The following is a 57,671-nucleotide window of genomic DNA, read 5'->3' as shown; positions in this document are numbered from 1 at the left end:
GAAGCAGCGTTGTTTTACCGGCACCATTCAAACCTAGAATGACGACTCGTGACCCTTTGTCGATCGCGATATCGACGCCGGTAAATACCTCCAGCGAACCGTAGAACTTGGTTAGGTCCTTGCCCATAAGAGGGGTTCTGCCGCAGTGGGCGGGTTCGGGGAACTTGATCTTCGCGACCTTGTCTTTGGCCCTTTCAGGCTCGACAGATGCGAGCAGCTTGTCGGCACGCTTCGCCATGTTTTGGGCTGCAACGGCCTTCGTCGACTTCGCTCCCAAGTGGGCAGCTTGTTCCTTGAGTGCCGCTGCCTTGCGCTGCGCGTTTTCTCTCTCGCGCTTGCGTCGTTTTTCATCAGTAGCGCGCTGGGACAAGTAATGTTCCCAGTCCATCGAGTACTGATCCAGGCAGGAACGATTGGCATCCAGATGGTAGACCTTGTTCGCAAGTTCGCCCAGCAAGGAGACGTCGTGAGAGATCATCAAAATGCCACCCGGATAGGCCTTCAGGTGCTCGCGCAGCCAACCGATGGAGTCGGCGTCCAGGTGGTTCGTGGGTTCGTCGAGCAGCAGCGTATCGGCTTGCGAGAACAGGATTCGAGCTAGTTCCACGCGTCTACGCTGGCCGCCCGAAAGCTCATGCAGCGGCTGAGACAAAACCCTGTCAGGCAGCCCGAGGTTAGCGGTGATCTTTGCCGCCTCGGCCTCTGCCGCGTAGCCACCCACCGACGCTAATTCTGCGTCTGCACGGGCGTAACGCTCCATGGCGTCGGATTGCTCATCACCTTCTGTCTCGGCGATCAGCTTCTCGAATTTACGAAGCCGCGCCACTAGACCCTCAATATTTCGGGCCGAAAGAATTCTAGAACGGGCAGTCATCTCCATGTCGGCCTCGCGAGGATCTTGCGGAAGATAGCCGATCGTGCCCGAGCGAGACACTTTGCCGCCGGATGGCAGCCCCTCCCCGGCAAGAATACGCATCGTGGTGGTCTTACCGGCACCATTGCGGCCTACGAAACCGATTTTGTCGCCGGGGTTGATCCGGAAAGAGGTAGGCTCCAGCAAAAGTCGGGCACCGATACGCACCTCAAGATTGTTCGCTGAAAGCACACTCACCCCTGTTGTCTAAGCCGCAAAAATGATATCGCACCTACGAGAAAAACCAGAATGCGCTCTTAGCCGGCTAAATTCTGTACTTGTTGCCAATTGGTCCCCCTCTCATCTTTCAAAAAGTGTCCTTGCTAAGGTGACTTTGGGTGCTCATTTTGTGGTCAGCAAACCAGTCGACGGCAAACAGTGAGTCAAAGCCAAACCGTCGTGCGTGCCCTGAACGTCCCGTCGATACAGGCGGCGGCAGAGCTCCAGGCAGCCGAGAAGAAGCTTGCCGACAAGCAGGCGGAAAAGACCGCCGCCGACAAGGCGGTTTCTGATACGCAGGCCTATGTCGCTGCCAAGGATCAGACGGTAAGCAACACCGAGGCGGCAAAGGATGCGGGTTACTCACCAGGCGCGAAAGCCAGCGACGATATCGCTGGCGGTGTCTGGATAGCCATTCCAGTGGCCATGCTAGCGGCTGCCGCGACGTCTCGCCGCAGGAATGTCAATAAGCTGTACAGCCACTAACGGGCCAAGAAGGAGCCGTCCGAGCGTTAACCGTCTCGAGCGGCTCGTTTCCTAGCTGTAAAGTTTGCTGCCGAAACAACCGTCTTTTTGTCTCGAGATATCGAGTCGCAAAGAAAATAAAGGAACTATTTATCGGAACTTGGCTAGCGTCTGCGTCAGGACTTCAAACCTAAGTTTTCCTGCAGGTACTGCAATAACCATGTCGAAAATCTCGTCGTCAGCGCCATTCAAAGCGTAAAAAACCACCGTCGCTAGCCAGTCAAGGCTTTGTCCGAGATCTCCAAATTACTCGGTGTTTGCCTAGCGGCTACAGCAACGGCATAGGAGCACCAATAGACCTTGGGAACCAGGCGAATTTTGTCTCGAAAGATCAACAATTCGCCCTAACCATAAATCTGACTTTTATCACGACAGGAGTTGGTGCAAGCCAAGACCGTTTTCTTCGCTGCCGGCGCAGACCTCACAATCGGCGGCTTGAATACAGGTAACGAATACAACGTTGACGGGATCGCCTTCGACAAAACCAATTGGAATAAGTTGCATGGCAAAGCGAGCCAAGATGAGTTGGTCTATATCTGGTATTCAGGCACTGACGATGATTTCCTCTTCACGACCTCTAGCACCACGGCAGCATCGAAACCAGTTGATCGCCAACCTCAAGGCCGCTTAGAGCATCAGCTAGTTCAACCGTTTAGCGATAAAGATAAAGACGCTGCCTCTCTTTGAGACAACGTCTTTACCGTATTAAGCAGTCGGAGGAATTGGCCAATAAACTTTTAAGAAAGCAGATTAGCTCACACCTGCGCCTAAGCTATCGCGAACGGCGCCGTCCTGCCACCGCGACTACACTAGCCACTAGAACCAAGCCGGAAACGGCAGCTAACGCACCGCCAATCTGACCGGTTTTCGGCAGCTGCTTAGCAGTCTTCTTAGCTTTCTTTTTCTTGGCGGGTTTCGCGGTCTTTTCTGACTTGCCATTTTCGGAAGCAGACTTGGTGCCGTACTCGACGATGCGGGTTGTAGGCTGAGTCGTCACAGTCTCGCCAGCGGCGAGCTCCTCGACGATCTGCTCCTGGCCCGCGGCGTTCACGTAAAAGTACTTAGTCATCGGGGCGATCGTTGCGCCGTCAGCACCTTCCTGCACAACCTTTTCTTCACCGGCAGCCATATTGGGATTTGCCCTACGCTCCGTCTTAAATGCGATCGGTGTCGTCTCATCGTAATCAGCTTTTTGTAGCTTGGAGACCAGCTCGATGTTCCAACCGTCTTTATCATCGCCAGTGACGTTTAGCGAATAGTATTCGGCGCCGGCAACCTCAGGATCGGTGAATTCGGCCTTCAGGTAGTAATCCCTATTTTTTCCTTGATATTCATTCCAGGTCTCGAAGTTGTCTCCACCTTCACTTGCAATCTTGTAACCGGCTTCACCGTGGCCTTCCTTCAACTCCACGAGCGAGAAGCTCATGGCGTCTTTAAAGTCGAACAGGCCCTCAAGGTCGTACTTTCTGTTACTCGACAGGTACGGCTTGCGCTCTTCCCCCTTCTTTTGAATGTCGAAGGAAGTCTTAACCTTAAGCCTTCCTTCGTGTTTGGGGGCAATAACACCAGTAAGTTTGGTGGAATTAACGTCAAGATTCGCAGCCTGCGTCAGACTGATCCAATAAACCCCGTCTTCTGAATAAAACGTCGCGGCAGGTTTCGCAAGGCTCTTAAAGTTTTTTCCGTCAACGTACGATCCGACCTGTTTCGGCACAACGTTTGTGAAGGTCTTAGTGCGTTCGTAGTTGGGAACCTCTTTAGGAATGTTGAGCTTAAGTTCCTGGCAGTAATTGATCTTAGGGGTGAAGTAAGGAGAGTAGAAATCCTCTCTCCCCGGTGGCTTTATTAGTGCCTTCGAATCTAACTAAAAAAGCGATCCGCCCGGCTGACTCAGCTGTCCTTGAGGTATCGCAAGCCACTCCAGGCCGGTCGTTGTTGTACTTCCAACGCAGTCCGATCACGACGTCGGAAGCCTCTTCCTGCGCTTGGGCGCTCGGTGCTGTTGCGACGAAGCCACCAAACATCAAGAAAGTCGCAACCAGAGTGGCCGCAATTCTACGAAGCAACACCGGTGTTTTCTTCGGCGATGTCATTTTTACTCAATTCCTTTCGTTAGCTTTGCACTCTTTCTAAGCGGTAATTCCTGTCTTGAAGAGCGCAATCGCTAATCTTTGCGTTGAACGCGTAGCCCACGTGTGGAGTCTAGCTTTTACCAGCTACCAAAACAACGGACTAAAAACAAAAGCGGTACTCACCAAAATAACGACAGCCAAGACCAGGGGAATAAGCCAGAAATTTTAGCCAAAACAATACTCATGCTCACCGGATATTAGAGCTTGACCAGCGAATGAAGATTCACGGCGAAAACAAAATTCCCGCCTTTTAAGCGGGAATTTTTTAAGTTCTGCTAGATCATGAAGCCGATGGCGCGCAGCTGTTCGCGGCCATCTTCGGTAACCATCTCTAGCGTCCACGGCGGCATCCATACCCAATTGACCGTTACGGACTTAGCAAGACCGCTCAGGGCCTGCTGGCAGCCGGCCTCAAGATAATCGGTCAGTGGGCAAGCCGGGCTAGTCAGGGTCATATCAACGGTTACGTTCAGATCGTCGTCGATATCGACTCCATAGACTAATCCGAGATCTACGATGTTGACCATCAACTCGGGATCAACGACGTCCTTGAGCGCCTCGTAGAGAACGGTTTCCTTCTCAGCCTGGGTGGCCTCAGCCCAAGTCTTACCGGGGGCATCGGGCAGATCGTCTTTAACTAGGTCGGATGGACGAGTGTCTTCGCTCACTTGTTCTCCTTTTCCTGGGCGCTCAACGCCCTTGCAATCGCATCGCGCAAAGCACTCCAACCGAGCATCGCGCACTTGACTCGCCCTGGGAACTGTGCGACGCCAATAAAGGCAATGCCGTCCTCGAGCTTGTCTTCATCGGGGGTCATCTCCCCTTGGCTTTCCATCATCTCGCGGAAGTATTCGTAAAGGCTCATAGCCTCTTCGATTGGCTTACCGATCACCAGATCGGTCATAACGGAAGTGGACGCCTGCGAGATAGAGCAACCCTCGGAGTCGTAACTAACGTCCGCAATCTTGTCGCCTTCCAGGTTTACTCGCAAAGTTATCTCGTCGCCACAAGTGGGGTTTACCTGCTCCACCTCGGCACCGAACGGTTCACGAAGTCCGCTGTTATGTTTCTCCTGGTAGTGATCGAGGATGATCTCCTGATACATCTGCTCAACGTTCATCGTTTCCTCCTGGTGAAGAAATCCCTGGTGTAAACGAGAGCATCGATGAATGCGTCGATCTCCTCGGGTTTCGTGTACAGATAAGCCGAAGCTCGGGATGAACTCTGGACACCAAGACGGTGGTGCAGAGGCTCAGCGCAGTGGTGACCGCCGCGGACCGCCACGCCCCTGGAATCAAGAAGTTGCATGACGTCGTGCGGGTGAACCCCGTCCACCGTGAACGCTACGGCCGCTCCCCTATCGATGCTCGGATCTGTGGGCCCCATCACGTTAACGCCGTCAACCTCAGCCAGCTTGGTGAGCATCAAAGACGTGATCTCGTGTTCGTGAGCGGCAACATCTTCCATTCCGACACCGCTTAGATAATCAATGGCGGCGCCAAGACCTACAGCCTCGGCGATGGGCGGTGTTCCTGCCTCGAAACGATGCGGCGGGGGCATGTATGTGGAGCCCTCCATCCGCACCTTCTGGATCATCTCTCCACCGCCCAAGAACGGTGGCATCTTTTCCAGCAGTTCATAACGGCCCCAAAGGACGCCGATGCCGGTGGGTGCAAGCATCTTGTGGCCGGTGAAAGCCAAAAGGTCAATGCCCATTTTCTTGACGTCTGTCGGTCGCTGAGGAACCGCCTGGGAACCGTCGACGACCATCACCGCGCCAACCTCGTGGGCCTTCTTGGCGATCTCTTCAACCGGGTTAACCGTGCCCAAAACGTTGGACACCCAAGTCAGCGAGACCATCTTTGTGCGCTCGTTGATCAAGTTCTCAGCCTCGGCCTTTTCAAGATCGAGCAGACCGTCGTCTGTGATATCGAACCAACGAAGCTTAGCGCCCACAAGACGGCAGGCGAGCTGCCAGCTGACCAGGTTGGAGTGATGCTCCATAATGGAGATGACAACCTCGTCGCCGGAACCAAGATCCTTAGTCAAAGAGCTGGCAGCAAGGTTCAATGCCTCGGACGCGTTCTTGGTAAAGACGATCTCTTCTGGCCTGTCGGCACCGATGAACTCGGCAACCTTTTTACGGGCCCCCTCGAACGCCAAGGTCGCCTCGGACCCAAGCGTGTGCATGGCCCTAGCGACGTTAGCGTTATGCGCACCGAGCTGAGCCTCAACGGCCTCGATGACCTGCCGGGGCTTCTGCGAAGTGTTGGCAGAATCCAGGTAGGCCAGCGGGTAGCCGTTTACCTCGCGATTGAGGATCGGAAAGTCAGCGCGAATCGCATTGACGTCAAAAGCCATGCTCTAAGCCTGGCCCTTCAGGTATTTGTCGTAGCCCTCGTTCTCAAGCATGTCGGCAAGCTCCTTGCCGCCCTCTTCAACGACGTGACCGTTGACAAAAACGTGCACGTGAGTCGGCTCAACGTAGTTCAAGATTCGGGTGTAGTGGGTGACCAACAGGACGCCGCGCTCTCCCCTATCCGCAAAGCGCTTAACGCCCTCTGCGACCGAACGAATGCCGTCAATATCGAGGCCAGAATCAATCTCGTCGAGAATGGCGACCTTAGGATCGAGCAGCTCCAGCTGAACGATCTCAGCGCGCTTCTTCTCGCCGCCCGAGAAACCTTGGTTGATGGAACGGTTTGCGAAATCCGGATCCAGCTGGGCATTCTCAAGCGCAGACTTGATTTCCTTCGGCCAAGTGCGAACCTTCGGAGCATGACCGTCGAGTGCGGTCTTAGCGGTGCGAAGGAAGTTAGTCATGGAGACGCCGGGCACCTCGACCGGGTACTGCATAGCCAGGAAAAGGCCGGCACGGGCGCGCTCGTCGACGCTGAGCTCGGTCAGGTCAACACCGTCCAGAGTCACGGAGCCACCAGTGATGTGATACTTCGGGTGGCCAGCAATCGAATAAGCCAAGGTGGATTTGCCAGAGCCGTTGGGGCCCATGATGGCGTGGATCTCGTTTTCCTTGATCTCCAGGTTTACCCCGTGAAGGATCTCCTTGGGGCCGTTCTCGGTTTCGACCTCTGCAACCAGGTCCTTAATTGAAAGTTTTGCCATTATCAGTGCTTTCGTTAATTAGTTAGTTGAGTTTGTCGGAAATGCCCTCGACTGCGAGCAGCTCGTGATTGAGCGCCTCTACCAGTCGATCCTCGATTTCGGGGATATCGATGTGGTGGATCAGGTCTAGGAAGAATCCCTCCACAATCAGACGCCGAGCTTGGTCTTCAGGAATACCACGGCTGCGCAGGTAGAAGAGGTGATCCTCGTCGAAGCGGCCAGTGGAGCTCGAGTGACCCGCACCGAGAATCTCGCCGGTCTCGATCTCGAGGTTAGGCACCGAGTCAGCCTGGCAGCCCTCGGTGAGCACCAGGTTCTGGTTTGTCTCGTAGGTCTCGATGTTCTTAGCGGCAGACCTGATCAGAACGTCGCCGATCCAGACCGAGCGAGCGCCCTTGCCCTGTAGTGCGCCGCGGTAGTCCGCGTGCGAGTAGGTATTGGGCGCGTTGTGGTCGATGAAGATGCGGTGCTCAACATTGCGGTTTGCGTCAACGAAGTAGAGCCCGAACTGCTCGATCCTGCCGCCTGGGCCGGAGAACATTGCGCGCTCGACCTGCCTGATTAGCGAACCACCGATCGAAGCCTGGATCAGCTTCACCTCAGCGTCACGACCGACGAGCGTCGAGACCTGCCCGCCGTGCAGGCTGCCTTCGTCCCAGTCCTGCAGGCTGACGAAGTTAACCTTCGCACTATCGCCTACGATGGTCTCAATCTTCGCAGCCAACTGCGCCTTGCCGGTGTGGCGAAGGACGATGGTGGCCTGAGCGTGGTGGCCGATCTCCAGGAAAAGCTGGGTGTTGATGCGACCGCGCTCGCCGCTCAGGTCAAGAATCAGGGGCTCCGAGACAACAGTCTCCGGAGCGATCTCGATGAGAGTTGCCTTCGGCGTGTGACCCGCAACGGACGCAACAATGTCCACCGGCGCATCAAAGCTGCGCTCCTGCGCCTCTTCCTGGGTAATGGACTTACTAGTCACGCCCTCTGGCAGTTCAAACTTCCAGTCGGTAAAGCACTCAGCTTTATCGTCGAAAAGCGGTTCGACTTTCTCCAGCGGAGTGAACCGCCAGACCTCTTCACGTCCGCTCGGCACCGGGTGGTCGCTAGGCTGCCACGACGGGGTCGGGTGCAGATGTGACTTCACCTTAGGCTGTTGCAGCGCGTCAAAACGCGCAGCTGTGTTAGTCAACATATCTCCTTAAAAATCTTAAATCCGAGGACTTGATTTAGCCTACGGAGCCTTCCATCTGCAATGCGATCAAGCGGTTGAGCTCCAGGGCATATTCCATGGGCAACTCGCGGGCGATCGGCTCGACGAATCCGCGCACGATCAAGGCGCGCGCCTCTGCCTCGTCCAGACCACGTTGCATCAGGTAGAAGAGTTGGTCTTCGCTGATCTTGGAGACCGTGGCTTCGTGGGCCATCGAAGCGTCTTCCTCCTGCACGTCCACGTATGGGTACGTATCGGTGCGAGAAATGTCGTCGACCAGCAGCGCATCGCACTGAACGCTCGAGGCGGAGCGCAGAGCACCCGGCTCGACACGGACCAGACCGCGGTAGCTCGAGCGGCCGCCCGAGCGAGAGATCGACTTGGAGACGATGCTCGAGGAAGTATTCGGGGCGCAGTGAACCATCTTCGCGCCGGTGTCCTGGTGCTGTCCCTCGCCAGCGAACGCAACGGAGAGAGCCTCACCCTTTGCGTGGTCGCCCAGCAGCCAGCAGCCCGGGTACTTCATGTTCAACTTCGAGCCGATGTTTCCATCGACCCACTCCATCTGGCCGCCAGCCTCAACGGTCGCGCGCTGCGTAACCAGGTTTAGAACGTTGTTAGACCAGTTCTGGACCGTGGTGTAGCGAACTCGCGCGTCCTTCTTAACGATGATTTCGACGATCGCGGCGTGCAGCGAGTCGCTCTTATAAATCGGAGCAGTGCAACCCTCGACGTAGTGAACGTAGCTACCCTCGTCAGCAATGATCAGCGTGCGCTCGAACTGACCCAGATTTTCCGTGTTCATGCGGAAATATGCTTGCAGCGGGATCTTCACGTGGACGCCCTTGGGGACGTAGATGAAGGAGCCGCCGGACCAAACTGCGGTGTTGAGCGAACCGAACTTGTTATCACCAACGGGAACTACGGTTCCAAAGTATTCTTTGAACAGGTCTTCGTGTTCCTTCAACGCGGTGTCGGTGTCGAGGAAGATAACTCCCTGTTTGACCAGTTCGTCGTTGATCTTGTTGTAGACGACCTCAGACTCGTACTGCGCCGCGACGCCCGCAACCAAACGCGCCTTCTCGGCCTCGGGAATTCCGAGCCGGTCGTAGGTCTCGCGAATGTCGTCAGGCAGATCTTCCCACTCTTGGGCCTGACGGTCCGTGGAGCGCACGAAATATTTAATCTGATCGAAGTCGATATCGCTTAGGTCTGGGCCCCAAGTCGGCATCGGCTTCTTCTCGAAAAGTTCCAAGCCCTTAAGCCTGCGCTCCAGCATCCACTGCGGCTCGTTCTTCACCTTAGAGATGCCTCGGACGACCTCTTCGCTAAGACCCCGCTTCGCCGCAGCACCAGCGGCGTCCGAGTCGTGCCACCCGAACTGGTAGGCGCCAGAAATATCATCAATGGTTTGCGCCTGTTCGCGAAGCTTCTCTTCAACTGTCTGCGTCATCTATTACCTTCCGCAATATTTAAATCAGCATTATTTGGCAACGTTAAGAATTCGGTTCTATTCCCGCCGACGATGTGCATTCTGCATCGTGGACTACCTGCGGCAATTGTCGAGACCCTCTCAATATCGTGCCCCGGGCCGGCAAGCCGACTCAAGATTTCGGTTTCGTCTGAGCAAAACTGCGGGTATATTGCCGCAACCTTGGCCACTGGGCAATGGTTTTGGTAGATGTCGGCCTCGCCCTCGAAGGTCTCTTCAGATGCGAAGTAGCCGGCATTGTTGAGCGCCTCCGCAAGGGCCTGCGGAATTGTCTTGTCCGGGTCTTCAGTGCGGAGACTCATGTAGTCGTCCTCAACCGGAGCCATTCTCTTCTCCGTGAGTCGACGCACTCCTTCGCTTCCCGCTGCGGATTCGATCTCTTCAATGGCGGAAACAGCCAACTCGTCGTAGGCCTGACCGAACATTGCTCTGCCCGCTGAACTCAAGACGTAGTAATGAGCGGGACGTCCTCGTCCCCTCTTCGCCTTTTTCGGGTCGCGCAGTTCAACTAGCCCTTCCTCATATAGGGAGGTGAGATGTCGACGCACGCCGGCCGTCGTCATATCTAATTCGTCGGCGAGCTGCACCGCGGTGAGCGGCCCGTCTTCCATCAAACTGGCCAGAACTCGCTGCCTGGTGGAACTGTCGTCGGACGCACCTGTGAGAGCGGCATCAGCGTTTTCCTGCATGCTTTCCACGTATTTCACAATAACAATGTTGTCTATTTGAAATGATTAAAACAAGGCAGGTAATCCTAAGCAGCAACTTGAGGCTCATGACGCCTGTTGGAACACGAATGGGTAGACAAAAAGTATTTTACCGGTATGAATGTCCAGACTGCTCCGCTAACCGGCCCACCTTGAAGTCACGCAAACCCCAAGCGATAGCGTATTGGTGAACATACGTGTCAAAGGAGACAAAGTGATATCACGTTCACAAGGCCGGATAGGTTTCTTCGGCCTCGTTCTTTTGCTGCTTCCACTCCTTGCCGGCTGCTCTTCCGACGAGCCCAGCTCCCAGATCTCCGGAGGAGGTGAGGCTAATCTCAAACTCCCGCGATTGGACTCGGTCTCGTTCTTCTCGAATTCGATAAACGGCCACACGCTACTGACGATCGGTCTTCTGGTCTGTGTCGGCGGGTTGGTCTTTGGCGTCTATAACTATTCGCGACTTAAGCGGCTGCCCGTGCACAAGTCAATGCTGGAGATTTCCGAACTGATCTATCAGACCTGTCGGGCCTACCTGGTACAACAGATGAAGTTTCTGTGCCTGCTATGGGTCTTCATCGCGGCGGTCGTCTTCATTTACTATCAGTTCTTGGTCGGCTTCCAGACATGGCGGGTGCTGACGATTCTGCTGTTTAGCTTGATCGGAATGCTCGGTTCGGCTTTCGTCGCCTGGTTCGGTATCAGGGTCAACACGTTCGCCAACTCGCGCACCAGCTTCGCGGCGCTGCGCGGCAAGCCCTACCCCACCCACGAGATCCCGCTTTCTGCAGGCATGAGCGTCGGGATGGTGCTGATCAGCGTCGAGCTTTTCATGATGCTTTTCATCATGCTGTTCCTGCCTGGCGACATCGCCGGCGTCTGTTTCATCGGCTTCGCGATCGGCGAGTCCCTGGGCGCCTCCGCGCTACGTATCGCAGGAGGCATCTTCACCAAAATCGCCGACATCGGTTCAGACCTGATGAAAATCGTCTTCGGCATCAAGGAGGACGACGCCCGCAACCCGGGTGTGATCGCAGACTGTACCGGAGACAACGCAGGAGACTCTGTCGGCCCGTCCGCAGACGGCTTCGAGACGTACGGCGTGACAGGCGTGGCGCTGATTACTTTCGTGCTGCTGGCCGTTCACGACCCTTCAATGCAGGTGCAGCTACTGGTGTGGATCTTCACGATCCGGACAATCATGCTGATCGGCTCGCTGATCTCTTACGCGGTAAACCACGTGTTCACCAGGTCTCGGCACGCGAATAGCCCTGAGATGGACTTCGAGCGGCCGTTGAGCAATCTGGTGTGGCTAACCAGCTCCGTCTGCATAGTCTTTACGTTCCTGATCTCCTACGCGATGGTCAGCGACCTGAGCAACGGGATGTGGTGGAAACTCTCGGTGATCATCAGCTGCGGCACGCTCGCGGGCGCGCTAATCCCCGAACTGGTCAAGATCTTCACGTCCACGAAGTCGAAGCACGTCAAGGAGGTGGTCACCTCCAGCCACCAGGGCGGTTCAAGCCTGAACATCCTCTCGGGCATCGTCGCGGGTAATTTCTCGGCTTTCTGGATCGGGCTTGCGATCGTCTTTTTGATGGCGGTGGCGTTCATCGTCAGCACGCTCGGCATGGAAAATTTCATGATCGCCCCCTCGATCTTCGCGTTCGGCCTAGTCGCGTTCGGATTCTTGGGCATGGGTCCGGTTACTATCGCGGTCGACTCCTACGGGCCAGTAACCGACAATGCCCAGAGTGTCTACGAGCTGTCGACGATTGAGGAAATTGACGGAGTCGACGAAGAGATCAAGCGCGATTTCGGTTTCGAGGTGCAGTGGGAAAACGCCAAACGCTATCTGGAGGAAAATGACGGCGCAGGCAACACTTTCAAGGCGACCGCGAAGCCCGTGCTCATCGGCACAGCGGTTGTGGGCGCAACCACGATGATCTTCTCGATCATCATGACGTTGACGCAACAGGATCCGTTCGGGCCGCTGGGCAGCTACCTATCGCTCATCAACCCGGCGCTGCTGCTGGGCCTGATCACCGGCGGTTGCGTGATCTACTGGTTCTCCGGCGCGTCCATGCAGGCGGTGACTACAGGCGCGCACAGGGCCGTGGAGTTCATCAAGAACAACATCAAGTTGGACGGTGTCACGCGAGCCAGCGAGGAGGACTCGAAGAAGGTAGTCGAGATCTGCACTAGGTACGCCCAAAAGGGCATGTTGAACATCTTCCTGGGCGTCTTCTTCGCGACGCTGGCTTTCTCATTCGTCGATGAATGGTTCTTCATCGGTTACCTGATTTCGATCGCCATCTTTGGCCTGTTCCAGGCCATCTACATGGCCAACGGCGGCGGCGCCTGGGACAACGCCAAGAAGATCGTCGAAGTTGACCTGAACGCCAAGGGCACGCCGCTGCACGAGGCGGTGGTCGTCGGCGACACGGTTGGAGACCCGTTCAAGGACACCAGCTCGGTGTCGCTGAACCCGATCATCAAATTCTCAACTCTGTTCGGCCTGCTAGCGGTCGAGCTGGCAGTTTCGGTGAAGGCATCCAGCCCGATCCTCGTCTACGTGCTGGCTGCGGTCTTCCTGATCGTCGCCATGGTCTTCGTCTACCGCTCCTTCTACCAGATGCGCACGGGTGTGGAGCTAAGCTCGGTCGCCGCAGATGTTGCTGGCCAGGTGGTGGTCACCGAGCAAGCCGCAGACGGGTTAGTCGTCCCTCCAGTTCCAGGCCGCGAGGCTAAGCGAGAGATCTGAGCGATTTAGCAACTATGGGGCCGGGCGGCATGGAACCGTCCGGCCCTAGCTTTTGACCTGCAAGATTCTCCTAGCGACCATTTTTGTCGGTGACTTTAAAATAGAATGTTCTCCATGGCTAAAAGTTTCAACGTTGATCTGGACGAGGCAATGCTGCCTCTCGTTCTAGCGTTGGACGTCGAGGAAACTCCGGTGGATGTGGGTCCGGTGGCAAAGCCCAGAAGCAAGAACGCAGAACATTTCGTGCAGCTGGCGGAGAGCGTACAACATATTTATGCAAATTTTTACAGTTAGTTCATTACCTTCAGCCCGCCAAGTAAGCTAGCCGTGTAAGGCGAGGCTTAGGTCGCGCCAGAAAAACGACGAAGTTCATTGTTTTTAGCTATGCCACCATCATCAATGAGGAGAGAAATGAGCGACAACCTTAAGGCACTGCACGATGCGGGCGTTTCCATCTGGCTTGACGACCTGTCTCGTCAGCGCATCGAGAGCGGCGACCTGAAAAAACTCATTGACGAGAAATCGGTCACCGGAGTAACCACTAACCCGTCCATTTTCGCTGCGGCGTTCAAGGACATGTCGGTTTACGGCGATAAGCTCCGCGAACTCAAGGAGGCCGGCACCGACCTGGACGAGACCATTCGTCAGCTGATGAGCATGGACGTTAAGGACGCCTGCAAGATTTTTGCAGACCTGTACTCCAAGACTGACGGCTACGACGGTCGCGTATCCATCGAGGTATCCCCGCTGCTGGCGAACGAGACCGAGCCGACCATCGAGCAGGCGAAGGTTCTGCACGACATGGTTGACGAGGAAAACATCCTCATCAAGATTCCGGCTACGAAGGCTGGCCTGCCGGCGATCCGTAAGACCATTGCTAACAGCATCAGCGTGAACGTGACCTTGATCTTTAGTCTCGAGCGTTACCGCGAGGTAATGGACGCATACCTGTCCGGCCTCGAAGACGCACTCGAAGCCGGCAAAGACCTGTCCAAGATTCACTCCGTTGCTTCGTTCTTCGTTTCTCGCGTAGACACCGAGATCGACAAGCGCCTGGAGGCAATCGGTTCCGAAGATGCTCTCGCGCTGCGCGGCAAGGCTGCAATCGCTAACGCACAGCTCGCCTACAAGGCTTACAAGGAAGTCTTCTCCTCCGACCGCTTCAAGGCTCTCAAGGCCAAGGGCGCAAACCTGCAGCGTCCGCTGTGGGCATCCACCGGCGTCAAGAACCCAGAGTATGACGACACCATGTACGTTGCCGAGCTGATTGCAGAACCCTGCGTGAACACCATGCCAGGCGCCACCATGGACGCGTTCGCAGATCACGGCAAGGTTGCTGGCAACACCATCACTCCGGCATTTGATGAGGCGGAAAAGACGATGGCTGCCGTCGAGAAGATCGGCATTGACCTGAACGACGTATTCGACGTTCTCGAGAAGGAGGGCGTGGAGAAGTTCAACGTCAGCTGGTACGAGCTCGTTGATGGCGTGAAGGAAGCTCTGGCAAAGGCTTAAGCATCTCCAATCGGTTAACTGTTGGGTCGATTTCATTCGGCCCAACAGTTTTCATTTTTTAGGCGTTGTAAATCGGTTTGTCAGTATTCGCGTAGGGTTGAAGAGTGAACGAAAACTGGTTGAACCCGCTTCGCGACGACAGTGACCTGCGGCTGCCGCGTGTAGCAGGATCGTGCGTACTCGTTATGTTCGGCGTAACGGGCGATCTGGCACGAAAAAAATTGCTACCCGCGATTTACGATCTAGCCGAGCACGGCGCCCTACCGCCCGGCTTTGGCCTGGTGGGCTTTGCCCGTAGGGATTGGTCTAAAGAAGATTTCGCCAAGTACGTTCGCGATTGCGTGATCGAAGGTTCTCGTACTAAGTTCCGCGAAGAGGTCTGGCAGCAGCTTGAGGCGTGTTTGGAATTCGTTTCCGGGGCTTTCGACGACGAGCAGGCATTCGCCAACTTGAAACAGACGCTCAACGATTACGACGCTTCTCACGGCACTGGAGGCAACCACGCTTTCTACCTGTCCATTCCGCCGAAATTCTTCGAGCTCGTCATCACGCAGCTCAATCAGCACGACATGGTTGACCAGTCGAAGGGGTGGAAGCGGGCAATCATCGAGAAGCCCTTCGGGCGCGATTTGGCCAGCGCTAAGGAACTCAACGAAGTGGTTTCCGCGGCGTTTCCTGCAGAATCTGTCTTCCGCATCGACCACTACTTAGGTAAAGAGACAGTCCAGAACCTAATGGCGTTCAGGTTCGCGAACGCCATGTACGAGCCGATCTGGGATTCCCGCTACATCAGCCACGTTCAGATCACCATGGCCGAGGACATCGGAATCGGTGGTCGAGCCGGCTACTACGACGGGGTTGGCGCAGCAAGAGACGTCATCCAGAACCACCTATTCCAGCTTCTCGCGCTCACCGCCATGGAAGAACCCAATACATTTAACGCCAGGGATCTGCGGCTTGAGAAAGAGAAGGTACTAGAAGCTTCTAGTGTGCCGAAGGACCTCGCGGCCCACACGGCTAACGGACAATACGCTGCCGGCTGGCAGGGTGGACGGCCCGTTTCAGGATTCCTCGAGGAAGACGGTATCGACCCGAACTCCATCACCGAGACCTTTGCGGCGATTCGAGTAGACATCGACAACAGACGCTGGGCTGGAGTGCCCTTCTATCTGCGCACTGCGAAGCGAATGCCTCGACGCACAACCGAGATTGCCCTCAACTTCAAACGGATCCCACACCTGGGCTTCGACAAAGAGAACATCAAAGATCTAGGCGAAAATGCCTTGGTAATGAGGATTCAGCCCAACGAGGGCATCGACATGAACTTCGGCGCGAAGGTGCCGGGCTCCACGATGGACATTAGAAACGTCCGGATGGACTTCTCATATCTGGGTTCCTTCACAGAAAGCAGCCCGGAGGCTTACGAGAGGTTGATCCTGGACGTTTTACTCGGCGACCCGCCACTGTTCCCGCAGCAGAATGAGGTTGAGCTGTCTTGGAAGATTCTGGATCCGGTCTTGGACTTCTGGTCAGATAACGGGCGCCCGGAGCAGTACGAGGCGGGCACCTGGGGCCCGCAGTGCAGCTACGATATGCTCGCTCGAGACGGCTTCGAGTGGCGAAGGCCGTAAGCGTCTAAGGAGAAGAATGTTTACTCGACTAAACAATGTAGACGCCCGAAAAATCAATGATTGGCTGACGCACGCACGCCTAGAAGGCGGAGCAGCCGGCGGCCAGGTTTTGACTCTCGTGGTTGTCAGTAACCCCGAGAATGCGCCCACTGCTAGCGCTAACGCGCTCGCGGCCGGCAAGCTTCACCCATCGCGCGTGTTGCTGGTCATCCGCGACCATTCCAGCGAGGTTCCCGAAGGATCGACCGGCGTCGATGCAGAAATTCGCATCGGTGACGGCCTGCCAGGAGAGATGATTACTCTCTGGCTGGCTGGGGAGGCCGCTTATCATTCAAGGTCACTGATCGTTCCCTTGCTACTGCCCCAACTTCCAGTTGTCATCTGGTGGCCGAATAAATTCCCGGATTCCTTCGACGATTCTCAGGTGGCGCAGGTTTCCACAAGACGAATCGTGGATACTTCGGCAAGCCCGAATGGCGAGGCAAGCTCGATTGCAGCGTTAGAAAAACTGATCGACATTTTCGAACCTTCGACCACCGACCTGTCTTGGACTCGTCTAACCAAGTGGCGTGCGCTGCTCGTCGCAATGGTCGATCAGGCAAAGAGCAAACCAAACGGAGCCAAAATCGTGGCACCCGCCGACTCAGCCCCTGCTGCGCTACTTGCCGGCTGGTTGAGCCTCATGCTCGATATCGAGGTAGAGAGAATCGATTCACCTGGTGAAGGAATGGGCTCCGTCACGCTACACACGGACGCCGGAGACATGGTTCTAGAGCGGAAGATCGGCACCCAAGGCATCATCAAGCTACCAGGCCAGCCGGATCGCCCTGTTGCTCTTTCAAGGCGAGACGTTGAAGACCTCATGGGCGAAGAGCTAGTCGAGCTAAACGGCGACCCGATGTTCGACAAGATCATGAAGTATCTTTCCGAAAGGAAATCGTGACTCACCCCCGCGTTCACCGTTACAGCGACGAGCAGACACTGACCAGCAGCGTCGCCGCCAACCTAGTCAAAAGGATCATCGAGCTACTCGCCACCAAGGAGAAGGTTCATCTGGGGCTCTCCGGGGGCGATAGCGCCAACCAGGTTTACAAGGCGTTCGGAAAGCTAGCAAAGACTACTAATCTCGATGCACGCAGGCTAGAGCTCTGGTGGACGTGCGAGCGGTATGTGCCCAGCAGCGATCACAGAAGAAACTCGACCCAGGCTTTATCGCTTTTAGCCGGCGCGCTGCCGATAGTTCCCTCGCAGACGCACGCCATGCCCGCACCGACTTCTACAGCCGATCCTCAGCAGGGAGCGCTCGCATACGCGGAAGAGCTCGGCCAGCAGAAATTCGACATCTGTCTACTCAACCTGGCGCCAGACGGACATGTAGCGGACCTCTACCCCGACGATCCTGCGTTAAGCGAAGACAACGCGAGAGTGATCGGGGTTCTCGAAGCGCCGAACGACCCCAAGGAAAGAATCACCTGCACGCTCAAGACGATCAACGAGTCGCGCGAGGTATGGATGCTTGCGAGCGGCTACTCAAAAGCCGAGGCCGTCGAAGAAGGCATCACGGGAAAACACGTTCCTGCCTCGATGGTTTCGGGTCAAGACGCGACCCACTGGTTCATAGATCAAAGGGCGGCAAGCAGGCTGCCCTACCACGAATGCAAGCTCTAGGGAATTAGTAGATTACTTCGCCCGCTGCACGACGAGCGCGGAGCATACTGAGAGCGTCGCCTAAAATTTGCTTGGCCTCGTCAGCGCTACGGCGTTCCTTAACGTAGTCGAGGTGGCTCTTGTAGACCTGCGTGTGCGGACGAGCAGGAGTGTTCTGCTTATCCTTGCCGGCAGGCAGACCACACTTGGTGCATTCCCATTCCTCGGGGATGTCCGCCCCCACCGCGAATGCTGGTTTGGTCTCATGGCCGTTCGCGCAGTAGTAAGAAATGCGCATCCTCGGAGCAGCGTCGCCACGTTCAGATTCGCTAGACGCACTGCCACCAATTCGGCTGCCTCGGATAGCTATTCCGCTAGACACCTTTTAGTACCCCTTGAAGTGTTTAGTTAGTTAGGCAGATGCTTTGTAAAGGAAAAGCAGAGTGAAGATGCAAGCCAACCAAACAACACCGACGATAACGGTGATGCGGTTTAGGTTGCGCTCGGCAACGGAGGTGCCACTCATCGCCGTGGTCATGCCACCACCGAACAGGTCGGATAGGCCGCCACCCTTTCCTTTGTGCAAAAGAATGAACGCTGTGAGAATAACGCTGAGTACGACCAAGATGATCGAAACCGTCAAAATAGCCCCGTTCATCGTGTCCTCTCACTAGCCGGGTAATTCACTAAATAATGATAACCCACCAGCAAATGAAACCCTAAAAAGTCCGGATTTCACGTTGCCACGGGGATAAAAAATGTGGCGGCACCACCAACAAGGCGGGCCGCCACAAATTATATTTTTTAGTTCTAGAAAAGAACGATGTCGGCGAACTTCTCGGGATCGAGCGAAGCGCCACCAACAAGAGCGCCGTCGACGTCAGGCTGAGCCATGATGTCGGAGACGTTCTCCGGCTTTACGGAACCACCGTACTGAATGCGGACGGAATCGGCAGTGGCCTCGTCGTACAGCTCGGCGACCTTGGCACGAACCGCAGCGCAGACCTCCTGAGCATCCTCAGCAGAAGCGGTCTTGCCGGTGCCAATGGCCCAAACGGGCTCGTAGGCGATGACAAGCTTGGCGACGTCATCAGCCGGGATGCCAGCCAGCGAGCCCTCAACCTGCTCGGTGACGAAGGCAACGTGGTTACCGGCCTCACGGACATCCAGACCCTCACCAACACAGATGATCGGGGTGATGCCCTTTTCGATGGCCTTCTTAGCCTTCGCGTTTACGATTTCATCAGTCTCGTTATGGTACTCGCGACGCTCGGAGTGGCCGACTACGACGTAGCCGCAGCCTAGCTTAGCCAGCATGTCAGCGGATACCTCACCGGTGTAAGCACCGTCGTCGTGGGCCGAAACGTCCTGAGCACCGTAGCCCAGCTTCAGGCGGTCGCCATTAACCAGGGTCTGAACGGTGTGGATCGAAGTAAACGGCGGGATAACGACTGCCTCAACCTTGTCGGCGTCCCACTTCTTGTCCTCGAGAGTCCAAGCCAGCTTCTGGACCAGACCGAGACCATCAACGTGGGTCAGGTTCATCTTCCAGTTGCCAGCCATAATCGGCTTACGTGCCATGTTAGTTTTCCTCCAAAACGCTAAGACCCGGGAGCTTCTTGCCCTCGAGGTATTCCAGCGACGCGCCGCCGCCGGTGCTGATCCAGCCGAACTGATCGTCGCTGTAACCAAGCTCGCGAACGATAGCGGCGGAATCGCCACCACCGATAACGCTGAATGCGTCGGAGCCGGCAACTGCCTTAGCTACGGCGCGAGTGCCCTCAGCGAAAGCATCGATCTCTGCAACGCCCATCGGGCCATTCCAGAACACGGTCTTAGCCTCGGCGATTGCCTCGGAGAAGAGCTTGGCAGTCTCGGGGCCGATATCCAGGCCTTCCTTGTCTGCGGGAATCTGATCGCTAGGAACAACGGTGACGTCGCCCAGAGCCTTCTTGGCGTCGAAGTCCATGCCATCGGCAACGCGAACGTCGACCGGAAGCAGGATCTTCTTGCCCTCGTTCTCGGCTGCCTGCAGGTAGCCGGTGACCTCGGTGATCTTGGTCTCGTCGAGAATCGACTTACCGACCTCGTAGCCCTTGGCCTTGAGGAAGGTGTAGGCCATTCCGCCACCAACGATGATGGTGTCGGCGATCTTCAGCAGGTTACTGATGACAGCCAGCTTGTCGGCTACCTTTGCACCACCAAGAACAACGACGAACGGACGCTCGGGGTTCTCAGTAACCTTGCTGAGGACCTCAACCTCCTTGCCGACCAGTTCGCCAGCAGCAGCCGGCAGCAGCTTGGCAACGTCATAAACAGATGCCTGCTTGCGGTGAACTACACCGAAACCATCGGAAACGAAGATGTCGCCGAATGCAGCGTACTTTTTGGCGAGCTCGGCGCGCTCAGCGTCATCCTTGCTCTGCTCTGCGGGTTCGTAACGAACGTTCTCGACCAGAAGAACCTCACCGTCTTCCAGTGACCTGTTCAGCTCATTGGCGGACTCGCCAACAACGTCTGAAGCGAACTTGACGTCAACACCGAGCAGTTCGCCGAGACGCTTAGCAACCGGGGACAGCGAGAACTTGGGGTTAACCTCACCCTTCGGACGGCCCAGGTGAGCCATGACGGTGGTGCGAGCACCAGCCTCGTGGAGCTTCTTCAAAGTGGGCAGCGCAGCCTTGATACGACCGTCGTCGGTGATGGTCTGGCCATCTAACGGAACGTTAAAGTCGCAGCGAATGACGACACGCTTGCCGCTCAGATCACCGAGATCTGCAATAGACTTCATGTTTTTCCTTTCTAAAACCTCTGTAGAAAGACAAAGGACGCGCCAAGAGACGCGTCCTTGCCCTTTTTACACAACTAATTGATTAGAAGTGATTCTTACAGCTTCGAGCCAACCAGCTCGGTCAGACGAACGAGGCTGTGCGAGTAGCCGGACTCGTTGTCGTACCAAGACAGGATCTTAACCAGGTTACCGATGACCTTGGTGTAGGAAGCGTCGAAGATCGAGGTGTGCGGATCACCGACGATGTCGGTGGAAACGATCGGATCCTCGGTGTACATGAGGACACCCTTGAGCTCGTTCTCGGCAGCTTTCTTAACAGCAGCGTTGATCTCCTCGACAGAAACCTCCTTGCTGGCGATGAAGGACAGGTCGGTAACCGAACCGGTCGGGGTCGGAACGCGAAGAGCGAAGCCGTCGAACTTGCCCTTGAGCTCAGGCAGAACCAGAGCAACAGCCTGAGCAGCACCGGTCTTGGTCGGGATGATGTTCAGGGCAGCGGCGCGGGCGCGACGCAGGTCCTTGTGAGGAGCATCCTGCAGACGCTGGTCAGCAGTGTAAGCGTGGATGGTGGTCATCAGACCGCGCTCGATGCCGAAGTTCTCCTGCAGAACCTTGGCAACCGGGGCCAGGCAGTTCGTGGTGCAGGAAGCGTTAGAAATGATGTTGTGCTTGGCGGGGTCGTACTGATCGGAGTTGACGCCCATAACAACGGTGATGTCTTCGTTCTTTGCCGGAGCGGAGATCAGAACCTTCTTGGCGCCAGCCTCGATGTGAGCCTTAGCAGCGTTAGCGTCGGTGAAGCGACCGGTGGACTCGATAACGATGTCAACACCCAGATCGCCCCAAGGAAGCTTAGCGGGATCCTTTTCTTCGAATACCTTGAAGGTCTCGCCGTCAGCAGTGATGGACTCTTCGTCGAAGGTCACATCGCCCGGGAAGCGACCCAGGATCGAGTCGTACTTCAGCAGGGTTGCGAGGGTCTTGTTGTCGGTCAGGTCGTTTACAGCAACAACCTGGATATCGGCACCGCAGTTCTTAAGTGCACGATAGTAGTTACGGCCAATGCGGCCGAAGCCATTAATACCAACCTTGACGGTCATTCAGTTCTCCTTAGATGTTGAGGAACAGTTTAAATCTTATCGGAACCAAACCTACAGGTCATCCGACCCCGGCAATAAATGTTCTTAGCAGGCAAAACTTTCATTACCCACCAGACACTTGTGCTATTTCGTGCACCATCTTGGTTTGGTAGAAAAATTTAATTTTTGTTCTCTGCCTGCTGCAACGCAGATTCGGTGTCAGGTATTCCCTGATCTTGGGCCGCTTTATCGGCCATCGCCAAAAGTCTCCTGATTCGACCCGCAATTGCGTCTTTAGTGATGGGCGGCTCGTGCAGATTTCCGAGCTCTTCCAGGCTCGCCTGCTTGTGCTCCATTCGGAGCTTTCCTGCCTTGAGTAAGTGTTCTGGAATGTCATCGCCTAGAATCTCGAAGGCCCTCTTCACTCTGGCTCCAGCCACGACGGCGGCGCGCGCCGACCGGCGAAGGTTTGCGTCGTCAAAATTGGCCAACCTTGTTGCAGATGCGCGCACTTCTCTGCGCATCCGCCGGTCTTCCCAGACAAGAACGGCGTCGTGGGCGCCCATAGTGGTCAAAAGTTGAGAAATAGTATCGCCGTCTTTGATGACGACCTTGTCCACTCCTCGAGACTCCCTAGCCTTTGCGGTGGCGCCCAGCCTCCTAGCCATGCCGACCATTGCCAGAGCGGCCTCCGAAGACGGGCAAGCCACCTCAAGGGACGTAGACCTGCCAGGCTCGATAAGCGTGCCCCTGGCAAGAAAAGCGCCGCGCCAAGCAGCAACCTGCTCGTCATAGCCGGCTCCGACGATCTGGGCGGGCATTCCGCGTACAGGCATCCCTCGCCCGTCGATCAGACCAACCTGGCGGGCCAGATCGTTACCACCTTTGATTAGCCGGACGACATAGCGAGCACCGCGTCGAATGCCCGACTGATTTATGACTATCAATTCGGAGTCGTAGCCATAAAGGTCTTTAAGGGTGGTACGCACCCGTCGTGCGGATGCCCCGATGTCGAACTCCGCCTCGACCACGATCTTGCCTCCAACCAGATGCAGTCCCCCGGCGAACCTGAGCATGGCAGCAAGCTCCGCGCGCCTAGTGCGTGGTTTTTCAACAATCACGTTTGCAAGTTCAGACTTCACCTGTTGAGTTAACGCCATTAATACCCCCGCTAAAATTCCTCAGAAGCAATTAGTTCGCTGTATGCGCTTGCCAGCCTCAGCGGAGCATGCCTCGCTGAGCCGTCGCGCATCCGCAGATCAGCCACAATCAGCTCTGCCCCCAAGCTGGTAACGAAAGACAACAAGTGAGTTTCGTCTGCCGCAAACGACTCATCTGCCAAAACATAATCTAGCCGAAGCATTGGAGCGTGTTCAGCAATCACCTCGATATGACGCGCTGCCGAGAAACCCGCGGTCTCATCGTCTGAGGTGATGTTCAAGGTCAATATTCTTTTAGCTTTAGCCAAAGAGATTGCTTCCGCCAGTTCTGGAACAAGCAGATGCGGCAGCACGGAAGTGAACCAGGATCCGGGCCCCAAAATGATGAAGTCCGCTTCCCTGACCGCATCAAGAGATTGAGCGCAAGCGGGAGGATTTTCCGGCACCAAGCGGACCGAATTCACCTTGCCCTTTGTGGTGGCCACATCGTGTTGGCCACGGATCGTCATTGTCTCGTCCGGAGAGATCGGATTGATGTCTAGCACTTGGGCCTCGATGTCTAGCGGCACGGTGCTCATGGGCAGAACCCTGCCCTTGATGCCTATCATCTGGCCTAACATTTCTAGGCCATAAACGTATCCTGCGTCCTGCCAGGCAGCCTCGATCATCAGGTTGCCCACGGCGTGACCGTTCAACGGACCCTCCGTCTCGAACCTTCGCTGAAGAAGCTGACGCCACGCATGACCTTTTGCGTCGTTACGGCACAAGGCGGCCAACGCCATGCGCAGGTCGCCGGGGGGTAAACCACCTATCTCTTTACGCAACCTGCCGGAAGAGCCGCCATCGTCGGCGACAGTTACTATCGCGGTCAGATCGTCAGTTATTTGACGCAACGCTGTCAAAGAAGCAGCGAGGCCGTGACCACCACCAAGCGCTACGACCGCAGGCTGGCTCGTCCCAAAACCATTCTTTTTCATCTCACTCCAAGCCAAGGTCGCGGTGCAGGACGCTAGCAGGTATCCCCTTTTCGCGCATTCGCTTGGCGAAGGCTTCACTCATGGCAGTGGACCTGTGCTTACCACCTGTGCAACCGATGCCGATAGTGACTAGCCGCTTACCCTCGTTAACGTATCCAGGTTCGACGGTCTCCACAATCGTTTCCAACTGATCGAGAAAATCGGTTGCTCCAGGACGCGCCAAAACGTAGCTAGAAACCTCCTCCGAGAGCCCAGTCTTGGGACGCAGATGAGGCACCCAGAAGGGATTCGGCAGGAACCGAACGTCGAAAATCATGTCAGCATCCAGCGGCACACCGTTCTTAAATCCGAAACTCATCACCTGGATTCGTAGCCGGTTTGAAAGCTGCGTGCCGTAGATGTGGGCGATGCGAGACTTCAGTTGATGGACGTTGAGCATAGATGTGTTGATTACGACGTCTGCATCTGCGCGTAGATCGCTGAGCATTCGACGCTCCCTAACGAGAGCCTCCATTATCGAGCCACCGTCTTGAAGCGGCAACGGACGCCTTGAAGATTCCTGCCTCTTGACGATTGTTTCGTCGCTGGCCTCTAGGAAGCAGATCTCCGGTTTGATGCCACGTTCGCCGAGCTCCTCGAGAACGCTCGGCAGTTGATCGAACATCTCCCTGCTTCTAACATCCAGGCCGACCGCGAGCTGATTCTCTCCGCTGGATCGAACCGTCTCGATCAGGCTTGGCAACATGGTAGGGGGCAGATTGTCTACCACCAACCAACCCAGGTCTTCCATGCCGTGAGCAGCAGTACGCCGCCCGGCTCCGGACATTCCGGTGATAATGACTATCTTCGGGACTGCGGGATCAGCCAGTGGCATTACGTCGTTCATTTAATTAAGTATGGCCGACATCTGATAATTGCGTTACAGGCGTGCAATGTTTTAGGCCTCAGTTGTGCCAGCGCCGACTCAGCCACCTAAAATCTGGCGAATGCGATCGATAGTTTCTTATGTACGCCGCAGCCCCCGAATGACGCCGTCACAATGGCAAGCGCTTGAACGAGGCAGGACGAATTTTGGGATAGCCGTACCTAGCGGTGAACGCGAAACCACGATTTCAACCGAAGCGAACATCAATCTAGACAAGGAATTTGGGCGCAGCGCGGATTTAGTGGTCGAGATAGGCTGCGGTATGGGCGACTCGCTGATTCCAATGGCTAGCGCGCGACCTGAGAAAAATTTTCTAGCGTTTGAGGTTTACCAACGTGCGCTAGGAGCCATGTGCGCCAAGGTCGAAAAAGCTGGGTTAACCAACATTCGTTTTATCGAAGCCGACGGCGTGCAGGGATTGTGCCAGTTGATTGCTGACGGTCAGCTGAGCGAGCTTTGGACCTACTTTCCAGACCCCTGGCATAAGAAGCGCCACCACAAGAGAAGGCTAGTAAATCCCGAATTCGCAGAGGTAGTTGCGGCCAAGCTCTCCCCCGGCGGACGCTGGTGGCTGGCGACCGACTGGCCAGAATACGCACATGTAATGAAAGAGGTGCTCGATGGGAACCCAAATCTGCGCAATGCTGGAACCATCGATGGCGGATGGGCGGATCGCGAAGACCGTCCGGTGACGAAATTCGAGCGGCGAGGAATTGAGGCAGGCAGGCCAATCCGCGACCTGATGTATGTTAAAACAAATTAGTGATTTGCTTTAACTTTTTGGCACGAGAAGGTGCCCGTGATGGAGTCGCTCGCTGATATAAGCACTGTCTCCTGGGTGGTCCTGATTCTTGCAGCCGCTTTTACTGGCCTCGCAAAGACCGCGCAGCCAGGACTCGCCACAGTTTCCGTGGCACTTTTTGCCGCTGTCCTGCCCGCCAGAGAATCGACGGCTGTCCTACTACTTCCATTGCTCCTCGACGACCTGATGGCGGTCTGGATATGCGTCAAAACCGTCGACTGGCGACGGCTACCGAAACTAGTTCCCTGGGTCTTGATTGGTGTCGTGGCCGGCGCGGCTTTCCTAACCTGGTCCGACAACAAGATCATGCGGGTAGCAATAGGCATAATCTGTTAGTTCTTACCTCGCTTACCCTTCTCGTCATGCAGCGCACCAGCCAACAGACGTTGGATCAAGCTTTCGCGAGACCGGCGGCAAGCGGACTATACGGAACCTTGGGTGGTTTCACGACGATGGCTGCGAACTCAGGTGGACCGGTGATGGCTTTGTACTTCATCGCTTCAGGATTCGACGTCAAACGGTTCCTTGGCACTCAGGCATGGTTCTTCTTTATAGTCAACGTGATTAAACTGCCGCTTTCGGCAGGCATCGGGCTAATCAACGAGCAGACCCTCAAACTCGACGTCTTGCTCGCGCCGGTAGTCATCATCGCGGGTTTGATCGGAAAGAAAATCGTTAGACACATCGACCAGAAGCTGTTTAACAGAATCATCATCGCCCTCACGATCATTTCGTCTGCCTACTTGTTAATCACGGTGAATTAAAAAAGCTCCCCGAGCGAAGCGCCCGGGGAGCTTGAAAATCTTACTTCAGCAATTACTCAGCCAGTTTCTTGACCGCTTCGATTGCCTCATCGACAGGAACAATCTGAACCTCGCCACTGGCACGATCACGGATCTCAGCCTTGCCCTCAGCCAACAGTTTGCCGATGACGACGCTGGTCGGAACACCGATCAGCTCGGAGTCCTTGAATTTCACGCCCGGAGAAGCCTTGCGGTCGTCCAGCAACACCTCGAAGCCCTCCTCGGCTAGCTGTTCAGCGATCTCCTTTGCCTTTTTAGCAACCTCATCGCCCTTACCAGTGGCCAAAACCATGACATCGTATGGCGCAATCGAACGAGGCCAGCTCAGGCCCTTTTCGTCGTAGGTGTCCTCGACGATCGCCGCGACCGCGCGGGAAACACCGATGCCGTAGCTGCCCATCGTGACAGTCACCAGCTTGCCATTCTGGTCTAGCACCTGCAGACCAAGGGCATCTGCGTACTTGCGGCCAAGCTGGAAGATGTGCCCCATCTCGATGCCGCGGGCCAAGGTCAGTGGCCCGGAACCATCAGGAGAGGGATCGCCCTCCCGCACCTCGGCGACGTCGATACGACCGTCTGCGGTGAAGTCGCGACCAAAGACTAGGTGGTAGGCGTGGCGCTCGTTTTCGTTGGCACCGCTAACCCACTCGCTACCCTCAGCAACGCGGGGATCTACAAGGTAGCGCACCTTAGCCGGCGCCTCTTCACCCAAGAACTTTTTTCCGTCCCTGAGTGGGCCTATGTAGCCCTTTACGAGCTGGGGATACTTTTCGAAGTCTTCAGCAGTAAACGGCTCGACCTCTGCGGGCGAAACTGCTGCTTCCAAACGCTTCTCGTCCACTTCTCGATCGCCTGGCAGGCCCACGACCAACGGAACGCGTTCGCCATCCGGGTAGCTGAGCATGAAAACAATGGACTTGAGCATGTCGCTCGCTGACCACTCGCGATCGGAGCGGGGCTGCAAGCTGTTGCTCAGCTCCACCAACGAGTCGATGGTTGGAACGTTCGGGGTGTCTACTACCTGTGCAGCAGGAACACTCGAGCAATCGACCGGTTCGGCGACCGGGAAGCGAACTGCTTCTACATTCGCAGCAAAGCCACCCGGCGAACGAACGAAGGTGTCCTCACCGTTAGGAGAAACCGCCAGAAATTCTTCACTCTTGGAGCCGCCCATCGGGCCAGCATCAGCCTTGACGATCGCGTAGTCGAAACCTAGCTGATCGAAAATTCGAATGTATGCCTCGCGGTGCTTCGCGTAGCTGGCATCCAAACCTGCGTCGTCGACGTCGAATGAGTAGGAGTCCTTCATGACGAACTCACGGCCACGCAAAACGCCAGCGCGGGGCCTGGCCTCGTCGCGGTACTTAGTCTGGATCTGGTAAAGCGCTAACGGCAGGTCCTTGTAGGAGCGATACATGTCCTTGACCAGCAAAGTGAACATCTCTTCGTGGGTTGGGCCCAGCAGCATGTCAGTGCCCCTGCGGTCCTTGAGCCTGAAGAGATTATCGCCGTACTCGGTCCATCGGTTAGTCGCCACGTACGGTTCGCTCGGCAACAGCGCCGGGAAGAGTACCTCCTGAGCCCCGATGCGATCCATCTCAGCACGAACGATTTCTTCAATCTTGCGCAACACCTTCAGACCGAGAGGTAGCCAGGTGTAAATGCCAGGGGCAGTCCTGCGGATGTAACCGGCCCTAACCAATAGTTTGTGGCTGGGCAATTCAGCATCGGCTGGATCGTCGCGAAGGGTCCGGACGAACAGCTCACTCATGCGCGTTATCACTGATGCACTCCTAAAAATTTTTCCGATTAAGGCTATCAAGGTTTACGGCTTTAGCGATAAAACCGATTGCTTGCTTCGAAGTAGAATCAAGTCCGCGAACATCACTTAGATAGACAAGGTAAAAGATAATGAATGCCAAGATGGCGGAGATAACCCGCCTGGGCCGGCGAGATCGGATTACGCAAACGGCCCTGCTAGTGGCGCAGACGCTCGCAATCTGTATGTTCTGCCTCTCTCTAGGCTCGCTAATCGCTGACGCCCTTAGCCCCGCATCTGTTTCCAAGACAGCAATTTTAGTCGCGCTAGGTTCGCTACTGATCGCGACCCTCACCGGCTACCTGGCAGCATCGATAGCCGCCACTAGCAAGGCAGACCTAGAAGCGACGCTGCGACAGATGGTGATTGGTCATTCGTTAGCGCTCGGACCGGCAAGAATGAGTCAGGCACAGACCGGTGCAGTTGTTTCGATGGCAACCGACACGGTGGATCGAGTGGCTAATTTCAGGCAGAGCTTCTTAGGCACGACCTTCAGCGCGATGTTGAGCCCGCTGGTTACGCTGGTGGTCGTCGCTGTCGCTATCGACGTGCCAGCTGCGCTCGTTTTGACCGCCTTTCTCCCTCTGATTCTCGCGACCATTTATCTGTTTCAGAAATTATTCCGAAACGTTTCGGGCGAATCTAGGAAAGCACGCACAAAACTCGCAGCCGCCTTCTTGGAGGCCTTGCAAGGCCTGACCACGCTCGTCTCTCTTAAGGCAGCTGATCGAGTTGGTGACAGACTCGCCGAGCGCGGTGAAAAGAACCGGCAAGCGACAATGAAACTTCTGGCACGCAACCAGCTGGTGATTTTGGTGACTGACGCAGCGTTCTCGCTATTTGCGATATGCGCTAGCGTCCTGGTCGCCTGGTGGCGGCTGGACGAGGCAACGATCAGTCCGGGTGAGGCGATCGCGCTTGTGCTGTTATCGACTCAACTTTGCGCACCGCTGGCGAAGATGGGCAGCCTCTTCTACGTTGGGATGGCCGGACGAGCCGGGCAACACCAAATCAGCAAATTCGTCTCCATTGCGGTCCCCGACCAAAATGAGGCACAAGCTGCGCAAAATTCCGACCCTGTGCGCTTCGAAAGCGTGGACTTCTCATATGCAGAAAAGCCAGTGCTGAAAGACCTCGATCTGTCGGTTAAGCAAGGCCAAAAAGTAGTTCTTCTCGGACGTTCCGGAAGCGGAAAATCCACGATACTTTCCCTGACCGGCGGCGACTTACTACCCGATCAGGGCTCGGTAAGCGTAGCCGGAATCGAACTAACCTCGAAGACTCAAGATCAAGTCCGGGAAAAATCAGCCGTAGTAAATCAGAAGACGTGGTTGTTCTTAGGAACACTCGCGCAGAACCTACGCGTCGGGAACAAGAACGCCACGGAAGACGAGATGTGGCAAGCGCTAGCCCAAGTTGGGCTAGATTCCTGGGCGCGCAGCTTGCCGGACGGCCTCGATTCCCAAGTCGGAGAACGAGGAATGGCTATGTCTGGCGGACAAGCTCAGCGCCTCTCGATCGCCCGCGCGATCCTTTCTGGCAGGAAGCTTCTGTTGCTAGACGAGCCGACAAGCCAGGTTGACCTTAACTCAGAGCAGATAATCATGTCCGCTATTGACCGCTTGGCCGAAGACCACACGATAGTTCTGGCGACTCATAGACCCTCAAGCACAAAATCCGCAGACCTGATTTTCAACCTGGAGGAACGATGAGCGAAAACAAAAAAGTGGTTTCGTGGCTCCTCGAGGTTGGCAGGCCTGTCCTAGGACATTTGGTTTCTGCGACCTTGATGCGTCACTTGGACCAGTTTTTAGGCATTGCTCTTTTTGTCATAGGTGTTGGCGCAGTTGCTAATGCCGTGCGACCAGGAGGCCCACAATGGTTGCCGGATGGCACATTGCAGTTGGCGATTTGTCTGATCGTCATCGCTTTGCTGAAGGCGTTGGCGCGTTATCTAGAAATGTTTTGGTGCCACTTGGTGGCGTTTAAGGCTCTGGAACTACTCCGCGTCAGGCTATACCGCGGATTAGTACCTCAGGCCTCTACTATCGGCACTGTTTCGACTTCCGGCGATCTTTTGACCAGGGCAACAAGGGACATCGACCGAATAGAGGTCTTCTTCGCCCACACATTCCCACCAGCAGTGACTGCAATTACCGTGCCCATCTTGGGTGTCCTCGGATTGGGCTTTTGGGCGGATTGGCGCCCGGCGCTTGCCGCCGCAATCGGATTGGCTCTTAGCGTCTTCGTCGTTCCGCTGCTCGGCTCAAAGAGGCTGCTCGCTTCTGCAGCCACCCAGGGCGAGATACGCGGCAAGATCTCTGCGCATGTAACGGACACGGTTCAAGGCATGAGCGAAGTCACCGGTTATGGCCACGTTGCCGAGAGGCTCGACCAGCTTTCACTGCTGGATGAAGAGGCAAATGCGGGAGCTAAGCCGAGGGTTCGTCAGCTTGCCGCTCGACAGTGCGCCTCAACTTTCGTCATGCTCGCCACTTTACTCACGGTAACAGAATGCGGGTTAAGTGCTGAGCTAGAGATCGCAACTTTGGCTATCTGCGTTGCTGTGGTTTGGAGGCTCTTCGACGCTACGGAAGCGGTCAGAGATTTTGCAGATTCTTTGGACACGTCTCTCGCCTGCGCCAACCGGGTCTACAAGATAGTGCACGCACAAGGCATTAAGGCTCCCGAGTACCCCAAGCATCTGCCTGCCGGACCGCTCGGGGTTCGGGTCGATTCTCTTTCCTACCGATACCCCACCGTTGGAAGTGGCAGAAAGGCGCTCTCCGATGTGAGCGTAAACATAGCGCCTTCAAGCCACGTCGCACTAATCGGCGCCTCCGGGTGTGGTAAATCGACTCTCTTAAAACTGATCGGCAGACTGGCCGAGCCTGATTCTGGCGTGATCGAAATAGGTGGCGTCGATCTTACTTCCTTGAGCGAGGACGAATTGCGCTCCAGGGTTTGCCTCGTTGCTCAGTCTCCGATGCTTTTCAACGGGACGGTAGCGGATAATTTGCTGCTGGTAGCCCCAGACGCCACGCCCGAAAAGCTGACCGAAGTAATGCAGATTGCCCAGATAGGCGAGGAGCTTAGCCTAGATTCGCGGATCGGCCCGCAAGGAAAACAGATTTCCGGTGGTCAGGCTCAGCGGCTCTCTCTTGCAATGGCGCTTTTGGTCGACGCCGACGTGTACCTGCTGGATGAGTACACCAGCCACCTAAACACACAGCTGGCTGCAGAAGTTCGCAGGACGCTTAGACTCAGGCGTCCCAAGGCGACCATCATCGAGGCAACACATACTGCAGCAGGATTGTCCGATGTGGACGCGGTGATCGTCCTCGAGACAAAAGTATTGGCAGCTGGAAAACCCGCTGAGCTTTCTCAAGCCGGACCGCTGGCGGAACTAATCGCTCGACAGGCGGACGCTCTCTAGCGCAGGTGGATGACGTCTCCGGCAGAAAAAGTTTCTAGCCCCGCATCGGTTTCCACGACAAGGTTTCCCTCTATCGTGACGTCTACTGCCTTCCCCAAGGTGAACGCGCCGGGGCGTTCGGCGTCGAGGAGAACTTTGACCTTTCTGCCTAGCGTGTCACAAATCCGCAGATAGCGTTCTCGCATGTCTTCGCCGTTTTCCCAGGCGAGGTACAGATCCTCGAGCGCCATGAGCACCGCTGCGGATATGGCGGTCCTGTCGGTCGGAAGACCCGCGTCGGCGAGGCAGTTAGCGCGCTCTGCGGGCACGTTCTCAGGCCAGCCAAGAACGTTTATCCCCCAGCCACAGATGAGAGCATCACCGCTAACTTGGCAGAGGATCCCGCAGATTTTTCTGCCATCGATGAGAACGTCATTGGGCCATTTCAAGCTAATTCGCGATCGCTGATCACCGGCCAGTTTGCATGTGCCAAGATCGACCGCCAACCCGACCAGCAGCGGAAGCCAACCCCACTCGCTCATCGGACGGCTAGGCCGCAGCAGCGCCGAAGTAGCCAGACCGCGACCTGGAGTGTCTACCCAAGAACGGTCGAACCTACCCCTTCCGACGGTTTGATGATCTGCGATAAGCACGGATCCGGTGGGCAGCTGGGCGGCATTTTCCGCGAAGATGGCGTTCGTTGAAGTCACGGAAGGACGCACCTCAATGTTGGCCCAAAAAGAGCTCTCGCCCAAGAGCTCACGTAGTTTTTCGGTGTCGACCGGTTGCATGGGTCCGATGATATCGCTTCGCGAATTGACCAAGCGAAACCAAGAAAATAACTACCCATTAAGTGGTCGCATATAGCTTTTTCATTTTTAGGCACTACCCTAAGGCTATGGAGATCGACACCAAGACAACCGCCGGCAAGCTTGCCGATCTAGGAGCACGCATTGATCAAGCGATGCACGCTGCCGGCGCGGACAAGGTTGAACGCCAACACGCCAAAGGCAAGATGACCGCCAGGGAACGCATCCACGCGATCCTCGACGAGGGCACCTTCTCCGAGATGGACGAGTTCAGCCGACACCGCAATCACGACTTCGGCATGCAGGCGACTAGGCCATACGGGGACGGCGTAATCATCGGCACCGGCTATATTCACAACAGGCCCGTCTGCATCTTCAGCCAGGACGTCGGTATCTTCGGCGGCTCGCTCGGCCAGGTTTATGGCGAAAAGATCGTCAAGATTATCGAGCTAGCAACAAAGACCGGCTGCCCGCTGATCGGCATTAACGAAGGCGGCGGCGCGCGCGTCCAAGAGGGCGTTGTTTCGCTCGGTCTTTATGGGGAAATCTTCCATCACAACGTCATGGCCTCGGGAGTTATTCCACAGATCAGCCTGGTGATGGGCGCTGCGGCTGGTGGTCATGTCTACTCCCCCGCGCTCACAGACTTCATCGTCATGGTCGACCAAACCAGCCAGATGTTCATCACCGGCCCGGAAATCGTTCGAACAGTTACCGGCGAGGACGTCTCTCTAGAGGAACTTGGCGGCGGACGCACGCACTCGGAGAAGTCCGGTGTCGCTCACTACCTGGCAGTCGATGAGACGGATGCTCTCGACTACGTCCGGGAGCTGATCACATATCTGCCTCAGAACAACCTTGAGGATGCCCCGATCTACGAGTTCGCAGAGGCAGCAGATCTCGACTTCACCGATCACGACCGCAAACTGGACGTGCTGATCCCCGACGACCCGAGCCACGCATACGACATGCGAGAAGTTATCCGGACCGTGCTCGATGACGACGAGTTTTTGGAAGTCCAAGAGCTGTACGCGCAGAATATTATCTGCGGATTCGGCCGAATCGAGGGCCGCTCGATCGGCATCGTCGCAAATCAGCCCCAGGTGCTGGCCGGCTGTCTCGACATCAAGGCATCCGAAAAGGCCGCCCGCTTCGTACGCACCTGCGACTGCTTCAATATTCCCGTCATTACGTTCGTCGACGTGCCAGGCTTCCTGCCGGGCGTCGAACAGGAGCATGACGGAATTATCCGCCGTGGCGCAAAGCTCATCTACGCCTATGGCGAAGCCAGCGTTCCGCTAGTCACGATCATCACCCGAAAGGCTTACGGCGGCGCGTACATCGTTATGGGTTCCAAGCACTTGGGAGCCGACATAAACCTGGCGTGGCCTACCGCTCAGATCGCCGTAATGGGCGCCGAGGGCGCGGTGAACCTGCTTTACCGCAAGCAGCTTCGGGAAGCCGAGGATCCACAGGCGCTGCGCACTGAGCTGCTGAACGAATACGAAAACGAGCTCTCTAACCCGTACACAGCCGCCGAACGCGGTTACGTCGACCAGGTCATTTACCCACACGAGACCAGGGCCCAGGTGGTTCGTGCTCTGCGTCTGCTGCGCAGCAAACGCGAGACCTTGCCGCCCAAGAAGCATGGGAATATACCGCTATGATGCACGGAGAGTTGAAGGTTACTAAAGGAGACCCGACCGACGAGGAGCTAGCTGCCCTGGTCGCCGTGCTGAGCGCACAAACGGCCAAGCCCGAACCTCGCGAAAACCGCGACCGTCCGATCGCAGGCGGCTGGAACTCCTATTGGCGAAACATCAGGCTTCCGTTCGTCTACGGCCCTGAGGCATGGCGAGGAAGTTACCGATAGGAAAGAAATGAAGCTGATCCTTGCCTCCAGTTCGCCCGCACGCCGAAAGGCTCTGGAGAACTGCGGAATTAGCCCTCGAGTTATCAAACCGCTGGCAGACGAAAGCTATCCCCCAGAGCTGAGCTGCACTCAAATAACCACGATGCTCGCCCGCAGAAAGGGCGAGCACGTCTTGAAGGAGCTGGACGTGGCTGGCGACTTCGCATTGATCAGCTGCGACACGATGCTCGATGTTCAGGGCACCAGCTACGGTAAGCCAGGTAGCAAGGAAAAGGCCGTGAAGATGTGGCAGCGAATGCGTGGGCGCACCGGCGTCGCCCATACCGGCCACTTCGTCGCGGTTCGTCGTCATGGAAAGACCCAAACGCAGTGCAGGGAAGCCACCACGCTCGTCTATTTCGCCGATCTAAGCGATGAAGAGATCGAAGCCTATGTTGCAACCGGCGAACCGGAAAGGGTCGCCGGTGGCTTCACCATTGACGCGCTAGGCGGAGCCTTCATCACTGGGATCGAGGGAGACCCGTGGAACGTCGCGGGAATCTCACTGCCGCTGGTTCGTCAGATGCTAATCGACATGAACGTCGGCTGGCATCAGCTCTGGGAAGACTAGGACCGCAGGGTCAAGGCGGCGAGTTTATCGCTAATCGTTAACCCGCCCTTCCAAGGGCCCTCGAAGATGATCGCGTCAGAAGAAGTAGAAACGACTACATACCCCATTGCAGGTAGGTTTTCGACGAGAAAGTCGACCAGGATCCGCCCCTGTTCGGGGGTCATCGTCAGTGTCACGTTGTTCTCTTGATCGACGTCCACGTAGAAGTCTGCGGTGACCGGCAAATAGAAGTTTTCCGGCCCATTTTCCAAACCGAAAGACCGCAAGCTAGCCGCCCCCGATGGCACCCGATCGACGCTCGGCTGCGATGAACTGGGAGCCGGTTGGAGGCTAGTCTGGCCACAACCAGCAAGCAATAGCGCCGTTAGGATGGCCAAAAAAATCCGTCGCATGCCTCAAGGCTACTGTCTTCTCGTCTCAAACGCCGTGCGAATTCTACTCAAACAAGTCCTTTTGGCTTAGACTCCAAGTGGTTACCAGTAAGGAGTTGACAGTGACCGAATTGAAACGAATTAAAAAGCTGCTGATCGCCAACCGAGGCGAAATCGCGGTACGAATTATTCGCGCTGCCCGCGACGCGGGTATCACGAGCGTTGCGGTCTATGCGGATTCGGATGCTAATTCGTTGTTCGTTAACCTCGCGGACGAGGCATTTGCACTGAATGGCATGACGCCTGCCGAAACCTATCTGGACCAAGAAAAGATTCTTTCGGTCGCGCAGCGCGCGGGTGCCGACGCCATTCACCCCGGTTACGGTTTCCTATCTGAAAACGCCGACTTCGCTGCCGCAGTGATCTCAGCCGGAATGATTTGGGTCGGTCCCCCACCGCAGGCAATCGACACTCTGGGCGACAAGGTAAAGGCGCGTCACTTAGCCCACAAAGTTGGCGCTCCCCTGGTTCCTGGCACCAAAGATCCCGTTTCTGACGTCAAAGAAATAAAATCTTTCGCTGCAGAGCACGGCCTGCCGATCGCGATCAAAGCCGCATATGGCGGTGGTGGACGAGGCCTGAAGGTCGCCTTCACGATGGAGGAGATCCCCGAACTTTACGACTCTGCGGTCAGAGAGGCCGTGACCGCGTTCGGTCGTGGCGAGTGCTTCGTAGAGCGCTATCTGGAGCGCCCAAGGCACGTCGAGACTCAGTGCCTAGCCGACAAGTACGGCAACGTCATCGTGGTTTCCACCCGAGACTGTTCGCTGCAGCGCCGCCATCAGAAATTGGTCGAAGAGGCACCCGCGCCTTTCCTGACGCCAGAGCAGAACGAACGAATCTACGAAGCCAGTCGAGCGATCATAAAAGAAGCTGGCTACGAAAGCGCTGGGACTTGCGAGTTCCTGGTCGGCCAAGACGGCACCATCAGCTTCCTTGAGGTGAACACCAGACTTCAGGTTGAGCACCCAGTAAGCGAAGAGGTCACGGGTCTCGATCTGGTTCGTGAGCAACTGCGGATCGCCGAAGGCGAAGAACTAGAGGAATCCGACCCTGAGCCCCGCGGCCACAGCTTCGAATTCCGCATCAACGCCGAGGACCCCGGCCGTAACTTCTTCCCGGCTCCGGGCACGATCACCCGTTGGCGTCCCCCGACCGGCCCTGGCGTGCGAATCGACGAAGGCTACCGCAAGAACATGAATGTTCCGGGCGCTTTCGACTCGCTGCTTTGCAAGCTGATCGTAACCGGTGCCACTCGAGAACAGGCGCTGCAGAGAGCAAGACGAGCTCTGGACGAGTTTGAGATCGAAGGCATGCCGACTGTTCTGCCGTTCCATCGAGCAGTCGTGGAAGACCCCGCGTTCGTCGCTTCTGACGGAGACTTCAAGGTTTACACCGACTGGATCGAGGGTGACTTCGACAACCAGATCGAGCCGTATTCCGGCGACCTGGGCGAGGCCGCGGAGCCGGCCGCGCGCGAAGAAATTGTCGTAGAAGTAAACGGCCGACGCGTCGAAGTTAAACTCCCAAGCGGCCTGAGCGCCACGCCTGCAAAGCGCAAGCCTAAGAAACCGACTCGCCGCAGCAGGGTCACCAAGCTGACCGATTCCAGCGAGGAACTGACCGTCCCCATGCAGGGCACGATCTCCAAGGTCTCGGTCTCCGAAGGTGATCGCGTCGAGGAAGGCGACCTGATCGTGGTCCTCGAGGCCATGAAGATGGAACAGCCCATCAGCGCTCACCGCTCTGGCACCGTAAAAGGCCTGATCGCGGCCGGCTCAGTCGTGCAGTCTGGCGACGTAATCTGTTCGATCACCGATTATTAGCGATAAAAGCAGTTGTGGCCCGCATATGCGGGCCACAACTGCTTTTATCAGAGAATTATTTGCTACCTACTGGTTAGCACGCTCATGTAGTGAGCGCGTTCATAGTTGCTGGGATCTGGCGCGTTACCAGCGCTCATGGATCCGCAGAGCTGCCTGACCGACTCGTAATCGTTATCGGTAAGCCACTTGATAACACCGTCGAGCATTTCTGAGATGTGCTCGGGGCCCTGCTCAAGCACCGCGGAGGCGGTGCATGCCACGTCAGCACCCGCTGCTATTGCCTTGAGAACGTCGGCGGCAGAATGGACACCAGAAGTCGCCGCCAGAGAAATGCCCGGATTCTGGGCACGCAGAATGCCGATCCAACGGAGTGGGAACCGCAGCTCGTCGGGGCTGGATAGCCTGCGTTTGCTAACGATCTCCATCTTATCGAGGTCGATCTCAGCGCCGTAGAAGCGGTTAAACAAAACTAATCCGCAGGCGCCAGCATCGATAGCGCGATGGGCAAAATTGCTGAGCGCGGTGAAGTGCTGGCTGAGCTTCAACGTTACCGGGACGGAAACTGTCTCAGTGACAGACTCGATCACCTCTAGGTAGCGCTTCTCAACCTGATCAGCCGTTTCGTCGGGGTCTGTGTTTACCGAGTAAAGGTTCAGCTCGATTGCATCGGCACCTGCATCGGCAAGTTGTGCGGCATAGCTAGACCAGCCACCAGGGCGATAACCGTTCACGCTTGCGATGACGGGAACATCTAGCTTACTCTTCGCGTCTGATACCAGTTGGACGTGCCTGCCAGGACCGATCTTGTCCAGATCGATTTCGGGAGCCAGCAGAGAAAACTCCGCCTGTTCTTCCCCAACCGCAAGCCAATCCATCGCCTCGAGCTCTTCGGCCTCAACCTCTTCCTCAAAGAGACTGGGCAGGACGACGGCCCCCGCCCCTGAATCGGCCAGGCGCTCCAGCGTGTCTAGCTTTCCGGTTAGCGGGCTGCAAGAGGCGACAACAGGACTAGCCAACTCAAGCCCAAGGTAGGTCGTGGAAATGTCTACGTTCACTTGTCTTCTCCCTTGGCCTTAGCGATCTGCTTGCGACGCTCCATGATTGCCTTTACCCTCGCTGCGCGATCCTGCGACTGAGCCGGCCTAGGCGCCGCAGGTTTTTCTTCGCCGTCCTCGCTCTTACGGCTCATACCGGCAAGTGCTGAGTAATACTGCCACTTCTGTTCTGCGTCGGCTTGGGCTAGCTTGCCGAGCTGTTCGGCTGCCTCCGGGTTGGTGCGGCGCAGCATGTTGAATCGGGTTTCCTTGCTCATGAAGTCGATCACGGACCCCGTGGGCGCCTTCGAGTCCATCTTCAGGGGTTTAGCCTGATCGGGACGGAACCGGTAGAGCGGCCAGTAGCCGGTGGCCACCGCGTCACCCTGATGGCTCATGGAGGTTTCCATATCGATGCCGTGCGCGATGCAGGTGCTGTAGGCGATGATCAGGCTCGGGCCGTCCCACGCTTCTGCCTCCGCAAGTGCTCGAACGGTCTGCTGTTGGTTTGCGCCCATGGAAATCTGCGCCACGTAGACGTTGCCGTATAGCTGGGCGATCATGCCCAGATCCTTCTTGCCGGAGTTCTTGCCGGCGGCAGCGAACTTAGCGACCGCTCCCCTAGGCGTCGACTTGGAGGCCTGACCACCGGTATTCGAGTAAACCTCTGTATCAAGCACTAAGATGTTCACGTTCTTGCCGCTGGCCAAAACATGGTCTAGGCCACCGAAACCGATGTCATAGGCCCAGCCATCGCCACCTATGATCCAGACGCTCTTTTTGACCAGGGCACCAGTGTTCGTCAGGAGCTTAGCCGCAGCAGGATCGTCCAATTCGGCGAGCGCGGTTTCCAGCTTCCCGACACGTTCACGCTGAGCGAAGATGCCTTCCTCGCTAGTCTGATCTGCATCGAGGATTTCCTGCGCCAGCGAACCAGGAAGTTTGTCCGACAGCACTCCGAGTAACCGCCTGGCCTCTGCAGTCTGCTGGTCTGCGGCAAGCCGCATTCCGTAGCCGAACTCGGCGTTATCTTCAAACAACGAGTTACTCCAGGCGGGGCCGCGACCGGCATCGTTGGTCGCGTACGGTGTGGTGGGCAGGTTGCCGCTGTAGATGGAGCTGCATCCGGTTGCGTTGGCAACCAGCAGTCGATCTCCAAACAGTTGCGAAAGCAGCCTGATGTACGGGGTCTCTCCGCATCCAGAACATGCCCCAGAGAACTCGAACAAAGGCTGAAGCAGAGCCACTCCCTTCACCTGCTCGTGGCGAACGGCGGACCTATTTACCTCAGGCAAGCCAAGGAAGAAGTCGTAATTTTCGCGTTCCGTATCGAGGTGTTCAAGCCTGTTGGCCATGTTAAGAGCCTTATGCTTGGCCTCCGACTTGGAACGGGCAGGGCAAACATCGACGCAAATCGCGCAACCGGTACAGTCGTCGGGAGCAACCTGAACTATGTACTGGTGATCGGTCAGCAACCTGTCGCGGAAGTCCTTGCTGCGGAAACCTTCGGGGGCCTGCGAGAGCAGATCGTTGGGCGCAACCTTAACGCGGATCGCTGCATGCGGACATGCCATGGCGCACTTCCCGCAGTCGATACACAGGCTCTCGTCCCAAATCGGGATCTCATATGCGATACCGCGCTTCTCATACTTTGTGGTCGCTAGCGGCCAGGTGCCATCGGGCGGCAACGCGCTGACTGGCAGCAAATCGCCTTCGTCGCGAAGCATCGCACCAGTGACTCGTTGGACGAAGTCAGGAGCGCTGTCGGGAACGATCGACTGCTGCTGAACGCCGTTGATCTCTTCGGGGATCTGCAGTTCGAACAGAGCGGGGATTGCTGCGTCGATGGCGTCGAAGTTTCGCTGCACGATGGTGCGGCCACGCTTGCCGTAAGTTTTTTCGACCGACGTCTTAATGCGGTCGATCGCTTCTTCGCGCGGCACTACCCCAGAAAGGTAGAAGAAACAGGGCTGCATCACCGTATTGATGCGTTGTCCCATGCCGGCATCGCGGGCAACCTTAGTCGCATTGATTACCCACACTTTAAGGTCCCGATCGATGATTGCCCGCTGCAGATCTTCGGGAAGGTGATTCCAGGTGTCTTCGCCATACGGGCTGTTCAGCAAGATAGTCGCGCCAGGCTTGCTCAGCTGGAAGTTCGACATGCGCGAAAGTAACTCGAACTGGTGAACTGCGACGAAATCGGCGCGGTCGATCAGGTATGGCGAATCGATCGGATGATCCGCAAAGCGCAGGTGGCTGATCGTGGTGCCGCCCGACTTGCGGGAGTCATAGACGAAGTAGCCTTGGGCAAATCTACCCTCGTCCGCGCCAATGATCTTCACATTGTTCTTTGCGGAGCCCACAGTGCCGTCGGCGCCGAGACCGAAAAACACGGCTTTCAAAACGTCTTGGTCAGCGGTGGAATGAATATCTGAGTTAACCGGCAGAGACAAATTGGTCACGTCGTCGACGATTCCGACGGTGAACCTTTTCTTCGGCTCAAACTTACCCAACTCGGTAAACACCGCGACTGCCATAGCCGGGGTGAATTCCTTGCTGGAGAGCCCGTATCTGCCACCGATAACACGCGGCATAGCCCGACCAGACTCGGCGAGCGTGGCAACAACATCTGTGAACAGCGGTTCACCGACGGAACCGGGCTCCTTGGTGCGGTCCAAGACCGCGACAGATTTCGCGGATTCCGGCAAAGCCTCGATGAACCTATCCGCAGGGAAGGGCCGATATAGCCTCGGCAAGATCACACCGACTTTCTCGCCCTGGGCGAGCAGGTCGTCAACCGCCTGCTTCACCGTGCTCCAGGCAGATCCCATTACAACGACGACACGTTCGGCCTCTGGATCGCCGTAGTATTCAACGCTGCGATAGCGTCGTCCTACCCTGTTTTCCAGCTGAGCGAACAGATCGTCAACGACATTAGGAACTGCGTTGTAGAACTTATTGCTCGCTTCCCTAGCCTGGAAGAAGGTGTCAGGATTTTGCGCGGTGCCCCGAATCTGTGGCGCGTCCGGAGTCAGCCCGCGCAAGCGGTGAGCTGCGACATCGTCTTCGTTGACCAAAGCACGAATGTCCGACTCGTCCAGCAGCCGAATCTTATTCTCTTCGTGGCTGGTTCGGAAACCATCGAAGAAATGCAGGAAAGGCACGCGAGTACGCAGCGTGGCTGCGTGAGAGATAAGGGCCAGATCTTGGGCCTCTTGAACACTAGTCGAGTTAAGCAGTGCCCAACCAGTCTGACGAACACCCATGACATCGGAGTGATCGCCGAAGATGCTCAGCGCGTGTGTGGCAACCGCCCTGGCCGCCACGTGGATGACCGCAGGAGTCAGCTCGCCGGCGATTTTGTACATGTTCGGAATCATCAGGAGCAGGCCCTGCGACGCCGTAAAAGTGGTGCCCAGTGCGCCCTTGGTGACGGCTCCGTGTAGAGCCGCGGCAGCACCAGCCTCAGACTGCATCTCGACGACCTGGGGAACGTCTCCCCAGATGTTCTTCTTGCCGACCGCCGACCAAGCATCGGAAAGTTCTGCCATGCCGGAGCTAGGGGTGATCGGATAGATAGCGATCACTTCACTGAGGGCGTGAGCGACGCGTGCCGCCGCCTCATTTCCGTCCATTGTCGCCCAGCAAGCCTGCTGCATATCGTTCAACCTCTCCGCCGCAAATATTGCGGCACTAAACATCCATACAACCACCACTGTTCAAGTGATGGAAGGAACGCCTGCGAAGCTAAATCAGAAAACGATAAGCGGGACTCTCCGGATCGAGCGGTTCGGCAGGGATGCTGGACTTGCTGATTCGCTCCATCAAGTCGGGCATGGTCGCCGGGTCACCTAACTCGATGCCGACTAGCGCCGGACCTGTCTCACGGTTGTTGCGCTTGGTGTATTCAAAAAGCGTGATGTCGTCGTCGGGGCCAAGCACGTCCTTCAGGAAGCGAAGCAGTGCGCCAGGTTCCTGCGGGAAGGTGACCAGGAAATAGTGCTTGCGGTCTTCAAATACCAGCGACCTCTCCAGCACCTCCGCATACCTTGAGACGTCGTTGTTTCCACCCGATACGACTGCAACGACAGTTTCACCGGGCTCGACTTGGACCTGTGAACGAAGTGCCGCGGAGGCGAGCGCGCCCGCGGGCTCTGCGATGACTCCGTCCACCTGATACATGTCAAGCATTTCTGAACAAATCTGGCCCTCGCGGACGGTTGCCCACTCGCAGCCCATTCGCTGAATGATACTCAACGTATTTTCGCCGGCTTGAGCAACCGCTACGCCGTCTGCGAAAGTGTCGATATTGTCTAGCCGCACAGGGTGACCCGCCCAAAGACCAGCCTGCATGCTGGCAGCGCCCGTGGGCTCGACGCCGATAACACGGGTTTGCGGGAACCTCTGACGCATCCAGGTCAGACAGCCGGAAAGCAGTCCGCCGCCACCGACCGGCACGAGCAGGACGTCCGGCGCCTCGCCACCAAGCTGGTCGACGATTTCTTTAGCGACAGTTCCTTGACCAGCGATGGTGGTCTCTGCGTCGAAGGCGTGCACCTGGACTGCCCCGGTTGCCTCAGCCTCTTGAGCTGCTGCGGCGGCTGCCTCGTCGTAAGAGTTGCCGACGAAGACAAGCTCTACCCACTCTCCGCCAAGAGCGTTCATTCGATCGCGTTTCTGCCTAGGCGTAGTAGTCGGGCAAAAGATTCTGCCCTTCACGCCCAGCTGCGCACACGAAAAGGCGACACCCTGACCGTGGTTACCTGCAGAGGCGCAGATCACACCCTTGGCACGTTCGTCGTCACTCAGCTGGCTAATGGTGTTGTATGCACCACGCAACTTATAGGAGCGCACCGGCTGCAGATCTTCCCTCTTGAGATATACATTCGCGCCGGTCATCTCGCTGAGCCTGGGATTGGGCTGGAGAGGAGTGTGTTTTACGATACCCTCAAGCCTTGCTGCGGCCTCTTCAACGGCCGTAGCGTCGAGATTTGTTTTCACTTAAGTTCCATATCGTCCGGGTGAGATCCGACCCTGACGTTGCGATCGAGGGAATCGATGCGCTTCATCTGATCGTCCGACAGCTGTAGTTTTTGTGCTTCGAAGTTCTCAATCATGCGCTCGCGATGAGCGGACTTCGGGAACACGATGTAGCCCTTGTGCAGGTGCCAGGCGATAACGACCTGAGCCGTGCTGGCACCGGTTTCTTCGGCGATCTCCTTAAGAACCGGATCGTCAAGAACCTTTCCACGTGCCAACGGCGACCATGACTCTGTGGCAATGCCGTGCTCGTCCTGATACTCGACCAACCCATGCTGCTGCAGATAAGGGTGCAACTCGATCTGGTTCACCGCTGGGGTCATACCGGTCTGGCTGATGATGGCATGCAGATGATCGGGCTGAAAGTTCGAAACACCGATGTTTTTGGCCCGACCATCATCTTTGAATTCAATCAGCGTGCGCCAAGTCTCGACGTAATCGGTTGTTTTCGCCATTGGCCAGTGGATCAGGAATAGATCCACGTAATCAACCTCAAGTTTTTCTAGGCTCAAAGCGAAAGAGTCACGGGCCGCCTGTGGCTCGTGATTGGGGTTATCGAGCTTGGTGGTCAGAAAAATCTCGCTGCGGTCAATTCCGCTGTCGGCGATGGCCTTACCAACCTCTGCCTCGTTGCCGTACATCTGAGCAGTGTCGATGTGGCGGTAGCCAATCTCCAGCGCGCTACGAACGGCATCGTAGGCATCTTCTTGAGAAATCTTGTACGTACCAAAACCAAACTGTGGAATATTCACTCTTCCAGTCTAACTAGTCATCTTCGTCTTCGGGTTTTGTCTCATTTGCGGGCGGAATATTCATCACGACAGTGGTGTCATCGTGGCTGACTTCGTGACTGCCTTCCGGATGCTCAAGGCGTGCCGCGGCTGCCCTCTTTTGCAGCCTGTGGTGAGCTATTACCGCACGCGGGGTCCGCAATTTAGGGCCAATATTTCCGCTAGGCAGCGAACGGCCGAGCTGAGAGGCTCGCCACCGATCACGAACACCTATGTACCTATCCAGGTCCATCTCGGCTAGCACTCTCTCGATATTGCCGAGAATTGATCCTCTAAGCGTCCAAAGCGCGCTCTCCTGCGGATCAACCATCATTGCGTTGAGCAACTCTTGGTGCATTGCCCTGGCGTGTTCGAGAGCCATGCTTAGGTCGCTTTCCGCCTGCGCAGTGTTTCCGTCCGCTTCCGCATTGATCAGTTTGACGAAATAATCGACGACGTCTGCGGTGTCGTCCAAAACATCTGAAAAAGCCTGCCTGACATCATCGCCGTATCCGTCGTCGGGAGTGGGATTGGTGGGCGCCTTCTCCTCCATGCCCCGCCAGATTTGAAGGATTGTGATGTTTACCCGCTCCAGACAATCCAGCCCATAGCGAAGCAGCGGAACAACGTCGGCCCTATACAGCTGAAGCGTGTTGAACTTCGCGACTTCCGCAGCCTCATCCAATCTCGCCCTAGCGGTAACCGCGATCGGCATGATCTGACGATTGGCCAGCACCCAGTTATGCGCTGCAGTTTTATTCACCGGATGCATCTTTAACCGGTTGGCAGCGGAACGCAGCGTCTGCGAAAGTCGGTCCCCGATGACGTCGAGTTTTGTCGTCAGATCAGCAGTTCGAACCCTGCGTGGCCAGAGCAACGGAAGAATGATGCCCACAGCAGTTCCGACCAGGGTGTTCGTGAACCGCAAGTAAGCGGTCGTCTCAGTCGCCGCCATCGAACCGAGAATAAGCATGGCGCTGATGGGAGTCTCGAGAGTCTGATCCCCAAGCCGCAAAACCCTGGCCAGCATCAGCGAAACAAAGACGACGATGGCCAACGACCACCAGTGAAGACCGACGAATGTTGCAACGAAAAGGGCCGTCAGGATTCCTGTTAGCACGGCGCCAACCCGCACGAGCCCCATCTGGAATGAGCCACGCAGACTCGCCTGAATGACTAGCAATGCGGTAAGAGCGCCGGTTAAATCGACCGGAGGTGGCAGCAGCCAAACAGTGAGCATGTAGGCAAGCACGCTGCCTGTTGTGAGCCTGGCAACGTCGACCGCAGCGTCACCTACCGAACGACGCAGCCCGACCCACGTGCTGGGAAGACCAGGCCAGATCTTGCGCAAGCGATAGCGCAAAAAAACTTGTAGATCCGGCAGCTTCACGATGACACCAATCTAAATCTTTTTAGTCCCCTAATATGTTTTTACCCCCGCAAAATACAACTTGCGGGGGTAAAAGCTATTTACAAATTTAGTTGATAGGAGCCCACTCCGGGCCGGTTTCGCCGAGCTTCGTGTCCAGCTTGGTGAATAGCGGAGTCGGCTTCGAAAGCGGTGTGCCCACCTTTATCTCGTGACGCTGCCAGGTTGCTAGATCGTCCGCGTAGTTACCAGTCAGGACTGGATACGGGTCGCCGCCTGGCTCGCTGACTTCCTTGATCTGAGGCATCGAAGACCACTGTCCACTGCCACCGAGCATCTCGAAAATCTTCTGGGCGGAATGCGGCAGGAACGGGGTGAGCATGGTGTTCGCGTCTGAAACCACCTGCAGCGCGGTGTGCAGAAGAGTGTCGCGCCTGTCGGTGTCTTCCTTAAGCTTCCAAGGCTCGGTGGTCGAAAGATAAACATTAGCGGCGCTAACTACGCGCATGACCTCGCTGATCGCCTGCTTGAACTTGCACTGAGTTAACAGCTCAGCAACGGTGTCGAAGGCGCGAAGGCTGGTATCCAACAGCGCCTTATCGATCTGCTCGAGCTCCTTGGGCTCAGGGATCTCGCCGTTGTTCTTGAACGCCATCGAGATGGAACGGTTCACTAGATTGCCCCACTCGTTAGCAAGCTCTTGGTTGTTGCGACGGACGAACTCGTCCCAAGTGAAGTCTGTATCACGCTGCTCGGGGCCGGCCACCGCGATGTAGTAGCGCAGCGAGTCCGGGCCGAAATCACGAAGGAAGTCGGAAACATAAATCACGTGACCATGAGAGGTGTCGACCTTCGCCCCCTTCATCGTTAGGAACTCGGAGCTGACGACCTCGGTCGGCAGATTCAGCTTACCCAGCTTTTCCGAGACCTTGCCGCCCTTTGAACCCTCACCGTTGGCGCCTAGAATCATCGAAGGGAAAATCACCGAGTGGAAGACGATGTTGTCCTTACCCATGAACATGTAGATCTGGGTTTCCGGATCGTTCCACCAATCCCGCCAGCGCTCGGGCTCGCCAATGCGGTTCGCCCATTCGATGGCCGCCGAAAGGTAGCCGATCACGGCGTCGAACCAAACGTAGATGCGCTTCATGTCTTCAGATTCCCAGCCTTCGACAGGAATCTTGATACCCCAGTCGAGGTCTCGGGTGATAGCGCGAGGCTTGATTTCCTTAGCAAAATTGTAGCTGAAGTTAAGGACGTTAGGACGCCAATCAGTACGGGTGTCCAGCCACTCCATTAGCTCTCCTGCCAACGCTGGCAGATCGAGGAAGAAGTGGGTCGTCTCGTGGAAATCAGGAATCGAGCCGTCGATCTTGGAACGCGGATTGACCAGATCGATCGGATCTAGCTGGCGGCCACAGTTGTCGCACTGATCACCACGGGCGAACTCAAACTTACAGAACGGACAGGTGCCTTCGACGTAGCGGTCCGGCAGCGTGCGTCCCGTGGAAACCTGGAACGCGCCCATCTGGGTCTGCTTGGTGATGTAGCCGTTTTCGTAGAGAGCGGTGAACATCTCCTGCACGACCTTAGTGTGATTCTGAGTGGTCGTGCGCGTGTAAAAGTCATAGGACAGGCCGAGCGAATGCAGATCCTCGACCAAGATGCGGTGGTATTTATCGGCAGTCTGCTGCGCAGTCATGCCCTCGGCGTCGGCCTTAACCTGGATCGCCGTGCCGTGCTCATCGGAGCCGGAGACGAAGAGCACCTCGTCGCCACGCATTCGCATGAATCGAGCAAAGACATCGGACGGAACACCGAATCCGGATACGTGACCAATGTGGCGGGGGCCGTTTGCATACGGCCAGGCTGCAGTAGCGAGAATACGTGACATGCCTACAGTTTAAGACATAGTAAGATTTTTACGCCACAAGGCAGATGCCTGTGACGATTCGGATAACCAACAGCATCTAGAAACCTAAAATGGCCGCCACCAAAAGGTGACGGCCATTTTTTGTTGAATTACTTGTCTGCCTCGCCCGATTCGATCTGGGTGGAAGCCGAATTTGTGGCAACCTTGATCTTGCGCGGCTTGGCCTCCTCCGCAACAGGAATCGTGATGGTCAAAACGCCATCGGTGTAATCAGCTGCGATGCCGGAAAGATCTAGACCGGTGCCCAGCGTCAGCTGACGTGCATAACTGCCGTAGCTGCGTTCGCGGCTCATCCACTGATTCTTTTCATCGTTCGTGGTCATTTCGTGCTGCTTACGCTCTGCTCGAACGGTCAAGGTGCGATCGTCAACGTCGATGTCGATGGAATCCGGATCGACGCCAGGAAGATCCATCTTGACGATGAACTCGTTGCCATCACGCAACAGATCCATAGGCATTACACGATCCGTGCTGGTGCGGTTCATCTGGTTGAACCAACGATCCATTTCACGGAACGGGTTGTAAACTGTGGTGCTCATTTTTCCTCCTGATAATTCTCTTGGGCTCGTCGCCCTTACACCGGATATAACCAATGTCCAGGAGAACTTATTCCAAAGTTGAGTTAAATAGACTCAACTTTTTTGAAAAAGTTTTTAGCGCCTACCTTTGGGCGTAACCACCTTGCAAGCAGCCCAGTCCGGACTGACTTCAACGCTCTTAGTCAGAGCAACCCCAGCGGTATCAGCAGCCTCACTCAGATCCACCTGCTCGATGAATCCGTCGCGGCCAATCCTCGGGGTCATCAGCCAGATGTATCCCTCGTCGCTCAGATCACGAAGCGCGTCGACTAGACCATCGGTTGCATCGGTGTCATCGCGAAGCCACAGCAGGACGACGTCGACGGCCTCGTAGGCGTCTTCGATCAAATCGTCGTCAATGGCATCCATGATTTCTTCACGCAGGTCCTCGTCGACATCCTCGTCCCAGCCGAGCTCCTGCACGACCATTCCTGGCTTCAGGCCAAGAAGGTCCGCCACCGAATCGGTGGTTTTTTTATCTTTCAGGGTTTTCGCGCCCTGACCAGTTTGTCCTTGACGGACGGTCGGCACCTTTCCTCCACTCTCCGTGTTCATAACAAACACAAGAATGCCAGAATTAATCGCCTAACGCACGCACCACTGGCCCGAAAACGAAAAACGGCTCGGCCCCCAGTCTTAGCCGGGAGCCGAGCCGAATCGATTATTTGACTATTCGAAGTCTTCCACCGCTACCGCGTTGGCATCATTAATTTGATACCGATTCGCGGCATCAATGGCCCACTGCATCGGAACCTCGCCGCGCCTCGCAAGCGCGTTGAGGGTGCGCACAGCGATGGATGGGGCGTCAATGTGCAGGTGACGGCGGGCTGCTTCGCGAGTATCGGAGAAACCAAAACCGTCCGCACCCAGCGTGTAGTAGTCGCCGGGCACCCACTCGCGGATCTGATCTTGAACCGCACGCATAAAGTCGCTCACCGCGATGAACGGGCCAGGACGCCCCTCCAGCTTGGACGTGACGTAGGCCTTCTGCGGAGCTTCTTCCGGATGCTGCCAGTTGTGATCGTCGGCACGCTGACCGTCGCGACGAAGCTCGTTCCAGCTAGTTACGCTCCACACGTCTGCGACGACTCCCCAATCATCCTTCAGCAGTCTCTGTGCCTCGAGAGCCCACGGGACGCCAACACCCGAGGCCAGGATCTGGGCGCGCCTGGCGTCCGGGTTGACGCCATCCATGCTGCCCTCGCTGATCAGGTGGATGCCCTTGAGGATTCCCTCGACATCGACGTTTTCGGGCGCCGGCGGCTGAACCATCGGCTCGTTGTACATCGTTATGTAATACGAGATATCTTCAGGATTCTCGCCGTACATCCGGCGCAGACCGTCCTGAACGATGTAGCTGATCTCGTATCCATACGCCGGGTCGTAGCTGACGATGCCCTCGTTCGTGAGCGTCAGCATATGAGAGTGGCCGTCCATGTGCTGTAGGCCCTCGCCGGTAAGCGTCGTCTTGCCTGCCGTCGCTCCGATGTAGAAACCGCGCGCCAGTTGGTCCGCGGCAGCCCACATCATGTCTCCGGTGCGCTGATATCCGAACATCGAGTAGAAAATGTAGATCGGAATCATCGGTTCGCCGTGAGTCGCATAGCTCGTGCCAGCTGCTGTGAACGCGGCCGTGGCGCCCGCTTCGTTAATTCCGACGTGGAAGATCTGCCCGTTTGTAGCCTCGCGGTAGCTGAGCATCAGGTCATGATCGACAGGCGTGTACTGCTGACCGTTCGGGTTGTAGATCTTGATGGTCGGGAAGAACGAGTCCATGCCGAACGTGCGCGCCTCGTCGGGGATGATCGGCACGATATACGGCGCGACGTTCTTGTCGCGCAGAAGGTCCTTCACCAAACGCACAAAAGCCATGGTGGTTGCAACCTTCTGCTTGCCGGAACCCTTACGAGAGGACGCGTAGAGCTTGTCTTCGGGAAGCTTGATCTTGCGACCGTGATTCTCGCGACGCTCGGGCAGGAAACCGCCCAGTTCGCGTCGACGCTCAAACAGGTACTTCATCGCCGGATGGTTGTTATCCGGCTTGTAGTACGGCGGCAGATACGGATTTTCTTCGAGCACCTCGTCACTGATCGGGATCTTGCAGCGATCGCGAAGCCCCTTGAGGTCATCTGCCGCTAGCTTCTTCATCTGGTGGGTGGCGTTTCGTCCGGCGAAATGCGTGCCAAGGAAGTAGCCCTTAATCGTGTGCGCCAGGATGACGGTCGGAGCACCGACGAACTCCATCGCCGACTTGTAAGCGTTGAAGATCTTGACGTAGTCGTGACCACCGCGACGCAGCGCCCAAATATCGTCGTCTGACCAGTCCTCGACCATCTTCAGCGTGCGCGGATCGCGACCGAAAAAGTGTTCGCGCACGTAAGCGCCGTCGTTGGCCTTGAAGGTCTGGTAGTCACCGTCGCGAGTCTCGTTCATAACTTTGACGAGCGCACCCTCAGTGTCGTTTTGCAGCAGCTTGTCCCAGCCAGAACCCCAAATCAGCTTGATGACGTTCCAGCCGGCGCCACGGAAGAAGGCCTCCAGCTCTTGGATGATCTTGCCATTGCCGCGAACCGGGCCGTCAAGGCGCTGCAGGTTGCAGTTGACGACGAACGTCAGGTTATCCAGGCCCTGATTTGCTGCCATCTGAAGCGCGCCGCGAGCCTCCGGCTCATCCATCTCGCCGTCGCCCAGGAATGCCCAGACGTGTTGGTCGCTGGTGTCCTTGATACCGCGATTCTCAAGGTATTTGTTGAACGCAGCCTGATAAACCGCGTTGATGGGGCCGATGCCCATGGACACAGTCGGGAATTCCCAGAAGTCCCGCATCTGGTGCGGATGCGGATAGCTCGGCAGACCCCTGCCCTTTCGCGGACGGCTGTGCTCTTGGCGGAAGCCATCGAGATCGCGCTCGGTCAGCCGTCCCTCTAGGTATGCGCGGGCGTATTGACCCGGAGCGGAGTGGCCTTGGAAGTAAACCTGGTCGCCGCCGCCCGGATGATCCTTGCCGCGCCAGAAATGCTGCAGACCAACTTCGTAGAGGGTGGTCTGCGCCGCATAGCTGGAGATGTGGCCGCCGACGCCGACGCCCGGACGCTGCTGGCGGTGAACCAGAACTGCGGCGTTCCAGCGCAGCCAGTGGCGGATGTCGCTTTCATACTCCACATTGCCGGGATACGGCACCTCATTCTCAACCGGGATGGTGTTCACGAAGTCCGATGAGACCAAAGAGGGCACGTTTATCTGGCTCTGACGCGCGTGCTCGTTCAACTTCAAGATGATGTAGCGGGCACGGTTCACACCCTGAGTTTCGATCAGCCCGTCGAGAGATTCAGTCCACTCAGCGGTCTCTTCAGGGTTTGTATCAGGCAGGTTAGTTGGCTGCCCATTTAGGAGTGGGCCAGGTTTCTGGCGAGGTATCACGCTAGCGTCCTTTCATCTTTCCGGCCGCCGCTTCGCCGCGACGACAGGACAGGCGACTTTTTCACACTTCCATCTTGACCTAAGGAACCAACTATTTTCAGCAGGCAAGAATTATTTTTTTAGAAAGTAAAAAATGAATGCCTTATTACTGCAACAGCTCACACTTCCGACAAGCAGGTGGATATGTTCGTCTTGTAAGCCAAACTGAAGAAAGGCCTATTGAAATGGAGCTTCGTAAAGACGCCAAGTGGTCACTAGTAATTCCGACGAGCATGGGGGTTCGCCTCACCCCGGACAATCAGCAGCCGGTGCAGTCGTCAACGCATTTCACGATGACCGCCACGTCAGCAGAATCTAATGTCGGAGCTATTTCCAGTTACCTCGGTCAACCCGTCAAGATCCTCACAAATTTTGTCGAAGGCAGTCCGATTTCTCAGTTCATCAAGTCGAATCTACGCGCCAGGTTCATGGACTATGAAGGCCCGGATCTGCCGCAAAATGACGCCTGGGGTAACCGTCACCAGTTCAACATCGCCGACTCCGGATACGGGAACCGTGGAGCTCGCGTCTGGAACGACCGATCCGGCGAGGTCGGCCTGCAACTAAACGCCAAAGACTTCGACTTAGATCGCATCTTCGGTGAAGAGGGCGCGAAGATTGTTCACATGTCCGGCCTTATCGCGGCGCTCAGCCCGCAGACACTTCAGTTCTGCCTCGATATTGCCCACAAGGCAAAGGAATACGGCACGGCTGTCAGCTTCGACCTGAACCATCGCGCATCCTTCTGGAAGGGCCGCGAGCAAGAACTTCGAGATGGTTTTACGGAGATAGCCAATAGCTGCTCGATCCTCATCGGAAACGAAGAGGACTACCAACTTTGCTTGGGTCTTGAAGGTCCGGAGGCCGGAGGTAAAGGCATTGCCGAAAAGATCGACGCATTCAAGGCCATGATCCAAAACGCCCACGAGGCCTTCCCCAACGTCGAAGTGTTTGCCAACACGCTTCGAGAAGTCGTGAACGTTAACCATCACCTGTGGGGAGCAATTCTGTGGGCTGGCGGCGAGTTCTTCGTCGCAGAGCCTCGCGACATTGGAGTGCTGGACAGGATCGGCGGCGGCGACTCCACCGTGGGCGGCATCCTTTACGGTTTGATCAAGGGCTGGGAACCGGAGAAATGCCTGCAGTTTGGCTGGGCATCGGGCGCGTTGACCACCACTTTCTTGACCGACTACGCGGTGCCTGCAGACGAGGAGCAGATCTGGGCTATCTGGGAAGGCAACGCTCGGGTCAAGCGTTAATTGTCCATATTTCTGATGGCCGGTTTTTCTTGATTGTTAGAAAACCGGCCACCTGCCTTTTAAGCACACTAAACTGGCGGCCTAAGTTCTAAGAAGGAGAATATGGCCTTTGCGAGATTGCCTGACGAGAGCCGTCGCAGGCTAGTTAAACAGCTTCAGTCGCTTGCCGGCACGATGACGACCGCGGTGGTCTCGGAAATCACAAAACGGCACGACTGGTTCAATCAACTTGGCGCTGAGGAACGCTCGTGGGTCCGCGTGGTCGCCACCAACGGAATCGAGAGCTTCATCAACTGGTTCGCAGATCGCAGCGACGTCGACCCCGCAAACCTGTTTAACGCTGCACCCCGAGCCCTGACTAGGAAAATCTCGTTAAACCAGACGGTAGACATGATTCGCACCACCATCGAGGTGGTCGAGACCCAGATCAACGCCCGGATGAGCGATGAGGACAAGCAGGTCATGGGTCAAGCTGTTCTCTATTATTCCCGCGAAGTGGCGTTCGCCTCCGCGCAGGTATACGCGAGGGCTGCCGAGCGCAGAGGCAAGTGGGACGAAAGAATCGAGGCTCTGGTTGTCGACGCAATCGTGCGCGGCGATTCCGTCGACGCATTGCTATCGCGCGCCTCTGCCTTGGGTTGGACTGGCGGCCAGGTGTCTGTCGCGGTTGGCCCTACCCCACCCGAGCCGGACCTCGAAGGAATCAGGCACGCAGCCAGACAGCTTGGTCAAGAGATTCTTGCCGCAACGCACGGTGACCGTTTGATAGTCGTCCTTTCGGACAATAACTGCGAGGGTCAGTCGCTGGCGGAGCGCACGATCATGGGGCTGTCTGACTGGTTTGGCCCGGGAATAATCACGATCGGTCCACGAGTTGATGGGATCGAACACGCCGACGAGTCCGCAAAAGAGGCGCTTTCCGGTTCAAATGCATCGATTGCCTGGATAGAAGGACCAAGGGTGGTTCGATCCAGGGAGCTACTTCCGGAGAGGCTGTTGGCCGGTGACCAGAAAGCCAAACAGCAACTGGCCAAGGACATATACCGTCCGCTTATCCAGGCAGGGGGCGACCTGCTTGCCACCTGCACAACTTTCCTCGATAACTACGGTTCGGTCGAGGCGAGCGCCAGGGCGCTATTCGTGCACGCGAACACAGTCCGATACCGGCTCAAAAGGATCAGCGAAGTGACCGGTTGCAACCCTAGTTCGGCGAGAGAATCCTACGTACTCCGTTTGGCCATAGCAGTGGGAAGATTGGCTACAAACGACAAATAAATCAGTCGTTGAAGCGAATTAATTTGTAAGAACTCCACAAGGTTAGTAATTAGAATTAGTATTATTGCTTAATTACTTTAAGCAAAAGTTTAGGAGAAACTTATTACGTGCTTGCAATAGTTGCTCCGGGACAAGGAGCCCAAAAACCAGGTTTCTTGGCCGACTGGCTCGCCCTCGATAGTTTCGCTAATGGTTTAGCGGAACTATCTGAGGCCGCCGAGCTTGACCTCGCCCATTTCGGCATTGAGGCCGACGAAGAGACCATCAAAGACACGTCAATCGCTCAACCGCTGCTTGTTGCCGCGGCACTGTTGGTGGCCGACGAACTGGGCGTTACACCAGACGTCACGGCTGGCCACAGCGTTGGCGAGATCGGCGCGGCTGGCATTGCTGGCGTCCTGGACCGCGACGACGCGATTCGTTTCGTCACCGAGCGCGGCCGCGCAATGGCCGAGGCCGCCGCAGCTACACCGTCCGGTATGTCGGCGATTCTGGCCGGCAAAGCGGAAGAGGTTCTGGCCCGCATCGAGGAGCTCGGACTGACCCCTGCGAATCACAACGGCAAAGGTCAGATCGTGGCTGCTGGCGCATTGAGCGCGCTCGAAAAACTAAAAGAAAACCCGCCTGCTCGCACTCGCGTTGTTCCACTTAAAGTCGCTGGAGCTTTCCACACCGAGTTCATGTCCAGTGCGGTAGATAGGCTCGCCGCATTGGCGAAAAAGATCACCCCGCACCCCGCCACCGTCAAGCTGCTCAGCAACAAGGATGGCCAGGTCGTATCCGATGGACAGGACTATCTGAATCGGTTGGTCGGGCAAGTGACTACTCCTGTGCGCTGGGATTTGTGCATGGAAACGATGACGCAGTTGGGCGTTACGGGGCTGTTAGAGCTGACTCCCGCGAAAACCCTGACCGGGATCGCAAAGCGGAACATGAAAGTCGAGCGCTTCGACCTAAACACCCCGGATCAGCTCGATGAGGCACGGGCATTCTGCGCCGAGCACAAGGGCAACTGATAGGAACAATATGACACTCAAGGTTTCTAAGCCGATTCCGTACTCGCGGATGCTCAGCGTCGCGGGCTACCGAGGCAGTCGAGTTGTTGATAACGCAGAAATGTGCACGATCATCGATTCCTCAGACGAGTGGATCCAGCAGCGAACTGGCATCAGCGAGCGTCGCTGGGCTACCGAGGAAGAGACTCCTCTTTTCATGGCGGTTCAGGCTGCGAATAAGGCGATCGGACGCGCAGGCATAGAAAAGTCCGAGATCGACGGATTGATCGTCGCGACCGTATCTAACTACAAACAGTTCCCTTCGCTTGCAGTGCTCGTTGCAGCAGAGCTGGGCCTTGACGCCCCCGCCGCTTACGACATCTGCGCAGGCTGCGCCGGATTCTGCTACATGGTCGGCCAGGCCGATTCCATGGTGCGCTCCGGAATCTGCAAAAACGTTTTGATCATCGGCGTAGAGACTCTCTCAACCATCACGAACTTCGAAGACCGTGGCACCGCTTTCCTCTTCGGCGACGGTGCTGGCGCTGCAGTCATCGGCCAAAGCGACGAACCCGCGATCAGCCCAACCCGTTGGGGCTCCGACGGCGATCAGGCCGCAGTGATCGACATCGAGGACTGGTCTAAGGCTTGGGACGAGGGTGCAGCCAAACCGAAGCTGGCCATGGAGGGCCGAGCCGTTTACAAGTGGGCAGTCACCTTCATCGCCGAAGAGGCAACAAAAATTCTCGAAGACTCCGGTCTTAGCCCCGAAGAGCTGGATGTTTTCATCCCCCATCAGGCAAACAACCGGATCACCGACGCTATGCTGAGGCGTTTAAAGCTTCCTGAATCAGTGGTGGTTAGCCGAGATATCAAGCAGATGGGCAACACGTCCGCCGCCTCGGTTCCGCTAGCGATGGAGGCCCTGTTGGAATCCGGAGAGGCTAAGAGCGGTCAGTACGCGCTACTTATTGGTTACGGAGCTGGCCTGGCTTACGCCGGGCAGGTAGTTAAACTGCCATAATTGAGCTAACAAATACTCAACATAAATAAGGAGAAAAGAAATGGCTAACAAGGATGAAATCCTGGCAAAGCTGGCTGAGGTCGTCAACGAGGTTTCCGGCGTGGATACCTCCGAGGTTCAGATGGACAAGTCTTTCACTGGCGACCTCGACGTTGACTCTCTGACTATGGTCGAGATCATCTACGCGGCCGAGGAAAAGTTCGGCGTCTCCATTCCTGACGAAGAGGCAAAGAACCTGAAGACCGTCGGAGATGCGGTTAACTTCATCGCTGACGCGCAAGCCTAAATAACGGCAGCAAAGCGTCGAAATAGCCTGCCTGACTTTTCGCCAGGCAGGCAAAAACTATGCAGTAGGAGCTTGAATGACCATAGTCATAACAGGTTTTGGTGCTCTGACACCGATAGGTGACGATGCCGAGTCCACCTGGACGAACATGCTGGCGGGTCGCTCTGGCGTGCACCTTCTTGAATACGACTGGGCGGAAGAGCTGAGCGTGAGAATCGCCGGCGAAGTCACCACAGACCTATCCCCGTGGATCAGCCGTGTTGAGGCGCGCAGGCTAGACCGAGTAAGCCAACTTGCGATCGCGGCTGCGTCCCAGGCCTGGGAAGACAGTGGTCTTGCGGAAAACAATCCTTACGAGAAAGATCGTACGGGCGTGTGCGTTGGCACCGGCATAGGCGGCCTGACGACCACTCTCGAACAGTGGGATGTCATGCACAGCAAGGGCATCCGAAGGGTTAGCCCGTTCACCGTACCAGGCCTGATGGCGAACGCTCCTGCGGCCCACATCGGTCTGATGATCGGCGCCCGCGCGGGAGTTCACACTGCGGTTTCCGCATGTGCATCCGGCAACGAGGCGATCAGCCAAGGCATCGACATGCTCAGACTAAACCGCGCCGACCTAGTTCTCGTCGGCGGCACAGAGGCGGTGATCAATCCCCTGCCAATCGTTTCGTTCTCGCAGATGCAGGCACTAAGCAAGCGAAACGACTCCCCCGAAACCGCATCGCGGCCGTGGGACGTCGACCGTGACGGTTTCGTGCTTGGCGAGGGCGCGACCATCATGGTGCTAGAGCGGCTCGAATCTGCACAGGCCCGTGGCGCAAAAATCTACGGCACGCTTGCTGGTTCTGGCATCAGCGCAGACTCTCATGATCTCGTTCAGCCGGATCCAAGTGGATACGGACAGGAACTTGCGATGAAGCGCGCACTTGCAGACGCAAACCTTCATCCCAGCGAGATTAAGCATGTTAACGCCCACGGCACGTCAACTCCTCAGGGCGACACCACCGAGGCAAAGTCCATCAGCTCCGCGCTCGGGGACGCAGCCAAGGACGTTTTGGTGACAAGCACCAAATCGATGACCGGCCACCTGCTTGGCGCAGCTGGCGCGCTCGAGACCTTCGCAACCGTCATGGCGCTACACGATCGCGTTATTCCGCCGACGATCAACATCGAAAATCTCGAGCCGGATCTGCCCGTTCAGATCGTCGCTAACGAGAAGAAGCGGCTTCCTGCCGAGGGTAAGTTGGCTGCGCTAAACAACTCGTTCGGATTCGGCGGCCACAACGTGGCGATCGCCGTTACGAACGAAAACGTCAACTAATAACTTAAATAAAAGTGCCGGCCCGAAAAATAATTGAAGTGCTCCCCGAAAGTTGGACTGGTTAATTTGGTTCCTTCTTTCGGGGAGTATCTTTATGCGCAAGAATGCTGCTTTGTCTTATAGTCAG

At 56.4% G+C, this 57,671-nt stretch carries 53 protein-coding genes (1 of these 53 running past the window's edge); 23 read left to right on the top strand and 30 right to left on the bottom strand.

Going from position 1 to position 57,671, the window contains the following annotated elements; all coding sequences use genetic code 11:
* A protein-coding gene (locus G556_RS0107780) for an ABC-F family ATP-binding cassette domain-containing protein (RefSeq protein WP_036916239.1) crosses the window boundary here: on the bottom strand, positions 1 to 1,105 show its 5' portion. The gene continues 494 nt to the left of window position 1, outside the view; only the first 1,105 of its 1,599 coding nucleotides appear in the window; the start codon lies at positions 1,103 to 1,105; its stop codon lies beyond the left edge, outside the window.
* A gap of 186 nt (positions 1,106 to 1,291) precedes the next feature.
* Between G556_RS0107780 and G556_RS0107775 the strand changes: the two genes are divergently transcribed.
* Positions 1,292 to 1,618 carry a hypothetical protein gene (locus G556_RS0107775; protein ID WP_028822363.1) on the top strand — a complete coding sequence of 109 codons (327 nt, stop codon included), beginning with the start codon at positions 1,292 to 1,294 and terminating at the stop codon, positions 1,616 to 1,618.
* Positions 1,619 to 2,038: 420 nt separating this feature from the next.
* A complete protein-coding gene (locus tag G556_RS0107765) occupies positions 2,039 to 2,344 on the top strand; it encodes a hypothetical protein (protein WP_028822362.1) in 306 nt (101 codons plus the stop codon).
* Positions 2,345 to 2,429: 85 nt separating this feature from the next.
* On the opposite strand, the gene G556_RS11125 is transcribed toward G556_RS0107765, so the two are convergent.
* From G556_RS11125 to G556_RS10670, 9 genes are all read right to left on the bottom strand, one after another.
* Positions 2,430 to 3,371 carry a G5 domain-containing protein gene (locus G556_RS11125; protein ID WP_051176796.1) on the bottom strand — a complete coding sequence of 314 codons (942 nt, stop codon included), beginning with the start codon at positions 3,369 to 3,371 and terminating at the stop codon, positions 2,430 to 2,432.
* Between the two features lie 82 nt (positions 3,372 to 3,453).
* On the bottom strand, positions 3,454 to 3,726 hold the full coding sequence (locus G556_RS0107750) for a hypothetical protein (RefSeq protein ID WP_162139770.1): 273 nt from the start codon (positions 3,724 to 3,726) through the stop codon (positions 3,454 to 3,456).
* 338 nt (positions 3,727 to 4,064) lie between these two features.
* Positions 4,065 to 4,457 (bottom strand): metal-sulfur cluster assembly factor, encoded by a 393-nt coding sequence (locus tag G556_RS0107745; RefSeq protein ID WP_016455774.1) that lies wholly within the window; start codon positions 4,455 to 4,457, stop codon positions 4,065 to 4,067.
* Positions 4,454 to 4,909, bottom strand: a complete 456-nt coding sequence (gene sufU, locus G556_RS0107740; RefSeq protein ID WP_028822359.1) for a Fe-S cluster assembly sulfur transfer protein SufU — start codon at positions 4,907 to 4,909, stop codon at positions 4,454 to 4,456. Before sufU ends, G556_RS0107745 begins: the two co-directional genes overlap by 4 nt.
* Positions 4,906 to 6,150, bottom strand: coding sequence for an aminotransferase class V-fold PLP-dependent enzyme (locus G556_RS0107735; protein ID WP_028822358.1), 1,245 nt, complete (start codon positions 6,148 to 6,150; stop codon positions 4,906 to 4,908). The genes sufU and G556_RS0107735 overlap by 4 nt, the downstream gene beginning before the upstream one ends.
* A gap of 3 nt (positions 6,151 to 6,153) precedes the next feature.
* Positions 6,154 to 6,912 (bottom strand): Fe-S cluster assembly ATPase SufC, encoded by a 759-nt coding sequence (gene sufC / locus G556_RS0107730; RefSeq protein ID WP_016455771.1) that lies wholly within the window; start codon positions 6,910 to 6,912, stop codon positions 6,154 to 6,156.
* A gap of 22 nt (positions 6,913 to 6,934) precedes the next feature.
* Positions 6,935 to 8,101 (bottom strand): SufB/SufD family protein, encoded by a 1,167-nt coding sequence (locus G556_RS0107725; protein WP_051176795.1) that lies wholly within the window; start codon positions 8,099 to 8,101, stop codon positions 6,935 to 6,937.
* 34 nt (positions 8,102 to 8,135) lie between these two features.
* The gene (gene sufB, locus G556_RS0107720) at positions 8,136 to 9,572 is read right to left on the bottom strand and encodes a Fe-S cluster assembly protein SufB (protein WP_016455769.1); all 1,437 of its coding nucleotides are present in this window, start codon (positions 9,570 to 9,572) and stop codon (positions 8,136 to 8,138) included.
* Positions 9,569 to 10,300 carry a helix-turn-helix transcriptional regulator gene (locus tag G556_RS10670; protein WP_162139769.1) on the bottom strand — a complete coding sequence of 244 codons (732 nt, stop codon included), beginning with the start codon at positions 10,298 to 10,300 and terminating at the stop codon, positions 9,569 to 9,571. Before G556_RS10670 ends, sufB begins: the two co-directional genes overlap by 4 nt.
* A gap of 232 nt (positions 10,301 to 10,532) precedes the next feature.
* Here G556_RS10670 and G556_RS0107710 point away from each other — a divergent pair, with 232 nt between their 5' ends.
* From G556_RS0107710 to pgl, 6 genes are all read left to right on the top strand, one after another.
* Entirely contained in the window at positions 10,533 to 13,082 is a 2,550-nt protein-coding gene (locus G556_RS0107710) for a sodium-translocating pyrophosphatase (RefSeq protein ID WP_028822356.1), read from the top strand.
* Positions 13,083 to 13,196: 114 nt separating this feature from the next.
* Entirely contained in the window at positions 13,197 to 13,376 is a 180-nt protein-coding gene (locus G556_RS0107705; RefSeq protein ID WP_155941784.1) for a hypothetical protein, read from the top strand.
* A gap of 117 nt (positions 13,377 to 13,493) precedes the next feature.
* Positions 13,494 to 14,597 (top strand): transaldolase, encoded by a 1,104-nt coding sequence (gene tal / locus G556_RS0107700; protein WP_028822354.1) that lies wholly within the window; start codon positions 13,494 to 13,496, stop codon positions 14,595 to 14,597.
* A gap of 104 nt (positions 14,598 to 14,701) precedes the next feature.
* Positions 14,702 to 16,228: a glucose-6-phosphate dehydrogenase gene (zwf, locus tag G556_RS0107695; protein WP_028822353.1), complete on the top strand. Its 1,527-nt coding sequence runs from the start codon at positions 14,702 to 14,704 to the stop codon at positions 16,226 to 16,228.
* Between the two features lie 16 nt (positions 16,229 to 16,244).
* Positions 16,245 to 17,171, top strand: coding sequence for a glucose-6-phosphate dehydrogenase assembly protein OpcA (locus G556_RS10665; RefSeq protein ID WP_036916238.1), 927 nt, complete (start codon positions 16,245 to 16,247; stop codon positions 17,169 to 17,171).
* Positions 17,168 to 17,896: a 6-phosphogluconolactonase gene (pgl, locus tag G556_RS0107685; RefSeq protein ID WP_028822352.1), complete on the top strand. Its 729-nt coding sequence runs from the start codon at positions 17,168 to 17,170 to the stop codon at positions 17,894 to 17,896. Before G556_RS10665 ends, pgl begins: the two co-directional genes overlap by 4 nt.
* Positions 17,897 to 17,900: 4 nt before the next feature.
* On the opposite strand, the gene G556_RS0107680 is transcribed toward pgl, so the two are convergent.
* From G556_RS0107680 to rapZ, 8 genes are all read right to left on the bottom strand, one after another.
* A complete protein-coding gene (locus tag G556_RS0107680) occupies positions 17,901 to 18,257 on the bottom strand; it encodes an RNA polymerase-binding protein RbpA (protein ID WP_016455761.1) in 357 nt (118 codons plus the stop codon).
* Positions 18,258 to 18,287: 30 nt separating this feature from the next.
* Positions 18,288 to 18,533: a preprotein translocase subunit SecG gene (gene secG / locus G556_RS0107675; RefSeq protein ID WP_016455760.1), complete on the bottom strand. Its 246-nt coding sequence runs from the start codon at positions 18,531 to 18,533 to the stop codon at positions 18,288 to 18,290.
* A gap of 152 nt (positions 18,534 to 18,685) precedes the next feature.
* Positions 18,686 to 19,456 carry a triose-phosphate isomerase gene (tpiA, locus tag G556_RS0107670; RefSeq protein ID WP_016455759.1) on the bottom strand — a complete coding sequence of 257 codons (771 nt, stop codon included), beginning with the start codon at positions 19,454 to 19,456 and terminating at the stop codon, positions 18,686 to 18,688.
* Position 19,457: 1 nt separating this feature from the next.
* Positions 19,458 to 20,666 (bottom strand): phosphoglycerate kinase, encoded by a 1,209-nt coding sequence (locus G556_RS0107665; RefSeq protein WP_028822351.1) that lies wholly within the window; start codon positions 20,664 to 20,666, stop codon positions 19,458 to 19,460.
* A 95-nt stretch (positions 20,667 to 20,761) separates the two neighbouring features.
* Positions 20,762 to 21,766, bottom strand: coding sequence for a type I glyceraldehyde-3-phosphate dehydrogenase (gap, locus tag G556_RS0107660; RefSeq protein ID WP_028822350.1), 1,005 nt, complete (start codon positions 21,764 to 21,766; stop codon positions 20,762 to 20,764).
* A gap of 158 nt (positions 21,767 to 21,924) precedes the next feature.
* Positions 21,925 to 22,905, bottom strand: a complete 981-nt coding sequence (gene whiA / locus G556_RS0107655; protein WP_016455756.1) for a DNA-binding protein WhiA — start codon at positions 22,903 to 22,905, stop codon at positions 21,925 to 21,927.
* 11 nt (positions 22,906 to 22,916) lie between these two features.
* The gene (locus G556_RS0107650) at positions 22,917 to 23,882 is read right to left on the bottom strand and encodes a gluconeogenesis factor YvcK family protein (RefSeq protein WP_028822349.1); all 966 of its coding nucleotides are present in this window, start codon (positions 23,880 to 23,882) and stop codon (positions 22,917 to 22,919) included.
* Position 23,883: 1 nt separating this feature from the next.
* On the bottom strand, positions 23,884 to 24,768 hold the full coding sequence (gene rapZ / locus G556_RS0107645; protein ID WP_081675556.1) for an RNase adapter RapZ: 885 nt from the start codon (positions 24,766 to 24,768) through the stop codon (positions 23,884 to 23,886).
* Positions 24,769 to 24,868: 100 nt separating this feature from the next.
* Between rapZ and trmB the strand changes: the two genes are divergently transcribed.
* The 3 genes from trmB to G556_RS11780 are packed head-to-tail and all read left to right on the top strand — an operon-like array spanning position 24,869 to position 26,373.
* On the top strand, positions 24,869 to 25,570 hold the full coding sequence (trmB, locus tag G556_RS0107640; RefSeq protein ID WP_081675555.1) for a tRNA (guanosine(46)-N7)-methyltransferase TrmB: 702 nt from the start codon (positions 24,869 to 24,871) through the stop codon (positions 25,568 to 25,570).
* Between the two features lie 39 nt (positions 25,571 to 25,609).
* Positions 25,610 to 25,945: a TSUP family transporter gene (locus G556_RS11785; RefSeq protein WP_267878602.1), complete on the top strand. Its 336-nt coding sequence runs from the start codon at positions 25,610 to 25,612 to the stop codon at positions 25,943 to 25,945.
* Between the two features lie 26 nt (positions 25,946 to 25,971).
* Positions 25,972 to 26,373, top strand: a complete 402-nt coding sequence (locus tag G556_RS11780; protein WP_267878601.1) for a sulfite exporter TauE/SafE family protein — start codon at positions 25,972 to 25,974, stop codon at positions 26,371 to 26,373.
* Between the two features lie 52 nt (positions 26,374 to 26,425).
* Here the strand turns inward: G556_RS11780 and G556_RS0107630 are convergent, their stop codons facing one another.
* On the bottom strand, positions 26,426 to 28,183 hold the full coding sequence (locus G556_RS0107630; RefSeq protein WP_028822346.1) for a proline--tRNA ligase: 1,758 nt from the start codon (positions 28,181 to 28,183) through the stop codon (positions 26,426 to 26,428).
* A 140-nt stretch (positions 28,184 to 28,323) separates the two neighbouring features.
* Between G556_RS0107630 and G556_RS0107620 the strand changes: the two genes are divergently transcribed.
* Both G556_RS0107620 and G556_RS10655 read left to right on the top strand, forming a co-directional pair.
* The gene (locus G556_RS0107620) at positions 28,324 to 29,943 is read left to right on the top strand and encodes an ABC transporter ATP-binding protein/permease (protein ID WP_036916237.1); all 1,620 of its coding nucleotides are present in this window, start codon (positions 28,324 to 28,326) and stop codon (positions 29,941 to 29,943) included.
* Complete coding sequence (locus G556_RS10655) at positions 29,940 to 31,667, top strand: amino acid ABC transporter ATP-binding/permease protein (protein WP_036916236.1); 1,728 nt, start codon at positions 29,940 to 29,942, stop codon at positions 31,665 to 31,667. Before G556_RS0107620 ends, G556_RS10655 begins: the two co-directional genes overlap by 4 nt.
* On the opposite strand, the gene G556_RS0107610 is transcribed toward G556_RS10655, so the two are convergent.
* The gene (locus G556_RS0107610; RefSeq protein WP_016455748.1) at positions 31,664 to 32,437 is read right to left on the bottom strand and encodes a biotin--[acetyl-CoA-carboxylase] ligase; all 774 of its coding nucleotides are present in this window, start codon (positions 32,435 to 32,437) and stop codon (positions 31,664 to 31,666) included. The genes G556_RS10655 and G556_RS0107610 overlap by 4 nt on opposite strands.
* A 107-nt stretch (positions 32,438 to 32,544) precedes the next feature.
* Here G556_RS0107610 and G556_RS0107605 point away from each other — a divergent pair, with 107 nt between their 5' ends.
* The 3 genes from G556_RS0107605 to G556_RS0107595 are packed head-to-tail and all read left to right on the top strand — an operon-like array spanning position 32,545 to position 34,938.
* Positions 32,545 to 34,122 carry an acyl-CoA carboxylase subunit beta gene (locus G556_RS0107605; protein ID WP_028822343.1) on the top strand — a complete coding sequence of 526 codons (1,578 nt, stop codon included), beginning with the start codon at positions 32,545 to 32,547 and terminating at the stop codon, positions 34,120 to 34,122.
* Positions 34,122 to 34,328: an acyl-CoA carboxylase subunit epsilon gene (locus G556_RS0107600; RefSeq protein ID WP_028822342.1), complete on the top strand. Its 207-nt coding sequence runs from the start codon at positions 34,122 to 34,124 to the stop codon at positions 34,326 to 34,328. The genes G556_RS0107605 and G556_RS0107600 overlap by 1 nt, the downstream gene beginning before the upstream one ends.
* A 7-nt stretch (positions 34,329 to 34,335) precedes the next feature.
* Positions 34,336 to 34,938 (top strand): Maf family protein, encoded by a 603-nt coding sequence (locus G556_RS0107595; protein ID WP_016455745.1) that lies wholly within the window; start codon positions 34,336 to 34,338, stop codon positions 34,936 to 34,938.
* Here G556_RS0107595 and G556_RS11120 read toward each other — a convergent pair.
* Complete coding sequence (locus G556_RS11120) at positions 34,935 to 35,330, bottom strand: lipoprotein (RefSeq protein ID WP_051176793.1); 396 nt, start codon at positions 35,328 to 35,330, stop codon at positions 34,935 to 34,937. The genes G556_RS0107595 and G556_RS11120 overlap by 4 nt on opposite strands.
* A gap of 101 nt (positions 35,331 to 35,431) precedes the next feature.
* Between G556_RS11120 and G556_RS0107585 the strand changes: the two genes are divergently transcribed.
* Positions 35,432 to 37,195, top strand: a complete 1,764-nt coding sequence (locus G556_RS0107585) for an acetyl/propionyl/methylcrotonyl-CoA carboxylase subunit alpha (RefSeq protein ID WP_028822341.1) — start codon at positions 35,432 to 35,434, stop codon at positions 37,193 to 37,195.
* Between the two features lie 62 nt (positions 37,196 to 37,257).
* On the opposite strand, the gene G556_RS0107580 is transcribed toward G556_RS0107585, so the two are convergent.
* From G556_RS0107580 to aceE, 9 genes are all read right to left on the bottom strand, one after another.
* Positions 37,258 to 38,250 (bottom strand): dihydroorotate dehydrogenase-like protein, encoded by a 993-nt coding sequence (locus G556_RS0107580; protein ID WP_028822340.1) that lies wholly within the window; start codon positions 38,248 to 38,250, stop codon positions 37,258 to 37,260.
* Positions 38,247 to 41,891 carry a pyruvate:ferredoxin (flavodoxin) oxidoreductase gene (nifJ, locus tag G556_RS0107575; protein ID WP_028822339.1) on the bottom strand — a complete coding sequence of 1,215 codons (3,645 nt, stop codon included), beginning with the start codon at positions 41,889 to 41,891 and terminating at the stop codon, positions 38,247 to 38,249. The genes G556_RS0107580 and nifJ overlap by 4 nt, the downstream gene beginning before the upstream one ends.
* Positions 41,892 to 41,979: 88 nt before the next feature.
* Positions 41,980 to 43,233, bottom strand: coding sequence for a threonine ammonia-lyase IlvA (ilvA, locus tag G556_RS0107570; RefSeq protein ID WP_028822338.1), 1,254 nt, complete (start codon positions 43,231 to 43,233; stop codon positions 41,980 to 41,982).
* On the bottom strand, positions 43,230 to 44,024 hold the full coding sequence (locus tag G556_RS0107565; protein WP_028822337.1) for an aldo/keto reductase: 795 nt from the start codon (positions 44,022 to 44,024) through the stop codon (positions 43,230 to 43,232). Before G556_RS0107565 ends, ilvA begins: the two co-directional genes overlap by 4 nt.
* Before the next feature lie 13 nt (positions 44,025 to 44,037).
* Complete coding sequence (locus tag G556_RS10645) at positions 44,038 to 45,432, bottom strand: FUSC family protein (RefSeq protein ID WP_051176792.1); 1,395 nt, start codon at positions 45,430 to 45,432, stop codon at positions 44,038 to 44,040.
* 88 nt (positions 45,433 to 45,520) lie between these two features.
* Positions 45,521 to 47,305, bottom strand: coding sequence for a methionine--tRNA ligase (gene metG, locus G556_RS0107555; protein WP_036916234.1), 1,785 nt, complete (start codon positions 47,303 to 47,305; stop codon positions 45,521 to 45,523).
* Positions 47,306 to 47,433: 128 nt separating this feature from the next.
* Positions 47,434 to 47,883 carry an Hsp20/alpha crystallin family protein gene (locus tag G556_RS0107550; RefSeq protein ID WP_016455736.1) on the bottom strand — a complete coding sequence of 150 codons (450 nt, stop codon included), beginning with the start codon at positions 47,881 to 47,883 and terminating at the stop codon, positions 47,434 to 47,436.
* A 114-nt stretch (positions 47,884 to 47,997) separates the two neighbouring features.
* Positions 47,998 to 48,477: a DUF3052 domain-containing protein gene (locus tag G556_RS0107545; protein ID WP_081636643.1), complete on the bottom strand. Its 480-nt coding sequence runs from the start codon at positions 48,475 to 48,477 to the stop codon at positions 47,998 to 48,000.
* Positions 48,478 to 48,591: 114 nt separating this feature from the next.
* Positions 48,592 to 51,342 (bottom strand): pyruvate dehydrogenase (acetyl-transferring), homodimeric type, encoded by a 2,751-nt coding sequence (gene aceE, locus G556_RS0107540; RefSeq protein WP_028822334.1) that lies wholly within the window; start codon positions 51,340 to 51,342, stop codon positions 48,592 to 48,594.
* A 224-nt stretch (positions 51,343 to 51,566) separates the two neighbouring features.
* On the opposite strand from aceE, the gene G556_RS0107535 reads away from it, so the two are divergent.
* From G556_RS0107535 to fabF, 6 genes are all read left to right on the top strand, one after another.
* The gene (locus G556_RS0107535) at positions 51,567 to 52,640 is read left to right on the top strand and encodes a sugar kinase (protein WP_016455733.1); all 1,074 of its coding nucleotides are present in this window, start codon (positions 51,567 to 51,569) and stop codon (positions 52,638 to 52,640) included.
* A 102-nt stretch (positions 52,641 to 52,742) separates the two neighbouring features.
* Positions 52,743 to 53,915 (top strand): PucR family transcriptional regulator, encoded by a 1,173-nt coding sequence (locus G556_RS0107530; protein WP_028822333.1) that lies wholly within the window; start codon positions 52,743 to 52,745, stop codon positions 53,913 to 53,915.
* Positions 53,916 to 54,022: 107 nt separating this feature from the next.
* Positions 54,023 to 54,931, top strand: coding sequence for an ACP S-malonyltransferase (locus tag G556_RS0107525; protein ID WP_028822332.1), 909 nt, complete (start codon positions 54,023 to 54,025; stop codon positions 54,929 to 54,931).
* Between the two features lie 10 nt (positions 54,932 to 54,941).
* Complete coding sequence (locus tag G556_RS0107520) at positions 54,942 to 55,934, top strand: beta-ketoacyl-ACP synthase III (protein WP_024110611.1); 993 nt, start codon at positions 54,942 to 54,944, stop codon at positions 55,932 to 55,934.
* A 40-nt stretch (positions 55,935 to 55,974) separates the two neighbouring features.
* Positions 55,975 to 56,220 carry an acyl carrier protein gene (locus tag G556_RS0107515; protein ID WP_016455729.1) on the top strand — a complete coding sequence of 82 codons (246 nt, stop codon included), beginning with the start codon at positions 55,975 to 55,977 and terminating at the stop codon, positions 56,218 to 56,220.
* A gap of 76 nt (positions 56,221 to 56,296) precedes the next feature.
* Complete coding sequence (gene fabF, locus G556_RS0107510; protein ID WP_028822331.1) at positions 56,297 to 57,544, top strand: beta-ketoacyl-ACP synthase II; 1,248 nt, start codon at positions 56,297 to 56,299, stop codon at positions 57,542 to 57,544.
* Positions 57,545 to 57,671 lie beyond the last annotated feature (127 nt).

Source organism: Propionimicrobium lymphophilum DSM 4903 (assembly GCF_000423485.1).
GTDB lineage: Bacteria > Actinomycetota > Actinomycetes > Propionibacteriales > Propionibacteriaceae > Propionimicrobium > Propionimicrobium lymphophilum.
This window is presented reverse-complemented; position numbering and strand designations above follow the sequence as displayed.

Excerpts from the sequence above, each read along its gene's own strand:
- nifJ (WP_028822339.1), bottom strand. The coding sequence starts at position 41,891 with ATGCAGCAGGCTTGCTGGGCGACAATGGACGGAAATGAGGCGGCGGCA.
- G556_RS11780 (WP_267878601.1), top strand. The coding sequence starts at position 25,972 with ATGCAGCGCACCAGCCAACAGACGTTGGATCAAGCTTTCGCGAGACCG.
- sufB (WP_016455769.1), bottom strand. The coding sequence starts at position 9,572 with ATGACGCAGACAGTTGAAGAGAAGCTTCGCGAACAGGCGCAAACCATT.
- G556_RS0107620 (WP_036916237.1), top strand. The coding sequence starts at position 28,324 with ATGAATGCCAAGATGGCGGAGATAACCCGCCTGGGCCGGCGAGATCGG.
- G556_RS0107605 (WP_028822343.1), top strand. The coding sequence starts at position 32,545 with ATGGAGATCGACACCAAGACAACCGCCGGCAAGCTTGCCGATCTAGGA.
- G556_RS0107595 (WP_016455745.1), top strand. The coding sequence starts at position 34,336 with ATGAAGCTGATCCTTGCCTCCAGTTCGCCCGCACGCCGAAAGGCTCTG.
- gap (WP_028822350.1), bottom strand. The coding sequence starts at position 21,766 with ATGACCGTCAAGGTTGGTATTAATGGCTTCGGCCGCATTGGCCGTAAC.
- G556_RS0107515 (WP_016455729.1), top strand. The coding sequence starts at position 55,975 with ATGGCTAACAAGGATGAAATCCTGGCAAAGCTGGCTGAGGTCGTCAAC.
- G556_RS0107650 (WP_028822349.1), bottom strand. The coding sequence starts at position 23,882 with ATGAAAAAGAATGGTTTTGGGACGAGCCAGCCTGCGGTCGTAGCGCTT.
- G556_RS11785 (WP_267878602.1), top strand. The coding sequence starts at position 25,610 with ATGGAGTCGCTCGCTGATATAAGCACTGTCTCCTGGGTGGTCCTGATT.
- sufU (WP_028822359.1), bottom strand. The coding sequence starts at position 4,909 with ATGAACGTTGAGCAGATGTATCAGGAGATCATCCTCGATCACTACCAG.
- G556_RS0107665 (WP_028822351.1), bottom strand. The coding sequence starts at position 20,666 with ATGAAGTCTATTGCAGATCTCGGTGATCTGAGCGGCAAGCGTGTCGTC.
- fabF (WP_028822331.1), top strand. The coding sequence starts at position 56,297 with ATGACCATAGTCATAACAGGTTTTGGTGCTCTGACACCGATAGGTGAC.
- trmB (WP_081675555.1), top strand. The coding sequence starts at position 24,869 with ATGCGATCGATAGTTTCTTATGTACGCCGCAGCCCCCGAATGACGCCG.
- whiA (WP_016455756.1), bottom strand. The coding sequence starts at position 22,905 with ATGGCGTTAACTCAACAGGTGAAGTCTGAACTTGCAAACGTGATTGTT.
- tal (WP_028822354.1), top strand. The coding sequence starts at position 13,494 with ATGAGCGACAACCTTAAGGCACTGCACGATGCGGGCGTTTCCATCTGG.
- G556_RS0107535 (WP_016455733.1), top strand. The coding sequence starts at position 51,567 with ATGGAGCTTCGTAAAGACGCCAAGTGGTCACTAGTAATTCCGACGAGC.
- rapZ (WP_081675556.1), bottom strand. The coding sequence starts at position 24,768 with ATGAACGACGTAATGCCACTGGCTGATCCCGCAGTCCCGAAGATAGTC.
- G556_RS0107735 (WP_028822358.1), bottom strand. The coding sequence starts at position 6,150 with ATGGCTTTTGACGTCAATGCGATTCGCGCTGACTTTCCGATCCTCAAT.
- G556_RS0107520 (WP_024110611.1), top strand. The coding sequence starts at position 54,942 with ATGACACTCAAGGTTTCTAAGCCGATTCCGTACTCGCGGATGCTCAGC.
- metG (WP_036916234.1), bottom strand. The coding sequence starts at position 47,305 with ATGTCACGTATTCTCGCTACTGCAGCCTGGCCGTATGCAAACGGCCCC.
- secG (WP_016455760.1), bottom strand. The coding sequence starts at position 18,533 with ATGAACGGGGCTATTTTGACGGTTTCGATCATCTTGGTCGTACTCAGC.
- G556_RS10670 (WP_162139769.1), bottom strand. The coding sequence starts at position 10,300 with ATGCAGGAAAACGCTGATGCCGCTCTCACAGGTGCGTCCGACGACAGT.
- G556_RS0107530 (WP_028822333.1), top strand. The coding sequence starts at position 52,743 with ATGGCCTTTGCGAGATTGCCTGACGAGAGCCGTCGCAGGCTAGTTAAA.
- tpiA (WP_016455759.1), bottom strand. The coding sequence starts at position 19,456 with ATGGCACGTAAGCCGATTATGGCTGGCAACTGGAAGATGAACCTGACC.
- G556_RS11120 (WP_051176793.1), bottom strand. The coding sequence starts at position 35,330 with ATGCGACGGATTTTTTTGGCCATCCTAACGGCGCTATTGCTTGCTGGT.
- G556_RS0107545 (WP_081636643.1), bottom strand. The coding sequence starts at position 48,477 with ATGAACACGGAGAGTGGAGGAAAGGTGCCGACCGTCCGTCAAGGACAA.
- G556_RS0107550 (WP_016455736.1), bottom strand. The coding sequence starts at position 47,883 with ATGAGCACCACAGTTTACAACCCGTTCCGTGAAATGGATCGTTGGTTC.
- G556_RS10665 (WP_036916238.1), top strand. The coding sequence starts at position 16,245 with ATGTTTACTCGACTAAACAATGTAGACGCCCGAAAAATCAATGATTGG.
- G556_RS0107600 (WP_028822342.1), top strand. The coding sequence starts at position 34,122 with ATGCACGGAGAGTTGAAGGTTACTAAAGGAGACCCGACCGACGAGGAG.
- sufC (WP_016455771.1), bottom strand. The coding sequence starts at position 6,912 with ATGGCAAAACTTTCAATTAAGGACCTGGTTGCAGAGGTCGAAACCGAG.
- G556_RS0107725 (WP_051176795.1), bottom strand. The coding sequence starts at position 8,101 with ATGTTGACTAACACAGCTGCGCGTTTTGACGCGCTGCAACAGCCTAAG.
- G556_RS0107610 (WP_016455748.1), bottom strand. The coding sequence starts at position 32,437 with ATGCAACCGGTCGACACCGAAAAACTACGTGAGCTCTTGGGCGAGAGC.
- G556_RS10655 (WP_036916236.1), top strand. The coding sequence starts at position 29,940 with ATGAGCGAAAACAAAAAAGTGGTTTCGTGGCTCCTCGAGGTTGGCAGG.
- G556_RS0107630 (WP_028822346.1), bottom strand. The coding sequence starts at position 28,183 with ATGAGTGAGCTGTTCGTCCGGACCCTTCGCGACGATCCAGCCGATGCT.
- G556_RS0107705 (WP_155941784.1), top strand. The coding sequence starts at position 13,197 with ATGGCTAAAAGTTTCAACGTTGATCTGGACGAGGCAATGCTGCCTCTC.